This window comes from Mycoplasma sp. 2261 (assembly GCF_053851575.1).
Genome location: NZ_JBSQAX010000006.1, coordinates 1 through 57,671, shown reverse-complemented (window position 1 = coordinate 57,671; position 57,671 = coordinate 1). Strand labels below are relative to the sequence as shown.

At 27.6% G+C, this 57,671-nt stretch carries 35 protein-coding genes and 1 pseudogene (1 of these 36 running past the window's edge); 26 read left to right on the top strand and 10 right to left on the bottom strand.

Features of this window, described 5'->3' with window-relative positions; genetic code table 4:
- Positions 1–185: the 5' end (the start) of a signal recognition particle-docking protein FtsY gene (gene ftsY / locus ACWXVM_RS01915; RefSeq protein WP_444704905.1), read on the bottom strand. 871 nt of this gene lie to the left of the window's left edge; only the first 185 of its 1,056 coding nucleotides appear in the window; it begins with the start codon at positions 183–185; its stop codon lies off the left edge, out of view.
- 90 nt (positions 186–275) lie between these two features.
- Between ftsY and ACWXVM_RS01910 the strand changes: the two genes are divergently transcribed.
- Positions 276–1,865 carry an MATE family efflux transporter gene (locus ACWXVM_RS01910; protein ID WP_455994056.1) on the top strand — a complete coding sequence of 530 codons (1,590 nt, stop codon included), beginning with the start codon at positions 276–278 and terminating at the stop codon, positions 1,863–1,865.
- Between the two features lie 486 nt (positions 1,866–2,351).
- Here the strand turns inward: ACWXVM_RS01910 and ACWXVM_RS01905 are convergent, their stop codons facing one another.
- Positions 2,352–3,197 (bottom strand): leucine-rich repeat protein, encoded by an 846-nt coding sequence (locus ACWXVM_RS01905; RefSeq protein ID WP_455994054.1) that lies wholly within the window; start codon positions 3,195–3,197, stop codon positions 2,352–2,354.
- A gap of 78 nt (positions 3,198–3,275) precedes the next feature.
- On the opposite strand from ACWXVM_RS01905, the gene uvrB reads away from it, so the two are divergent.
- The 13 genes from uvrB to ACWXVM_RS01840 all read left to right on the top strand — a co-directional run bounded on the left by uvrB (position 3,276) and on the right by ACWXVM_RS01840 (position 31,488).
- Positions 3,276–5,252 carry an excinuclease ABC subunit UvrB gene (uvrB, locus tag ACWXVM_RS01900; protein WP_455994052.1) on the top strand — a complete coding sequence of 659 codons (1,977 nt, stop codon included), beginning with the start codon at positions 3,276–3,278 and terminating at the stop codon, positions 5,250–5,252.
- A 134-nt stretch (positions 5,253–5,386) separates the two neighbouring features.
- Positions 5,387–6,712, top strand: a complete 1,326-nt coding sequence (locus tag ACWXVM_RS01895; RefSeq protein ID WP_455994050.1) for an MnuA family membrane nuclease — start codon at positions 5,387–5,389, stop codon at positions 6,710–6,712.
- Positions 6,713–6,824: 112 nt separating this feature from the next.
- Positions 6,825–8,480 (top strand): ribonuclease J, encoded by a 1,656-nt coding sequence (locus ACWXVM_RS01890; RefSeq protein WP_438340519.1) that lies wholly within the window; start codon positions 6,825–6,827, stop codon positions 8,478–8,480.
- 278 nt (positions 8,481–8,758) lie between these two features.
- Positions 8,759–9,703: a hypothetical protein gene (locus ACWXVM_RS01885; RefSeq protein WP_455994048.1), complete on the top strand. Its 945-nt coding sequence runs from the start codon at positions 8,759–8,761 to the stop codon at positions 9,701–9,703.
- Positions 9,704–9,717: 14 nt separating this feature from the next.
- Positions 9,718–11,598 (top strand): hypothetical protein, encoded by a 1,881-nt coding sequence (locus ACWXVM_RS01880; RefSeq protein WP_455994046.1) that lies wholly within the window; start codon positions 9,718–9,720, stop codon positions 11,596–11,598.
- A 29-nt stretch (positions 11,599–11,627) separates the two neighbouring features.
- Positions 11,628–12,293: a LemA family protein gene (locus ACWXVM_RS01875; protein ID WP_444704914.1), complete on the top strand. Its 666-nt coding sequence runs from the start codon at positions 11,628–11,630 to the stop codon at positions 12,291–12,293.
- A gap of 626 nt (positions 12,294–12,919) precedes the next feature.
- On the top strand, positions 12,920–14,887 hold the full coding sequence (gene gyrB, locus ACWXVM_RS01870) for a DNA topoisomerase (ATP-hydrolyzing) subunit B (protein ID WP_438340523.1): 1,968 nt from the start codon (positions 12,920–12,922) through the stop codon (positions 14,885–14,887).
- Positions 14,888–14,896: 9 nt separating this feature from the next.
- A complete protein-coding gene (locus ACWXVM_RS01865) occupies positions 14,897–15,652 on the top strand; it encodes a phosphotransferase family protein (RefSeq protein ID WP_455994044.1) in 756 nt (251 codons plus the stop codon).
- Positions 15,653–15,661: 9 nt separating this feature from the next.
- A complete protein-coding gene (locus tag ACWXVM_RS01860) occupies positions 15,662–17,134 on the top strand; it encodes a hypothetical protein (protein WP_455994042.1) in 1,473 nt (490 codons plus the stop codon).
- Between the two features lie 20 nt (positions 17,135–17,154).
- Positions 17,155–17,985, top strand: a complete 831-nt coding sequence (locus ACWXVM_RS01855) for a hypothetical protein (RefSeq protein ID WP_455994040.1) — start codon at positions 17,155–17,157, stop codon at positions 17,983–17,985.
- Between the two features lie 288 nt (positions 17,986–18,273).
- Positions 18,274–22,956, top strand: coding sequence for a hypothetical protein (locus ACWXVM_RS01850; RefSeq protein ID WP_455994038.1), 4,683 nt, complete (start codon positions 18,274–18,276; stop codon positions 22,954–22,956).
- A gap of 123 nt (positions 22,957–23,079) precedes the next feature.
- Entirely contained in the window at positions 23,080–28,830 is a 5,751-nt protein-coding gene (locus ACWXVM_RS01845; RefSeq protein ID WP_455994036.1) for a hypothetical protein, read from the top strand.
- Between the two features lie 963 nt (positions 28,831–29,793).
- Positions 29,794–31,488 carry a hypothetical protein gene (locus ACWXVM_RS01840; RefSeq protein WP_455994034.1) on the top strand — a complete coding sequence of 565 codons (1,695 nt, stop codon included), beginning with the start codon at positions 29,794–29,796 and terminating at the stop codon, positions 31,486–31,488.
- A 116-nt stretch (positions 31,489–31,604) separates the two neighbouring features.
- Here the strand turns inward: ACWXVM_RS01840 and ACWXVM_RS01835 are convergent, their stop codons facing one another.
- The 5 genes from ACWXVM_RS01835 to ACWXVM_RS01815 form a co-directional block, all read right to left on the bottom strand.
- The gene (locus tag ACWXVM_RS01835) at positions 31,605–32,417 is read right to left on the bottom strand and encodes an HAD family hydrolase (protein WP_444704933.1); all 813 of its coding nucleotides are present in this window, start codon (positions 32,415–32,417) and stop codon (positions 31,605–31,607) included.
- Positions 32,418–32,424: 7 nt separating this feature from the next.
- The gene (locus ACWXVM_RS01830) at positions 32,425–32,727 is read right to left on the bottom strand and encodes a thioredoxin domain-containing protein (protein WP_438340530.1); all 303 of its coding nucleotides are present in this window, start codon (positions 32,725–32,727) and stop codon (positions 32,425–32,427) included.
- 17 nt (positions 32,728–32,744) lie between these two features.
- Positions 32,745–34,178 carry a proline--tRNA ligase gene (proS, locus tag ACWXVM_RS01825; protein WP_455994032.1) on the bottom strand — a complete coding sequence of 478 codons (1,434 nt, stop codon included), beginning with the start codon at positions 34,176–34,178 and terminating at the stop codon, positions 32,745–32,747.
- Between the two features lie 69 nt (positions 34,179–34,247).
- On the bottom strand, positions 34,248–35,432 hold the full coding sequence (locus ACWXVM_RS01820) for a phosphopentomutase (RefSeq protein WP_444704936.1): 1,185 nt from the start codon (positions 35,430–35,432) through the stop codon (positions 34,248–34,250).
- Positions 35,433–35,441: 9 nt separating this feature from the next.
- On the bottom strand, positions 35,442–36,905 hold the full coding sequence (locus ACWXVM_RS01815; RefSeq protein ID WP_455994030.1) for a DUF1846 domain-containing protein: 1,464 nt from the start codon (positions 36,903–36,905) through the stop codon (positions 35,442–35,444).
- 951 nt (positions 36,906–37,856) lie between these two features.
- Between ACWXVM_RS01815 and pyk the strand changes: the two genes are divergently transcribed.
- A complete protein-coding gene (pyk, locus tag ACWXVM_RS01810) occupies positions 37,857–39,278 on the top strand; it encodes a pyruvate kinase (RefSeq protein WP_438340534.1) in 1,422 nt (473 codons plus the stop codon).
- A gap of 72 nt (positions 39,279–39,350) precedes the next feature.
- Here pyk and ACWXVM_RS01805 read toward each other — a convergent pair whose 3' ends face one another.
- Together ACWXVM_RS01805 and serS are read right to left on the bottom strand one after the other, a co-directional pair.
- Positions 39,351–39,941, bottom strand: a complete 591-nt coding sequence (locus tag ACWXVM_RS01805; protein WP_438340535.1) for a hypothetical protein — start codon at positions 39,939–39,941, stop codon at positions 39,351–39,353.
- 87 nt (positions 39,942–40,028) lie between these two features.
- Positions 40,029–41,294 carry a serine--tRNA ligase gene (serS, locus tag ACWXVM_RS01800; protein ID WP_438340536.1) on the bottom strand — a complete coding sequence of 422 codons (1,266 nt, stop codon included), beginning with the start codon at positions 41,292–41,294 and terminating at the stop codon, positions 40,029–40,031.
- A 131-nt stretch (positions 41,295–41,425) separates the two neighbouring features.
- Here serS and ACWXVM_RS01795 point away from each other — a divergent pair, with 131 nt between their 5' ends.
- The 5 genes from ACWXVM_RS01795 to ACWXVM_RS01775 all read left to right on the top strand — a co-directional run bounded on the left by ACWXVM_RS01795 (position 41,426) and on the right by ACWXVM_RS01775 (position 48,965).
- On the top strand, positions 41,426–43,702 hold the full coding sequence (locus ACWXVM_RS01795) for an ATP-dependent DNA helicase (protein ID WP_455994028.1): 2,277 nt from the start codon (positions 41,426–41,428) through the stop codon (positions 43,700–43,702).
- 40 nt (positions 43,703–43,742) lie between these two features.
- Positions 43,743–44,297 (top strand): aminoacyl-tRNA hydrolase, encoded by a 555-nt coding sequence (pth, locus tag ACWXVM_RS01790; protein WP_444704941.1) that lies wholly within the window; start codon positions 43,743–43,745, stop codon positions 44,295–44,297.
- Positions 44,287–45,228, top strand: coding sequence for a tRNA lysidine(34) synthetase TilS (tilS, locus tag ACWXVM_RS01785; RefSeq protein ID WP_455994026.1), 942 nt, complete (start codon positions 44,287–44,289; stop codon positions 45,226–45,228). The genes pth and tilS overlap by 11 nt, the downstream gene beginning before the upstream one ends.
- Before the next feature lie 59 nt (positions 45,229–45,287).
- Entirely contained in the window at positions 45,288–47,483 is a 2,196-nt protein-coding gene (gene ftsH / locus ACWXVM_RS01780) for an ATP-dependent zinc metalloprotease FtsH (RefSeq protein ID WP_455965999.1), read from the top strand.
- A gap of 204 nt (positions 47,484–47,687) precedes the next feature.
- Positions 47,688–48,965, top strand: coding sequence for a hypothetical protein (locus ACWXVM_RS01775; RefSeq protein WP_455994024.1), 1,278 nt, complete (start codon positions 47,688–47,690; stop codon positions 48,963–48,965).
- A 52-nt stretch (positions 48,966–49,017) separates the two neighbouring features.
- On the opposite strand, the gene ACWXVM_RS01770 is transcribed toward ACWXVM_RS01775, so the two are convergent.
- Positions 49,018–49,632 carry a DUF402 domain-containing protein gene (locus tag ACWXVM_RS01770; protein ID WP_438340542.1) on the bottom strand — a complete coding sequence of 205 codons (615 nt, stop codon included), beginning with the start codon at positions 49,630–49,632 and terminating at the stop codon, positions 49,018–49,020.
- A gap of 139 nt (positions 49,633–49,771) precedes the next feature.
- Between ACWXVM_RS01770 and trmB the strand changes: the two genes are divergently transcribed.
- The 6 genes and pseudogenes from trmB to ACWXVM_RS01740 all read left to right on the top strand — a co-directional run.
- Positions 49,772–50,377, top strand: a complete 606-nt coding sequence (gene trmB, locus ACWXVM_RS01765; protein ID WP_455994022.1) for a tRNA (guanosine(46)-N7)-methyltransferase TrmB — start codon at positions 49,772–49,774, stop codon at positions 50,375–50,377.
- A gap of 95 nt (positions 50,378–50,472) precedes the next feature.
- The gene (gene gyrA, locus ACWXVM_RS01760) at positions 50,473–53,214 is read left to right on the top strand and encodes a DNA gyrase subunit A (protein ID WP_455994020.1); all 2,742 of its coding nucleotides are present in this window, start codon (positions 50,473–50,475) and stop codon (positions 53,212–53,214) included.
- A gap of 311 nt (positions 53,215–53,525) precedes the next feature.
- Positions 53,526–55,523, top strand: coding sequence for a variable surface lipoprotein (locus tag ACWXVM_RS01755; protein WP_455994018.1), 1,998 nt, complete (start codon positions 53,526–53,528; stop codon positions 55,521–55,523).
- A gap of 361 nt (positions 55,524–55,884) precedes the next feature.
- On the top strand, positions 55,885–56,511 hold the full coding sequence (locus ACWXVM_RS01750) for a hypothetical protein (RefSeq protein ID WP_455994016.1): 627 nt from the start codon (positions 55,885–55,887) through the stop codon (positions 56,509–56,511).
- A 269-nt stretch (positions 56,512–56,780) separates the two neighbouring features.
- The gene (locus ACWXVM_RS01745) at positions 56,781–56,963 is read left to right on the top strand and encodes a hypothetical protein (RefSeq protein ID WP_455994014.1); all 183 of its coding nucleotides are present in this window, start codon (positions 56,781–56,783) and stop codon (positions 56,961–56,963) included.
- 514 nt (positions 56,964–57,477) lie between these two features.
- Positions 57,478–57,671, top strand: a pseudogene (locus ACWXVM_RS01740) (lipoprotein); the annotation flags it as partial.

The window sequence follows — 57,671 nt, the reverse complement described above, 5'->3', positions numbered from 1 at the left end:
ATGCTTTCAATGAATGAGGAATTTGATTTAGATAAACCTGCTATGTAATTTTCTAATTTATTTTTTTTGTTTAATTCTTTTGCAAGATTTTTCTTTTCCTTACTTTCTATTTTAGCTTGTTTTTTTGCAATTCTTTCCTCTTTTGTTCCAAAAAGTTTATCTTTTAGTTTTGACCAGAAACCCATAATTTCTCCTATATGTTTTGATATGATTTTATCTATATATTTTATTACAAAAATTATAATTATGTTTTTAGTAAAATTAATAGATAAACTATGAATATTAAAGCAATTGAAAACGACAAGTATTTTAAACAAAAATATAACTTCAAATATCTTTTAAGGTTATCTTTTCCCATTTTTATTCAGACATTATTTTTCGCCACAGTTACCATTGCGGGATCATTAGCTGTCAGTTTTTATAATCGTGTTTATCATGCTGATGGGTCTTACAATGGCTATTATTTTTATACTTTTGCAAAGATATTTGTTGTATATAAAATAATAACTTTCTTACCATTATTATTCCAACTTGGTGTTTTAGTTGTAGCATCCAATCTTTATGGTCAAGGAAAGCAAAAAGAAATTGCAAAACTTCTTTGATCAGCTTTTTATTTATCACTAATTTTGAATGGCGCAATATATTTAATTGTATTTTTTAGTGCTCCTAAACTTTTATCACTTTCAGGCGCTAAAAATACTTTTATTATTGGTTGAAAAAAGGAAGTTGACTATAACAATTTTATAAGTAATTTAAAGAAATCTAACTTAAAATTAGAGCAGGTTTATCAACTTGATTTAAATCATAAAATATTTGTTGGTGGATTTGCTGATGGGATCAATTATATTCCAACTAATGTTGAAGTAGAAGTTAAAAATGAACATAGTTTTGCTATAAAATTTTTAAGAATTGGTACTATTGATATTTTTATAACTTCCATTGCCTTTATAATGAATTCTTCATTGCAAGCAATAAAGAAAAATAAACTTGCTATAATTGGCGTAATTGTTGGAACAATTGTTAGAACAATTTGAATTTTTATGATTCTATTTGTAATAAAAAATGCATTCCTAGCCTCACTTGAAATTATCATAGGTTCATTAATTAATATTGTGATATCTAGTATCTTAGTGAAAAAATATGTTGTCAAGAATCATAAAATTAAGTTTAAAGAAACATGGAATAATAAATATATTAAGGAAATTCTTAAAATCGGTTTCCCGATCTCACTAGAAACAGGGATTTGATTTGTTTCGCAATATTTATTATCCAAGGCTATTCCGGACGCTAAATTAAATGATAGGTTTATTGGTCTTTGAAGGGCTCTGAATAATATCTATGATTTATTCGCTGCTTATTTGCTAGCATTAAGTTATGTTACCTCATCTGTTGTGGCAACACAAATCGGAAAAAATAAACTTGAAAAGGCTAAAAAAATTGGTAATTTGGCTTATAAAACGGGTTTTATAGTTCAGCTATTATTCGGTATTTTGGGAATTATTTTAACTTACCCTTTGTTTAAAATATATTCAATAGAGACAAAATTAATAAACCAATATTGTTACATTTTAATGAGCATTTTTGCAATTAAATCATTGATGGATGTAGGGCCATTAACAACATTAAGATCTTTGTGGGGAGCCAATGATGTTTGAATGCCTAATTTAATTTCTATATTCACAATGATTGGATTACAAACCAGTTTTGTATATATTCTAATTCTTTTTGGAAGCAATAATATAAGTCAAGAAATATTTTTAATAAGTTTAAGTTCTATTGCAATAATTGATCCACTATTTAGGACTTTATTATATTTGTTACGCTGAAATACAGAAGCTTGGAAGAAATTTGCAAAAAAACTTTAAAGCAGCAAATATCTAAAATTAAATTATTTATTTTTTAAAAAAAGAATTATTATGTTATTTCATAGTATAAAATAGGCGTTAATATAATGGCGATGCACTATTTTTTTAAAAATATATAATGTGCAAATGTTATTTTTCGTGGATATTTCCTAACCTTTTTGGGGTGCAGCATAATATAAGCACCTTCTTTGTTATGCAATAGATAATAAAGATTAATGAATAATTTTTAAGAATTAATAGGCAAATAAAGCAAGGATATTTTTATATTGTTTCTTAATATTTAATTACGAAATCATATCGTTTAATAAAACAATCTTTAAGATTAAAATTTTAATGTTTATTATCAAATAAATCAAATATTTAATAAAGTTATCCCTAATTAATTTTGGATAGTTAGGTTTTAGCTTAAAGTCAGAATAATTAAATAGTTTTTAATCCAAAAAAACAAAAAATAAATAAAAAAATCAGCCATTAGCTGATCAAAAATTATTTGATTGAATAGTGAAGATCATTATTTTCTTTAAGCGCGTTAGTTAGTTGTTTTTTAACAGTACCATTTTCAATGGTTAATTCTACGCTATGAGCATCACTATTTTTTCCAAAGAAGAAAAACATTTTTTCTGAAACACGAGTAACATTTTTTGGTAAGTTAAGCATTGTAAATTCATTTAGCGCCAACGCCGAGTCTTCAATAGTGTTAATGTTCTTTAAATTTATTTGAGTTAATTTATTTTTAGCGAGAACACCAAAACTTAGTTTTTTTAGTCTTGCCGCGGCTTCGATATTGATTGAAGTTATTTGATTGTTATAGAATGCTTTTTCATTTATTTCCGCAATTGATGATGGTAGTTCTACTTTAGTTAATCTGTTGTTTGCAAAAGCTTCCTCTTCAATTTTTGTTAGGTTATTTGAAGAAATATCAAATTGAATTTCTTTTAATCCTAAATTGGCAAAAGCACCTTTTTCAATAATTTCTAAACTGCTAGGAAGAATAATTTTTTCTATATTAATCTCATTTTTTTTAATATCAAAGATTCCTGGTGCAGCAAGAAATTCAGGAGCTGCATGCGATTGTTCATTAGTGTTTAAAAACAAACCATGTAATGAATTTCCTGAGAAGGCTCCAGCTGGAATAACCTTTAGATTAGTTTTGCTTAAATCTAGTGTTTTAGTATCTTTTTTATAGTTTTCTCTACCAGCCGTTCCTAAAACGAATGCTTTCGCAAAATCATTCAATGATTCGCCTCTCGAACACGAAACAACAAGAGCAGTAGAGATGCAAGGAACAGAAAAACTTGTTAATGTTAATAATATTTTTTTTGCTATCTTCATAATTAACTAATTGTATCATAATTTTATATAGAAGGGATGTTTCTGATAGATAAATATGCTTAGTATATAATTTAAATTATGAAGAATTTTAAACTTGTTTCTGACTATAAGCCATCTGGCGACCAACCCCAAGCAATTGATAAATTAATTCAGGGGTTAAAAGAGGGCAAAAAACATCAAGTTTTATTAGGCGTTACAGGGTCTGGTAAAACATTCACCTTGGCCAATGTTATTCAAAATAGCAATAGACCCGCTTTAGTGATTAGTCATAATAAAACTTTAGCTAGCCAATTATATAACGAACTTAAAGAACTATTTCCCGAAAATAAAGTTGAGTACTTTGTTTCATATTTTGATTATTATCGTCCTGAATCTTATTTGCCTAAAGATAATTTGTTTATTGAAAAGTCGTCTACAATTAATAAAGAAATTGAATCAATGAGAATTTCAGCTTTTAATTCATTACTCAATAGAAGGGACACTATTGTTGTCGCATCTGTTGCAGCAATTTATGGCGCTTTTAATCCACATGAGTACAAGAAATATTTATTAAATATTTATGTCGGAATGGGCATAAGCATCAAGGAAATAAAATATTCATTAGTACAAATGGGTTATCAAAATAAAAAGATCTATCCTGATATTGATTTTGGTGAATTTTTTGCATATGGTTCTGTCTTAACAATATGCCCTGGTTATAAGCATAATGGCCAAATAAGAATAGAAGTTAATGAAAATAATATAATTGAGAGTATTAAAATAATTAATTCTATAACTAAGGATGTTATTGAAATTATTAGCAGTACTACCATTTTTCCATGTACCACTTATATCATGAATAAAGATTGAATTCAAATGATATCTGCGGAGATTAAAGATGAATTATCTAGCCAGCTAGATTTTTTCAAATCGAATAACAAACTCCTTGAGTATGAAAGGCTAAATGAGCGTATTAATGCTGACATTGCTTCTATTGAGGATTTTGGTTATACAAAAGGCATGGAAAATTATTCAAGATATCTTGATCGTAGACTGCCGGGTCAAAAACCTTATACAATGTTTGATTATTTACCAAAGGATGCTGTGATTTACATCGATGAAAGTCACTTATTATTACCGCAATTGGAAGGAATGTATCTCGGTGATAAATCGAGAAAAGATACTCTTGTTGAATATGGTTACCGTTTACCATCTGCTCTTGATAATAGGCCATTAAAATATGAAGAATTTTTTGAGTATGATTTTCCTCGCATTTATATGTCTGCAACACCAAGCAAAAAAAGAGAAATTGAATATGCTAATGGTGAGGTTATTACACAGATTATTAGGCCAACTGGGCTGTTGGATCCAGAAATCGAGATTATGCTTAAAGAGAATCAACAAGCCAAAATATATGATTTACTAAAATCGCAGATTCAAAGAAACGAAAGAACATTAATATTAACCTTGACAAAAGAAAGCGCAGAAGAATTTTCGGATTTTTTAAAAGAAAAAAAATTTAAATCAGCTTACATTCATCATGAATTAGAAATTTTTGAAAGAAATGCTATTCTAGCGGGTCTTCGCATGGGAAAGTTCGACGTTGTAATAGGAATTAATTTATTGAAAGAGGGCATTGATTTACCTGAAGTTAGTTTAATTATTGTTTTGGATGCTGATTTAAATGGATTTTCAAGAGATACATCTTCGCTTATTCAAATTGTTGGTCGAGCCGCAAGAAATGACCATGGAAAAGTAGTTTTCTTTGCTGATAAAGTTTCTGAAGCAATGAAAGAAACTATAGATGATAATTTAAAAAAGAGAGAAATTCAAATAAAGTTTAACAAAGAACACAATATTATTCCAAAAACGGTTATTAAACCGATTCCCAAAATTAATGTTGATCTTATTTTGAATTCTAAATTTGGTAATGATTATAAATTAAAGGCTAAAAAGTCATACATTAATGAATTAATTAGAGAGATGCAGCTAGCTTCAAAGAAATGAGATTTTGCAAAAGCTCAGGAAATAAAGGATTTGTTATTTGAATTAGGTTATGATTTTGATAAAAAATAGCTTAAATTAAAAACAAAAATTTATAATTTTATTTTTTTAAAATTTTATAGTAAATATTGCAAATTTAAAAGAGGGCAAACCTAAACTATATATCTCCTAGATGATATTTTTTATAAAGTAGTAAAATTTATATTATGAAAAATAAAAGCAAAAAGATGAAAATATTATTATCACTATGTGCATCACCACTTGTGTTGTTGCCATTGATTGCTGCAAGTTGCGGTAATAAAAATAATAATGATGTTGATCATAGCAAAAAGCCAGAAGAAAAGGAAAGCCAAGAAAAAGATAATGGAAATAATGACCAGGGTTTAAAACAAAATCCTGAAAAAGAAAAAAAAGAAGAAGGAAATAAGGATACAAAGGATCCTGGCCAAGATAAGGGCGACGATAATAAAGAACAAAATAATGGATCAAGTGATTCTTCATCTACTCCACTACCAAAGAATCCTGGTGAAACTGAGCATAATAAAGATGATGAAAAGAAAGACAAAGAACCTTTGCAACCTGATCCAAGTGGCGACAATAAGGTTAAATATGGACATTGAAATATTTTAAATTTCACAGGTGATTTAACAAAACAAGAAAAGAAAACCAAAAGAATTGCTTATCTAGCAAAACAAGAAAATTTTGATGTTTTGGGCCTAACTGAGGTTGATAATGCCGATGGTGTCAAAAATATTGTTGATGAAATGAATAAATTATCAAGTTCAAATATGTATGCATACATAGCTTCAAAAAAATTGAAAGGCGATAAATTTGGACCTAATGTTGCAGAGCATGTAGCAGTTATATATAACACAAAGGAAATGGAACCAGAAGCATTCTCAAATGGCGAAATTGGTTATAGTTATACACAAGAATTCACTATTAATTCTAATAGTGAAAAGGCCCAATATGCAAGACCTCCCTATGGTATAAAATTTAAATATAAATTAAAACCAGATGTTAAACTAACTTTTGTATTCGATCATTTTGACGCTCCAGGGGTTTCTAAATCAAATAGGGCAATCGGTGAAAAAACAAAAAAAGGGGTTGGAACATTCGAATATAGAGAGGGCCAACAACTAGTTAATGTATTAGATTATTTTGATTCAATAGACGGACCTCAAAGCAATATTTTTTTTGGCGGAGACACTAATATAAAACACGGAAAACAATCATTTGTTTTTAGCACACTCAAAGAAAAATATAAGTCTGTGTTTGGTGACACTGAAAAATTCAGCACATCACTTGGTACAACCAAAAGATTCTCAGAACCATATGATAAACTTTTTTATAAAACCGATTATAAACTTGAAGAATCTGGCATCTTTGATATTTATAAAACAAAAGAGGATAGCAAACTTGTTGAAGAATTAACAAAATTGGGAATTGAAATTGGTCAAGATGAAAAAATTCGAAACGGTTCTGTGCTTTCGGATCATACTTATGTGTGGGCTGAGTTCCTAATTAAATAAAGCGTAGACCGCTTTATTTTTTTTAATTTCTTATAGAAATAAAAAAAGTTGCTAAAATTATTTTAATTAAATTCTTATAAGATTTCAATGAATAATTTTGATATGGGGGAATATGAACAAAATAAATTTTTTTGCACTAGGTGGATTGGATGAAAATGGTAAAAACTCTTATGTTTTGGAGATTAATGAAAAACTTTTTATTATTAATTCAGGAACTAAGGTGCCAATAAATTCGCATAATGGGATTGATACTTTAATTTGTAATTATGATTACCTTGTAAAGAGAGAGAAAGATATTGTTGGAGTGTTTATAACCGACGTTAAAAATGAATCATTTTCTGCTATTCCTTGATTATTAATGAGAATTCCCAACCTAAAAATTTATACAAGTCCATTTAATCGTATTGTTATTATGGATAGAATTTCAAAATACAATATCAATAATCATAGTTATGATGTAAAAACAATTAGCATGCCTATTGAATTTAATGATGTAGTTGTTACTCCTTTTGATCTAGCCGGTGGATTGATTGGACAAATAGGTTTTAACTTTGAATATAAGGATGGAAATATTCTCTTTATGGCAAATTTTGTTGATGGAGACTTGGGTCCTTATGGAAAAACTGATGTTCCTAAAATTAGACAAATTATCAATAATGGAAAGAAATTGCAGTTATTAATCTTAGATTCCGGGCATTCGAATTACCCTGGAAGAAGTATAGATAAACTTTGAATTTCAAAAAAAATTGAATATAAATTCAAGGAAACCCCTAATAACAAGAGAATAATAGTTGGTTTGTATGATGAAGATATGATAACAGCACACGAAGTTTTAGTTCTAGCCAAAAGATATAATCGTCCTGTTGTTACATATGGAAGAAATTATTCACAATTTATTAATTTAGTATCAAAAATTAATCCAGATCTTCAATTACCAGAATTCATTGATTATCGTGTTGCTAATGAAACAAAGAATGCGGTAATTCTTGTTACTGGCGCTATTGAAAGGCTATATTTAAGATTCATTAGAATCGCATCAAATAATGACGTTTATTTAAAACTTAGATCTGATGATGCAGTAATAATAATTGCGCCTCCTGTAAATGGCCTTGAAGTTAATTACGCATTGACATTAGATGAAATAGCCAGAAACACACCAAATTTAATTGAATTAAGCTCAGATCAGTATTATTCATGTAATCCTGCTAAAGAAGATATATACAATATAATCAAAACATTAAAACCAAAATATTTTATTCCTATACAAGGACTTTATCGTTATTTAGTGGTTGCATCTCATGTAGCGCGTGATGCAGGGATGAATTTTGGCAATTGTATAATTTTGCAAAATGGTAAAGTGGCAGAATTTTTAAACAATGAGCTTATATCCCAAAAACATTCTATTAAATCTGTTGGGGATACAATTATCGACGGTTTTGGCGTTGGCGATATTTCTCAGGAAGTAATTAATGAACGCGAAAATCTTTCGAGAGACGGAGTTATTGCAATAAGCACTTTAGTTGATTATAAAACCAAACAACCAATTGGTCAACTTCATATTTCTTCTTATGGGATAATCACTAAAGACAATAAAGAAACTATTACCTTAATTGTTAATGACATGGTTTCCAAAGAATTTAAGGATAAAAAGGCTAATGATATTGATTTAAAAGAAATACAGGAAAAATTACGGAAAAGTATAAAAAGAAAAATATTTAAGGTGCTATCAAAAGAACCAATGATTGTTATAACTTTATATGAAATTTAGAGGATAATATGGCATCAGAAGCAAATATTGAAAATGATACAAAACAAGAGCAAATTCCTAAAAAAATAAAAAGAAAAAAGACATATTTTTGATCCAAAGACAAACCTTTTATTTGGACTATGATATGTTTTATAGTTGTGTTTTTTACTGTTGTATCTTTTTTAAATGTTAAGGGCTTGACGACAATACATACATACACTTTTGGAATGTTTTTTGGTTTATTTTCTCCTATTTTTTTTCTATATTTGTTTTTTTTAGCAATTAAGAATATCTTTAAAATGAAAAACACATATTCTGTTGGTGTTTTCCATTTTAGCTTATGGCGGCTTTTGTTTATTTTTATTGCGCTAATTTTATTGGGTACATCAATTTATTATGCTAAATTGAAGCCGGCACCATATAATTCTAAAAATGCTTTTTTAGCAATATTTGATAAATGGTATTCTGATTTTAAGAATGAACAAAATTTATGATTGCCAAATAAATGAAATGCAGGTTTGATTAATTCATTTATATATGTAGCGATGGCTTTTCCTGGTAATAAGATTGGAATCGTTTTATCGTTTATCATTCCTATCATTATTTTGGTAATTAGCTTATGTTTCTTTTTTATTAGTGATTCAAAATTGAAGAAAATATCACCAAAAAATAAAAAGCTAAAAAGAGATATGGAAGTAAATAATCTTAATGTTAATTTGGATAAGAAAGATATTTTTTCTGAAGATAATGCCACCAGGGAGACAATACTGATTGATGATACATCAATAGTGCAAAGTCAAGAAGTATACATTCTTGATGATAACGCCTTAAGTGATTCGAGAGAGGTAACTGCTGATAGTATATGTATAATTCCAGATGAACCTGATTTTAGCACGCAGGAATTTGAAGCATCAATGTATGATGATCAAAATCGAGAAAATATTACTAATGGCTTAATTGATGAGCAAAACATTAGTACTCTAAATTCTGGTGATTTGGATATTAATCCGGCGAGCCTAAAAAAAATTGATGAGCAACAAAAAATATTGATTGATAAACAAGAAGAATCTGTTGTTTTAAAAAATGAGGAAGTTAATAAAAAAGAAAATATTTTTGATCAGGATGATCTAGGCATTGAAAAAAAGAAAGATTTTAAAATTAATAGTGCTATTAATAATAAGAAGCAATATGAAAAGCCAAAACAAAACTTTACTTTGATAAAAGATAAAGAAGATCTATTTTAAGGAATAATTAAGATATGAATGCAAGTACTTTGGAACAAAACAAATTCAAGAAAATAGACTGAAATAAAATTTTTTCCAACCAGATTAATACTTTATACGAACCATTAGCATTTAATATTAAGCCAGCTCTTGATAAAATTTTTGAGGAAGAAGTCTATAAGAATAATGAAAACGAAATTAAAATTGTTGATGAAAATATTAATAAAATAAAAGAACTAGAGCAAGAAATTATCAAGAACAAGAAGGAAAACAAAATTAATTCTAGGAAATTTGTTAATGGTTTGATAATTTTTCTTTTCTTTTTAATAATAGGTTTATTTTTTATCCGTATCTTTAATAATAATAAAAAAACTATTAAAGATTTCAAAGAATTTAAAAGTAAAAAGCTATCTATTATTCAAACAAAAATAAATGAAAATAATAGTATACTAGCAACAATTTTTAATAAGTATTCAATGTTGGAATGAAAAAATAAAGTTTTAGCACTAATGGATATTAAAAAAATATATGGAATTTGTGAAAAGGAATTTAGTCCTATTTTTAATAGAGATGACTTTTACGGTTTTAGTGCGATTGAAAAATATAAAGTTAGAAATTCTTATTTTTATGATGTTTTATATAACATTGAAGAATGACGAGATGTTGTAACGCGAGGCGTTGGATATATTACTGTTAGGACTAAGGACTCGTGAGTAGAAGAAGCTGTTTATGCCTATCATACAGAGCCTACACCATTTATAGTACCCATGCATGCCTTAAATATTCCAACAAATTATCGTCCTGATCTAAGCTTTATTGAAACTCGAGAATATTTAAACGAGAAAGAATATAATAAGCTTTTTAGAAAAGGAGAATTTTTACTCGAAAGACCGGATTTTTATCAAAATTACAATTTTAATTATGATAATCAAATTGGTTTTATAGACTATTTTAAGGTTAAAACGCAAGAAAATTTTATTAACTATGCGCAATATTTTGGTTATCCAGGACCACTATTTAGTAAGTATAAAAATAATATATTGCTTTCAAGAGTTTATAATGAGGAAAAAATCGGTTATTCCTCATTGCATAATTGGATGGGATTTTTATTTGATTTAAATAATCTGATTACTATTGGCGACATATATTCAAGAATGCTTTTAATCATTGCAAATAATTTAATACCTGTATTTAAGGCAATAACTAAGGCATACTTAAATCCAAATATTGCATCAGAAAAATATGAAAAACGGGGCGAGAGATATTTATCCGATTATGTTTATGAAGATGCTAGTGTTAGTGAGGATAAAACAGACTTTTTTAATTATTTTGATGTAATTAATAAAGCAATTACTGGAAATAAGTTTTCAATGAAAACAAAAGATAATGCTCGTGAATTATATGTTAAATATGTAGAACAAATTATTGATAGAGAATATAAGAAAGATGCTGGAATAAAGCACTCAAATGCCCTTATTTTAAAGATTAGTATTGATTCATATTGAAAAGAGCAACTTATTGATGAAGTATATAAAAGCGGGATTATTATTAAGGTGCCATTTGAAAGGTTTCATTTATTTACAGAAGAAAAATTCATTATTTGAATTCCTTCTGTTTCCTTAAATGAAGATAATGATTTTGTATCATATGGTGATCTGTTTCGAGAAAATTCAATTTCAAATTCATTTATGGAAGCAGCGAAATATACAGATAAATATTTAGCCTTTAATAAGAGCTTGCATAATAATAGAAGTGATGAACTAGATGATTGCCTTTTGTTTGTTAACAGAATAAAAAAATCGCTTATTGCTAATAAAGATTATAAAATATCAATTGATAGTAACGGTACATATATTTATATAAACGAAAAAATTAGTGAAGATGAGATAAATAAAATTTTTGCTATGTTTAGATAGTATAATTATTTAATCATAAAGGAGGCCATATGCTATTTGATTCAAGAACACCTCAATCAAATGAAGGGTTTAAGCCTAATGTTGATAATTCAATCAAAATTCCACAACCAACTAAAGGCGAAAGAACGTTATTTATAATTTTATGTATTATAACAATCGGAATAATACTATTAGTTGCCATTCGCAAAAGAAATGAACTACTTGAAAGAATGAATAGAATTCAAGAGGCATCTTCTCTTATTCAAGCAGCTGAAAAGAAAAGAAGAGCAACATTGATTAAACAACTTGATGTTGTTAAAGGATATGCCGAATATGAACAATCAACTCAGAAAGAAATAATTAAACTACGTTCACAACTAGTTGACATAGAGGGAGAAAAAGACGTTGCAAAAGTATCAGATACGTTAAATTCAGTTCAAAGAGCAATTAATATTCAAATTGAACAATATCCAAATCTAAAAGCTGATAGATCATATCTTCAATTTCAAACCGAAATTGCTATTCAAGAAGATGAAATTTATGCAACTATTAGAAACTATAATGCTCAAGCAAGAAGTTTTAATGCTGAGATTTATAAATTTTGAACAAACATTGTTGCTAATAAGAACAATATTTATAACCAACCACTATTTCAAGCCAGTGAAGTAGAAAGACAAGATGTTGATACTAGCAGTTTAACAGGCGCATTTAAATAATAAAAATATCAAAACAAATCAAACACGGTCAAAAAATCCAGACACACTTGTGCCTGGATTTTTTTAAATTAAATTTAATCATGTGCGATAGCCAAATATAAAAGAACAAATTAGATCTTTTTAAACAAATAAGGGATTGCGCCCATGGCATTTAAAAGCAGTATTTAAAAGAAGCTAGCAGCTTTAAAATATAAAAAAATATGTAAAAAATATATATTTTAGCAAAAGGTAATTTAATATAAAAAGTGGCAAAGTCCTAAAAAAGGAACTGGTTTCGATAAGGTCAAGAACTAAAAAATAATAACAATTTACGAAAAGTAGGAGAATAAAAGGATTTAAATTTTTCACTTGTTGATTATGTAAAGATAGAGATATGTTAAATATTGTAGTTATTGATGTTTTTGTATATTAGAATACTAAAAAATATATTAATAAAGTTGTGTTTATTTGCATTTTATTCCTTAAAATGAAAAGAAAAATATCATTTGTTAGGCAGAACAACATATTAATTAGAAAATTTTACATTTATTAATATTAACCATGCTTACATAAAACCATTTTTTCATGACTTTTTGATATAATTTATTTATTATAATTGCAAAGCAATTATATTGTAAGGAGAAAAAATGCCTGAGGAAAAAAAATATGTTGCTAGTGATATTCAAGTTCTTGAAGGGTTAGATCCTGTACGTGTTAGACCAGGAATGTATATTGGCTCAACCGGCTATCGAGGAATTCATCATCTTATTTGAGAAATTTTAGATAACTCGGTTGATGAGGCGATGGCTGGTTATGCTACTGAGATAAGCGTTACCTTGCATAAGGATAATTTTATTGAGATTGAGGATAATGGACGTGGCATGCCTGTCGACATCCATCCTTCAACACAAAAATCTGCTGTTGAAACAATCTTAACAGTTTTGCATGCTGGCGGAAAGTTTGACTCAAGCAACTATAAAGTTAGTGGTGGGTTACACGGTGTTGGAGCCTCTGTGGTTAATGCCTTAAGTGATTCTTTTGAAGTTTGAGTAAAAAGAGCAGGTAAATTACATTATCAAAAATATGAAAATGGTGGAAAACCCATTGATGATTTAAGAGTTATTGGTGAAGTTCCTATCGGTGAAACTGGCACAAGAATTAAATTCCATCCTGATTATACAGTTATGGATAAAATAGATTTTGATTTTAGTACTATTAGCGATCATATTAAGCAGGTGGCTTATTTGAATAAGAGCCTTATGTTTAACCTAATTGATTTAACAAAAGATACTAAAAAAACTTTTTGTTTTGATGGGGGTATTGTTGACTACGTCAAAGAACTTAATAAAGGTAAAAAGACTATAAACCCAGAAGTTATTTATGCCTTAGGCACATTTAGTGATGTTGACAAACCAACTGAGGAGCAGATTGCTAATAACAAACCGCCTAAGCAAGTTGAAATTTTAGTAGAGGTTGCTTTTCAATATAATGAAGCCTATCAATCAACAGTTATTTCATATGCTAATAATATTCAAACTACTGAGGGTGGGACACATGAAAATGGGTTCTATGATTCTATAGTAAGAATCTTTAATAAATATGCTGAGGAAAATAGATTGTTTAAGGGAAATGAAAAAATAAGCAAAGAGGATTCTAAAGAAGGACTTATTGCAGTTATTTCTATTAAGCATAGTGATCCTGTTTTTGATGGTCAAACAAAATCAAAATTCGGCTCAGCAAATGCACGTTATGCAACGAATAAAGTCGTTTCAGAGTCTTTAGAAAGATATTTAGCTGAAAATCCTAATATTGCTAAAAATATTATTAACAAATGTTTGCAATCACAACGTGCTAGATTAGCTGCTAATGCTGCCAAGGAAGCTTCAAGAAAAAAAGATGGGTTGGAATTTAGCGGTCTTCCTGGGAAACTTGCCGACTGTTCATCTAAGAATGCGGAAATAAGAGAATTATTTATTGTCGAAGGGAATTCTGCTGGTGGCTCAGCGAAAGGCGGAAGGGATAGATCTATTCAAGCTATACTGCCTTTAAGAGGGAAGGTAATTAATGCTGAAAAAAATGATAAGGTTAAATTTTTATCAAATCAAGAAATTCAGACCATTATTCATGCTTTAGGTACTGGTATTGGACATGATTTTAATATTAATAAACTAAAATATCACAAAATTATTATTATGACTGACGCTGACGTTGATGGTGCTCATATTTCAACATTGCTTTTAACCTTCTTTTATCGTTATTTAAAACCGCTGATTGAATATGGTTTTGTATATATAGCCTTACCTCCACTATATAAAATAGTTGCAGGAAAGAGAGTTGAATACGCCTACAACGATGCTCAAAAAGAAGAAATATTAAGCAAATTTGATGATAGAAAAGCTATCTCTATACAACGTTATAAAGGGCTTGGAGAAATGGATGCTGAACAATTGTGAGAAACCACTATGAATCCTGATGCTAGAAAAATGCTTCAGGTACAAATTAATGATGTAGCTGTTTGCGACCGCGTATTTACAACACTAATGGGTGAAGAAGTTGAACCAAGACATGACTTTATTGAAGAAAATGCTAAATATGTATCTAATATTGATTTTTAAGGAATAAGAATGAAGTTAGTTAAAAATCAAGGATATACCAACACCACATATTTTGATGAAGAAAATAAACAATTCATTAAAATAAAAAAGTTTGATTCTTTCAACCATAAGACACCTAATAGTATTTTAAATTGTTTTAGTTTTGTTCCTAAAACAATATCCGAAGATGAAACCATGGTTATTAATGAATGAATTCCAGGAGATATTCTAAATCCAAATACATTAACAAATGAACAATTAAAAGAGATAGGTAATAAATTGATTACTCTTCATAATTCGAAATTAAAGTTTTATAAGGAAAATCAAATAGCTAGAAGGTTTAAGGTTTATCGCGAAACAATATCTAAGTTAGGTCGTAAAATTCCAATTTTAGACAAACATTACAAAAAAATTAACTTATTTTTAAAAAATATTGATAATTCAGCTCCTGTTCATAATGATTTATGATTATTTAACTTTATCGACAATGAAAAAGGGATATTTATAACAGATTGAGAGTATGCAACAATGGGCGATGTACATTTTGATTTAGCATATTTTATTGAATCATCAAATCTTAGCAAGGAACAGGAAAAAATATTTTTGGATGCTTATGGAGATGATTTTGAACATAAATATTTACTTGCTCATAAAATTATAGTTAATGCATTAATTGTTTTATGAATAAATAAACATGAAATAAAACCATTTGATGACAAACTTTATCTAGATAGGGTTGATAAGTTAATAGTTGAATATGATAAAGAATATAAGGCAAATTTATAAAGAAGATCTATGTATTTAGAAGAAAAAAACAATCATATTATTGATAATTCACATTTGTTTGAAATTGAAAGAATGTTTGAAATGATTAGAACTACTTTTGATGAAGAAGTTGCAAAGAGAATTTCTCATGTCCGTTTTTATCGTCATGAATTAAATAAGACATACTTTATTGCTAAGTATAATAATCTTTGAGTACAAATAAGAATACCTAAACATAAATTTGATGCTGAATGTGAGAATGAATTTATTGTTATTAAACATTTTAAGGATTATATTTTTGCTAAAGACGGAATATATATAAAAAAATGATTTTCGGGCGAAGATTTATTTCATATAAAATTTAAAAAGGTCACTATTTATTCAATATTTAATTGTGTAAAGAGTTTTCATGAGTGTAATATTGAGGTGCAAAAATTTAATTGAAATAAGTTTATTATTCAAGACAAAAAATATCATGAATTGCTTCATAAGTACAAAAATGAAGAACAGGTTTTGAGCCATAACAATATCCAAAAACATAATATTATAGTTAACAAGTATAACTTTGTTAAGTTGGTGGATATGGATAGTGTATCTCTTAACTCCCCATATTTTGATTTTGTACTACTGCACATTAACATTGGAATTGATAAAAAAATGATTATTGACTATTTTAATTTAGACAAGGATGTTTTTGATGATTACATATATTTGGTTAATACATACCGCGAGGCAGAATATAAGAGTGATTATCGTTATTTAACAATTAATAAGGATATAATTCCTGAGTCCCTAAATGTATATAAAACTAGAACCTCAATAATTAACAACAAATTTATTGTGCATAAGCACCACAATCAATTTGATAACCGTCTTAAAATTAAGACAATTGAAGATTTTTATTTTGTTCCAACTTTTATTTATGAAGATGAGAATAAAATTATTTGAAGATGGCTAACTAGAAAGGATAAATTTCAATTAACTCATAGAACTATTAAGATATTGGCTAAAATTATGAGAACCTATCACGATTCAAATGTTCAATTCCCTAACTACATATTGTATGAAAAAATAAAGTGATATTTGGATAATGTAAATAAAAAAGATTTAGTTATTGAAATTGGTAGTAATGATCTCATCTCTCAAATTGTAAATTGAATAAAAGAAATTGAGATTGATGCAAATTGTCATAATAATCTTAATTTTGAAAATATTTTATGAGATGATAATCAAGGTATTTATGTGATTGACTGATCAATTGCTTATCGCAGTTCTAGATATTTAGATATTGCATTTATGTTTGAAAATTTAAAAGTTAATAAAAATATCGAGGAACAATTTTGGCGATCATATAATAAACATAAACCACTAGATTTTTATAGATATCGTATTATGGCATTATTTGTTCATTATTTGCAAAATAAGGTTTTAAATAATGATGATAAATTAGTTAGAAATATAGCTAATAGAATTAAAGAAATTTTAATTGAAGATAAGAGCTAAAACATATATAGGAGTAGTTAATGAGAAAGAATAACAAAAAAATCGAGTCTAAAGGTGATATGAATAATTCTTTATCGGCAAAACCTAAAAAGAATATTAAAAAACTATTGACAACTATTTTTATGTATTCTGGAATAATTGCATCAATTGGTGTAATTTCTGGTGTTTCGATATTTTATTCAACAAATCAGTCGAGAAGTGTAAATTACTTATATGATAGCGAACGTGATGTTAAATTCGAAAAGAGCAAAAAATCTGAAAACAACACAATTTCAACATTTGTGCTTGAAAAGGAAATACCAGCAAGCGAATTGTTTGATTTGGACAAGAAGGTTGAAATATCGAATCAAAATGGAGAATATGGAGTTCATCTTTTGACAAACTACTCGTTTTATAAGACTGGCTATAATTTAGATAGTTATTTTGATAATAAGAAATTTGTGTTTGCTTTAGATAAAAATTCCGATAAGGAAATTTCAGTGGTAAAGCTGCAAGACGAGTTTAAAAAATTTAAAGATAAAAATAAATATGACATTGATTTTAAATATTTTATTCAACAATTAACTAGTTTAAAGCTAGCTGTTTCATATTATTTTACTATGAACAATAAAACATTTTTTATTGAAAATAAGAAGAATGTTACTGGTTTTGAAATAAAGACATTATTTTCTAAAATACACGAATACTTTAGAAATGTTGTGGCAAAAAAAGAAATTAAGAATGAAGACTTTATTTTCAAAATAAAGGTTATCAATAAAAACGGAATAATAGATAAGGTGAAATTTTTAGTGAAATTTTCATTTGAAACAATAGAATCTAAAAACGATTCGAAGCAAGAAAAAAAGAATTAAAAAGCAAGGCAAATATACCAAAACAATCTTAGCATGTAAACAAAAAACCTCTTAATTAAGATGGTTTTTTGTTTATCATTTCTAAAATTTTATTTTTTTATAAATGAAAATATAGTGCTTATTTTTTGATGTCTATGCTATATAAATAATAAAATGTTCATAAAAAGAATAAAAACCAAAAAATATGTTTTTTGTTGTTTTTGCTGATTTTTATCATAAAAAAGTTTTTATCTAAGCAATATACATATATATATATATATAATACTTAGTATATTATAGAGGTGATATATGGCTAAAAATTTGAATAAAAAGAGACGTAATGTATTATATACAATGGCTGGATCGGCAACATTAATGACTGCCGGGACGTGAACATATATTCTTTTGGATTCACATTTAAAAAATCAATTGGATTTAAAACAAAACTATTTTTACTTAAAGGATATATTAAAAAAACAATCCGATTCTTTATATAATGATAGCTCTCTTAAAATTGAAGTGCAAGCATTTCTAAAAAATGCTTATTTCAATAAGTATACAAAACAAAATCAAGAAAAGATTGCTTTACTGATTAATAAGGTAATAGCAGAAAACAAAAAGGATATAGAAGAAATAAAAAATCTTGCTGATAACATAGTTTCAAAATCTCTTAAAAATATTGAAAAAAATAAAGCAGATGAAATTAATTCATTAGAACAAAAAATCTACACAAAGAAAGAAGTTGTGGACTTTATAAAATATGAAAATGAAATTATTTTGTTAATTAAGAAGGTTGTTCTAATCGATAAAAATAAAGCTAAAGAATTTTATATAGAACTAGATAAAGTAGCAAATAATGAAGATTTAGCTAGACTAAAATCTAATATTTTGTTATATCTTGCTAAACGCGGTGAGCGGGGAACGTTTGAAAAAATTAAGGAAGATTTAATTAAAGAAATAACGAAAAATTCTAATTTTAGTAGCGAAGAAAAGGCAGACTTAATTAATAAAATCAAGGATACAAAATCATTAAATTACATCGAACTTATTAAACAAAAAATAGCCACACTGGATACTCTTTCAGCCTTGTCTTACGGATTGGAAAGAAATAATTTGGTTAAAAAAGCAAAGGATTCAACGACAATTGAACAGCTTAACGATATCAATAACAAGATTGAAAAAATATTGAATTATAAAAAGAAAAAACTTTTGGACCTTGTATCAAAATTGATTGTCACAAGAACGAAAAACTATTTTTATAACAAGCAAAATAAGGCAATAAATCAAAATGAAATTGAAGCCTTAATTAAGACCGTAGAAAATGAAATATTTTTTGAAAAAGTGTTTAATACATTTGATAGAGCAAAGAAAATTAATAAAAATGAAGCTCAATTTTTGTTATCAAGAGTATCCGATCAATATATAAAAAAAATGTATGGAGCCTTGTTAAAAAGTGATAATTTTGATCTTAAACAAATAACGGATATTAAAGATAAATTCTTTCAGACTTTAGAGTTTGAAAATAAAGCTAATTTTATCAAAATAATTAATAGTTCCTTGATACAGAAAATTAATGATAGTTCAATTTTATCTCCTATGATCGAAGAATTAGTTAATAAGGTAAACAATTTAGATAATAAAAATTTAGATGAAGTTATGGTTGAAGTAAACGATACAATAGCTCTTTTTATTTTGCAAGCAGAAGCTAAGGATTTGATTAAAAGACTAAATATTTCAAATTTCAAGACTGCTATAGAAGAAAAATTAAATACCGAAATTCATAATCCTTCACAAATTTTTGATGTTATTAATCAAATAAATACTTATATTAAGGATTTTAAGGATCATGTTCAACATAAGGCCGATAAAATAGAAAATTCAACAACAAGGGATAAATTTAATAGTGAATTAATTAAAGCAGAAACAGAGAATGAAATCAAAAAGATAGAAAAAGATATTGATGCATTATTAGCAAACACAGAAGATTTGAGAAAAGTTGCTTCAGAAATAGTTATGCGTCTTGCACAAAGTGACAAAAAGTCTAATTTCGAATCTATAATTGCTAATAAATCAAGCACTGAAAATGACCTGCGTAACATTATAACCGAGGCCCAATCTATATTAGAAAAGGCAAAGAATGAAGCATTAATGAATGTTTCAAAATCATATAATTCTTCACAATATCATGTTTTTAAAGAGAAAATTAATGCTGAAAATACTACGCAGGATGAGTATAAAAATATTGAAATTGAAGCATTGAAATTATTTAATGATATGAAAAAGCATCTAATAAATGAACTTGGCTCATTAAGTTTTAGTATGCAATTAGGCGATTCGATAAATGATGAAATAAATGAAGCCACGAATATTTATCAGCTAAATGTTATACTAGAAAAAATCAAAGCATATTTGATTAACAATAAAATTAAAGATGTTGGCCAACGCGAAAAACAAAATGATTTAGTCAAGAAAATTAATAAAGCCTTAGATATCGCATTGGATGAAATAAAGAAAATTATTGTTGACTCAGAGCTTATTATTGCTTTGGAAGCAGGGGACGAGATTGAAATTATTAAATCTGAGATTAATAGGCTTCCTTATCCTTCTGGTAAAGATGCTCCTGCAATAAAAGAAATGATTAATGAGATAAATAATATTGAAAATGATTCTACATTAGGTCAAAATCAAAAATTAGAAAAAATTAAAAATATAGCTTCAATAATTAATAGTTTAGCTAATAAAATAAATCGCTATAAGGATGATATTAAAAAAGTAAATCCGCAAAAACAGACACGTTTAAACAATAAACTTGATAACTCTAATTTTTTACCTCCAAATAATAATGAATTTGATGAACTTAAAAGAATAATTCAAGATGCTAAAAATGAGGATAAAAATGAGGCAATTGCCGAAATAGAAAAACTTAATTTATTGACATCTGATCAATCCAAAGAGTTTAAAGAAAAAATAAATGATAGTACTTTTAAAACATATGATGAAATTCAAAAAGTAGTAATAAACGCTAAGTTGCAAAATCAAAAAAATAAATTAATTAACGAGGTCAAGAAATTTGAATATCCGCATAAGGATAAAGCCCCAGCAGTTCTTGAAATAATTTCTCAAATTGAAGCCTTACAAGATTCGCAACAAGTAACCAATTACCAATCCATAATCAAAAAAATAAAAAGAAATATTGCTATTGTTAATACAAAACTATCTAATTTGCTAGTAATTTCTAATGAAATAAAAGAAAAATTTGATGAAGCAAATACAGATGAAGAATTTGATAATTTAAATACTTTGGTTCAAAATGTACTTGATAACCAATCAAATAAATTAGCGCTTGATAATAAGGTAGAATCTCTCCCATATCCAAAAAGCGATGGCGTTTTTAACATTTGAAGCAATGATGCCCCAGCTATTTCCAAGATTAAAAGTTATTATACTGATTCGAATGGTGTTGGAATTTCTGAAAAAATTACTGAAATAGATAACAAAATCATTAATATAACAATTAACATTGAATCAAGTAAACAAGCTATTAATAAAATATCAAAAAAGAATCAATTAGAACTTTGGAGCAAATTAAGAGATTCTTACACCGATCAAGAATTTAATGAATTAATTAAAAAGATTGCTAATGCACATGCTAGCGATGTGGTCGAGGCGAGGGCAGAAATAACTAAGTTAACCAATTTAAGCCAAGAATTAGTTAGTGCATTTAATGCTAGAATAGAGGCTAATGATGACTATGAAAATATAAAAAAGATAGTCAATGAGGCAAGGTTAAAAGATAAAAAAGAAGAAATTAAGAAACTAATTTCAATGAGCGACTATGTTAATGATAGTAATTTAGATGTATCGATTAAAAATAATTTTAATACAACAAAAGCTCAATTCGATAATGTTATTGATCAAATAGTTATTGATGATAATTCTTATAATCAAATTAAGGAGCAAACTAAAGATTTTGTTGCCGAACTTCATAAGGCTAGAGACTTAATTGATTCTTTAAGTTTGCAAGATGTTATTGATGTAAATAATGTTAAATTTGAACTTAAAAAGTTAATTACCACAATAATTAATAAAAGTGATCTTAAAAAAGTTGAGGTCGAGATTGCTAAATATAAATTAAAAAAACAAATTTTAGAACTTGATTATTATAAGGATACTCCTCAGCCAGCCCCTGCAACTATCATATTGAATTCGAAGATTGATTTAGCTAAAAATAGTAATGAAATTGAAGTACTAGAAAACCTGATTAAATCAATTCCAGAAAAAATTAAAAGAGCAAAGGAAGCAATTGATAGTTTAGATAAAAGCCCATTAAAAAATAATATAGCACAAAGAAAACAAGCTTTAAAGGAGGAATTAAATAGATCTGTTGATAAAAATAACTTTGATAATTTGTTGAAAAACATTAATGCAGCAAAAAATGAAAATGAGTCTCAATATCGTCAATCTCGGAAACAAAATTTAATTGAAAAAGCTAAAGGATTAGAATACCCATCAGTTAAATCAGAACAATCTGAAGCAATTACTTCAATTATTAAAAAGATTGAAGTTGATTTTAGTACTATGTCTAATGATACAAATTTATTAAATAATAAATGAGCACGAGAACTGGAAGAAATTGAGAAAAATATTTTTAATTCTAAAGGAATTTTGGGAAAAATAAATCCTAAGCATTTAGATAATTTAAATATAGAATTCAATAAGGCTGATGAATCAAATAAATTTGAAATATTTAACAAAAAAATTAATCAAGCATTACAAGAAGATAAACAAGAAATAATACAAAAAATCAAAGCTTTATCTAATCTCGATATGACAACAAAATCTTCTGAATTAATCAAAAAATTAGATAACAAATCATACAATGAAATGGTTGCGGTTTTGAATGAAGCCTACAAAATTGATCTTATTGCTAAGATTGACAAATTACCTTATCCTTTAAGTAACGCCAAAGCTAAAATTATTTTAAAATCATAACTAAACAATATAATAAATGAAAATAGTTATTACTTAAAATTAAAGGAACTTAGCGAACTAGAAGTAGCCATTAATAACGCTAAAAATAGAATAAATTCTCTTTCTTACCCAATGGAACCTAGTTTGGCTAAGAAGAAATTAAATGATAAATTAGATGAGTCAATTAATAAAGACCAAATAAATAAATTAGCTAATAATGATTTAAAAATCAAGATAGAAAAATATAAGGAATTAATTGAAGGCATTAAGTATCCTATTTCAGTTGAAAATCAGGCAAAATTACTTGATGAATTGAGTTCTCTAACCAATGAGCAAGAAGAAGAAGTTTTAAAACTAAATATATATAATGCAAAACGTGAAACCGCCTATAAATTAATTGATGGATTAACCGATTTGGATAATCTAGTTAAAGAAACTAAAAAACAAGAAATAACCCAAAAAATATCTGGAAATAGTTTGGATTTACAACAAGAGTTAACTGATATTAATGCAAAAATATTTGAAGCTCAAAAACAAAATTCCAAGCAAAAGATTCAAAAAATACCTTATCCTATTAATGATGTGACTTCACAGAATTCAAGAAATTTATTTAATGCAAAAATTGAATCTGTTCAGAGCGAAGAGGGCTTGTATCCTATTAACGATATTTTAGATTTATTAAAAAATGAAATAACCACAATAAATAATGAGGTTTCACTGATTGTAGATGCCTTTCGGAAAGATAAAATAAATAAGTTAATTAATGGTGTTACTGACATAAAAAATCTTGAGAAGATTAGATTAGAATTACTTAGAGCCAAAGCAGCTGATGTAATTGATAATTTAGTTGATTTATCTGCCAAACAAAAAGAAGACTATAAAAGTGAAATTGATAAAAAAACTAATGATATTGGCATTAATTTAGTAGTTGAATCTGCAAAGTTACAAAATAAAAAAGAAGAAACATTTAAGTTAATTGATCGGGTTTCTTATCCTAAGAAAAATAATGATTTTGTTGCTAAGTCAATTAAAAAAATTAAGGATGAAGTTCAAGCTTTAAATAACAATAGTGAAGTTACAATAAAGAAGCAAGAGATACAAACATTTGATACTAAGCTCAAAGAATTGATAGAATTAGCAAAAACCATTGAATATAGCGAAAGCAATTCGCATGCACTAGTTAAAATTTTGGAAGGTTTTGATTCTGCAACCTCAGTTGCCGAATTAGAGCAAATTCTTCCTAAAAGTTGACCTCAGCATATTAAAACACTCAAGAAATTGGCTGAGAAGTACTTTGGTATTAATTCTTATTTTGTAACCAATAAATTAAGTCATACATATCCTCAAAAGAACGCAAGTGATAGCGAAGGTTTGAGTTTGCAAGAATTTTGTCAACTATTAATAACCGAATTTAAAAAACAAGCAAAGATTAAAATTGATAGTTTATTAGTAGCTGATGAAGGTAAAAAACAACAATTGCATAAGCAAATTAATGATATCTTAGTTGATGGTATAATTTTTACTATAGATCAAGATATTTTTGAAAAACCGCATCAAATTATTAATAAAGCTATTGCTGATGATGCGATTGAATTTATTCAAAATCTTGCTTATCCACAAGATAGTAATTCCGCCCAATCAAAAGCAACAATTAAAACTCAATTAATTGATTCGTTTAAGATAAATCAAGCTATTTTGGTCAATGAAGAAGTCACAATTTTGCATGATAAATTAAGGAAATATAAAGAGCAGGTTGATGACTTAAATAGCCTGATAAATTTGATAACAGATATTACTAAAAAAATGTTCTACAATGATTTGTTTTCAAGAGCAGATAACTTAGAAAAACTAAAGGAACTTAAAAATAAGATCAAGCGGTATGTTGAGTTACAAAGAGATATTTTATCCATTATTGATCTCGAAAAAAATGAATTTGACATTAGTTACGGTAGCAAGGCGGAAGATGTTTTAGATGTAAATCAAAATATAGTAAGTTTAAGAGAGAAATTATTAAACTATATCTTTAGCGCTAATAATCAATCTGAAATAATGCAGTTAAAATCTATTGTTAGTGAAGTAAAGGCCGCATATGATAAGCTAAAAATGTTATTTGTAAAAAGAGATACATTAATGATGTCAGTGTTTTTAAAGCAAATCAAAGAGGCTATTGGCGTAGGTTCAATTGAGACCATAATGAATAATGCATCTGAAGTTAAAAATAAAATGGATGTATTTTGAAAAAAGACATCCCCTTATATCGGTTTTTATATTTTTGATCATAGAGACAAACTTTTAGAAAACGCCGCCAAGCCCGATAATGAAAGAATAATTGACGGCACAAAATTCAAAACATTTGATGAATTCATTAAACATATAAGAACTCAAGCTAATCCAAATGAATTGCAGAGCATAATTGAACAGGAGGTTACTTTATATCATGGTGTTATTGATTATTTATTGATTGCCAAAGATAATCTAACTCAGGCTGCCCATAAATATTATAGGGATGAAATTCTTAAAGCAACTACGAAGCAACAAATTGAGCTCCAAGTTAATGATGCTAAAATATTTAATGAAAAAGTACTTGAATCAAGAAATAAACTAGCCCAAATTGGAAAGGTTGGGAATAGAGCTAAATTAATGATGGAAATTGAAAATGCAAACAATGCAAGCAACATTCAAAATGTGTTGAATAAGATAGAACAATTTAGAAATCAATTTAGCAATGCTACTTTAAAACTTAACGAATATAAGTCACTAAATGAGAAAGAAGAAATTAAGCTTAGAGATTTTGAAACAAGATTAGATAAATTGCAAGAAGCAGATACTTCGTCGCAACTGGCAAATGAAATTGAAGTTGAAATTGCAAGAGCAAAAGCAATTGCACAAGTAAAGCAATTGATTTTTCTGAATACCAATCAACAAAATAAATATATAATCTTACTTAGACAAGCAGGAATAAATTATTTAAATTATCATGCTGAAATAACTAGGTTAACAAATGAAGCTAAGCAATTTAATGAAAAAGTGAAAACTGCCAAAGACATTCTTTCTTTATTTGCTAAGGATAGTAACAAAACGACATTTAATAAAACAATTTCAAATGCTTTAGATATCCAAACAATGCAAAACATAATAGTTCGAATTAATGATTTTAAAATTAAGTATGACGAATCTAAGGAGTTAGTTGAAGCCTATAAAAATCTTAATAACAAAGATGCTACAAGGTTTGATCAATATAATAAAAAACTTGACGCTATCCAAGATGGTGATGAAGCTAACTCTTTGATAAATGAAATTAAATCTGAATTTAAGAGTAAATTAAAATTAATTATTAATAATATTCCTTATCCAAATAAGAATAGTAGTGAGGCGCAACATTCAATTAATGTATTAAGTGTAGGTGTTGATAATTTAAATACAATTGATCAATTTATAAATAAAGCAATTGAATTAAGCGAACTTAATGATGAGATTAACAAAAAGGCTCTGCAAGTTGATTTACTGCAATATAGTGAAAATAATGCATTTGCAAAACAAGCAATCAAAACTGAATTAAATAAAGCAACAACTATACTCCAAGTAAAGACTGCTTTTCCAGATGATTGAAGTCAAAAAGTTGCTTATTATAAGCAAGTGTTAGAAAAATATTTTGAAGCACAAAATAAAACGAATCTTGCAGCAAGATTTAATAGAACTCACCCTAAATCTTCTGACCATACGGTTATTGAATTGGAAAAACAATTATTGCTAACAATGAAAGTATTAGCTAAAAATCATATTAACACTTTCAAACATTTAGGTGATTCCAAAAAAGTGTTTATAGCAAGAATCGATGCTATAAATGGCTTTCCAGACGAAAATAGGATGCAACAAGTTGCTTTAATTTATATTGAAGCAGTTAAGGCGAATTACAATAATTTCATTGATAAATTAGCTTTACCTAATGATAACCATAATCAAGCAAACTCCTTGAATTCAAAGAATAACTTAAAGAATATTTTGGTTAATAGTTTTACAAAAATAAGTACTAAAATTAATAATCATCAAGAAGTGCAAGCATTGGAAAGCAAACTAAATAATCTCAATGAATTGGTTAATAATATTAAGACTAAAATTCAAAATATTGATGTAGCAACCAAAACATCCGTTTGAAATGAAGAATTTTCAAAAGCTGATACATCAGAAAAATTAAGATTATTACTTGCTAAAATAAACAAATTTGACCAGGTTTTAGAAAAGATTAATAGAATTGAGGATTTACAATCATCTGATGTTGGAAGCGGTAATGAATTAGTTCATAGTCAACAAGTTAATGAAGAATTGTCTAAGCTTCGTGAATCTTATAAGGATAAGTTGGGTATAACAAAAGAAAATGATATTGATAAATTAAATCAATTTGTAGAAAAGGCAAATGAAGTGGTTAGATTGCTAAAAGATTCATTTAAAACCGATTTATTAGTAGAAAAAGCTTATATTAAAAAGATTGCATCTGCAGGCGATGCAGCACAGCTAGAAGAAATTAGAAATGATCTTCGAGAGTATAAAAGAGAGTTGACGAGATTTTGAAGTAGTTCTGAGAATCTTGAAAAATATATAAGAGACAACAAGGGCTTACTAAGCAAAAATGTTCTTAATGGAATTAAACGATATGAAGAGTTAGTTAATGATGCAAGAACATTTAATAGTGCAGCGGAGTTAAAGAAATTTAATGATTATACAATTCCTTTATATCATGGATATATTGATTATTTAATAATTGATAAAAGCGGAATACCTAAATCAGTATTAAATATTTTTAACCAAAGAGTTCAATTAGCTCCTGATAAAAATACAATTGAAAATGTTATTATTCCTGAGCTAAGATCATATCAAAGAAAACTAAGTGATTTAAAAACAATGATTAGTAAACTAAAAAGTAATGATTCAAAATCAAAATATAACGGTATGTTAGATGATGCTGATTCCTTAACTAAATTAGAAAATATTATATCAAATGCTAGAAAAGAATTAATTGTACAAAGGGTTGAAACTAGATTAAAACAGTTAAAAACAAGCAATTCTGATCCAGAAAAAAATAAGAAGCAAATTCTTAATGCTCCTGAAGAACAATATATAAAGGAATTTAAACAAAAGATTGAAAGAGCTTCTAATGTACAACAAGAAGAACAAATTGAACGTGAATTTATTTTTAGCAGATACTATGAATCAAAGCGTCTTTACAGTGTGCTCAATTCACTTGAGTTCATAGGCGAAATTCTTATTAGTAAAGCAAAAAAATCTTTAAATCCTAAATATATTAATTTAATTAATAAATTTAAAGAAAAGGATTTTATTAAAGGATTTAAAAATAACGGCGAAACAAGGTATCAAAATAATTATACATATACAGAATCAAATAGTTCGGATAGAACACTAGCGCAATTTGCACATATGTGAGTGCAAATTAGCAACGATCAAACTGGATATTTTAATCAGCAGGACACTAAAGATATATTCAGCGCCGCTACGCAATGAAAACCAAATTTATATAATGACAGTTATGTTCAAAATCATAAATGAAATCAATTTCCGCTAGACAATTACTATAATTTAATTGATCAGGCAATTAGTTTAGCTAAAAAAGATAAAAAACTTACGAGCATAGAGGATTTATATGCAACTGTAGATACCATTGCAGGATTTGGCTTTGCAAAATTTAAGGAAAATCCAAGTAAAGATGGAATTTTTTCCGTTGCTGCTTTATTAGATAATGCAAGAACTCATCAAGAAGTTAAAGGAAATGAATACCTTGTAGCCGCTTTTGTAGGTGGAGCAACAACATACGATTATTTCCGTAGGCAAAATAAAAATAGTAATTTATTGACGCATTACGATTTAGGTTGGAAAATATAAAAAAATTGATTTATGTTTTTTAAAAAAGAATAAGAATAATTCAAAATATTAATAAGTTTGTAAGTTATTTTAGTAGTGCAAGCAAATTCAAAAACTAAAAAATCAAGAAGTTTTTAGCCTTATCATTGATTTATTTTTATAGATAATCAATATATTAGTGGGTGGTTAATGATAAATATTGAGCAGAATAAAGAATTTGTTATTGGTCAAAATAATTTTAAAAAATGGCATAAACAATTGTTTTAATGAAAAAAATATTATATTTGGGTTGTGACCAGCTAATGAGACGCTTTTATGCTACCTTTATTTATATTACCACTTTTTGCAATTGCCAGGATTCTTATATTTGTGATAGAACATTACTATTGGTATAAAAAGAAATATTGATATAAAAAAATGCTAGTGCAAAAAATGTAGAAGAAAATAATGATGTGTAGTATGAATGTGGATTTTTAAAATAAGACATTATAATTTTTGCTGCTTTAAATAGTTTTTTAGCAAAAATGTTTTTTGCAATAACTTTGATATTAATTTTTTTATAAAAAATAAACCTATATTGATGTATACAGTTTAAAAATCTAGACAAATTAATGTCTAGATTTTTGTTATTAAAAGGAATTAATTATGGAAAAAATCGAATTTTTTAAAAATTTAAAAGAATTTTACACAAGAGAAAAATTATAAAAATGCAAAAAACAAGAATTAAATTTTAAAAAAAGTTTAAAAGCATAGTTTTAAGGTTTAAAAATTTTATTTTTTATATTTTCGCTATTTTTTTTTTTTTTCAAAAAGCATAAAAAATAATTTAAAATTTTCGCATATCTATCGGTAAAAACTAGATAGAAAAATCCATTAGTAAATAAAAGAATAAGTTTGCAGATTCGTTTAAAAAATAAGCGTTATTTTATTTTCGAATATCAAATATTAATATAAATTGCTAATAAAATGAAAAGGAGAATATATATGCAAGATGGAAATGTTTCGCAAGAAGAAAGAAAAAATAGAAAAAGGAAAGCATTAGCTATTGCACTTCCGCTTATTTTTGGAACGGGCGTTGTTGTTGGCGCTTTGCTAGGCGGAATTAGGATAGGTCAATCCTATCAAATGAAGAAAGAAACTGTGCTACCAGCGAAAGAAACTAAACCTTCAATGGATAGACAAAATAGTGTGGTTTTAAAAGAAGAAGTTCCATTTCAACCAGAATTATTTAAAGATTTAAAAGATAATACTAAGGTTTTAAAAATAACAAATAAGGATGAGTTAGAATATAACGAGATCAAGGTTGTTGATAAAAATTTCATTAAACAATTAAAAGACGAAAAATATATTATTAACGATCCTAGTGCTGAATTATACATTCTACTAAAATATAAGTACAAAGGCGAGGATAAACCAACCTTAAAATTTTTTGCTCTTAATTACGATGTTAAGGAACTTAATGAACAATATAATTACTTTAAAGAAAAATATAAAGATTACTACCAAAGTGACTATAGATTTAGCAAGTTTCTTAATGATAATTCAGAATTTAATGATGAAAAATTCAAAATCTCAGACGGCTATTATAAGGCAGAATACTTAAATAATATTTTTAAGAATCAAATATTGCCAATTTATCTAAAAGATGTTGAAGAAGTTAAAAAAGCGGGATTGAGACATTATTATAATACCGAAGCATTTATAGAAAGATATGAGCAAAGTGTCAGACAACAAATCAGCCAGCACTTTTATAATCCATATGACCCATCCCCACTTTATCCTAACGAACTTAAAAATGTTTTTGTTTTTAATGATAAATTAAAAAAAGTTCTAGAAAAGGATTATAACGACAAAGGACTTTATTGAAATTATGAAAAATTTATTATTAACAGACAATTAGTTAAAAATCTTGATACACCTTTATTAAAAAGATTTTTAACACTTTTATATACCCATTTTAATAGAAGCAATTACATTTATGACTTTAATGATCCTTTAACTTCCCAAAAAAATATCGAAGAAAAATATCAAAAACCATATGCACCTCAAACAATGTTTTTTGATGAACTAGGAAAAGCGTTTTCAGATTTACAACTAGAGTTAAGAATACAAAGATATGGTTTATATGATGACAATTTAAATATTGATATGACTAAATTGCAAAAATTTTATGATTTACATGATTTGTGATGGGGAAAAAAGGAAACATTTAATAAACAATTGATTGACTTTTTATTATCTGCCAATAAATTAATAGACGTTTATAAGGACAAGGTTAAAAACGGTAGCCTTGGTAAAGAATATTATGAAAAGTTTTTATTATATCCAATCGAAATAAATTCATATCATGATGTTGTTAATATTTTATTAGATAAATTCCTTTCGACTGATGCTAATTATCAAACCGTAAAAACTAGAATTGATTTGCTTGGAAAAATTGATGAATTAGTGAATAATTTTAAAAATGATTTGTCTAATGCATTTAAGGATTTAAATATTGAAACTAAAACAAAAGAAATAACAAATTATTATCTTCAAACATTTATAAAAGATATCGATACAGATAAAACTCTTCTTGAATCACAAAACAGTCTTGAAATTTATTTTGAAGATAAAATTTTAGATTTAACAAATCATTACAATTTAGATTTTGAGGATTTTATTAAAAGTATTGCTTAAAATTATAGGATTTAATATCACCATTGTATTAGTTTGCTAGAAACAATCAAAAAAATAAGGTACAACCCATTAAAAAAGGTTGTACCTTATTTTTGTTTTTATTAATAAATATAAAATTAGTTATTATTACCTTCGATCTTTTTTACAGCCTTAGCAACCCCAGATTTTTTATAAGAGCCAGCTACTCATTTGGCTTGAATTTTAATGTTTTTTAACGCATTATTCATAGCGATAAATGCCCCTACATAAGGGATTGTTGAAGTGTCATTACCTGAGTCTCCAAAATGTACAGTTTCAATTGGATTAATATCAAGAAGTCTGCAGACATAATCTATTGCTTTTCCTTTTCCTGCGTTTATGTCATTAATTTCAATCGCATAACCCTTTGAAACAATATGAAGTGAAAGGTTTCTGAATTTCTTGGCTAATTCTTCCGCTAACATTCTTATATATTTTCTGCTTCCGCCAAAGGTAATGATTTTTGTGGCATTAGTAATATGAGGAATATCATCATAAGTTTTTTGAATTAAATTTTTAATTCAAGGTCTGAATAACTTTAGTTTAGAGGATGTACCGTAGATTGTGTTACCACTATTGAAAATGAAAAATAATTTTTTTTCTTTTAGAATTTCAACAATAGACATTACAGTGTCTTTTTGAATTTCGTTTTTTAATATGGTTTCACCATTTGAATCAACAATCAAACCACCATTTTGACATATTACATATGGCGAATTTGTTTGTTTAGCTAAATTAAGAACAAAATCTGATGCGTAACGTCCAGTGGCAATGATGAAAGGTATTCCCGAGTCGTTTTTGCTTTTAACTATTTCAAAATTTTCTTTACTTAGTCCTTCTTTTGTTTTAGGTAAATCTAATAATGTACCATCTAAGTCTGTAAAATAGGCTTTTGGTTTAAAATTAATCATATTTTATTTAGTTGTTAAATTTTTTAATTAATTCTTCAGCAGGCATATATCCTTGTGAAGTATTAATTAATTTTCCATCAACATAGAAGAACAATGAAGGTATGCTTGATACGTTCATTTCACGTGCAAAATCACGATTTTGATCAATATCAAAGTCAAAAACATTAATTCCTTCATTTTCTGTGCCTAAACGTTGGATTTCTGGGCCTATCATTTGGCATGGTGGACATCAAACCGCTCTAAAAGCCAAAATCGCTTTGCCTGTCAAGTGATCGTCGTTTAATTCGTTTTGTAGTAATTTCTTGTACATATTTAATCTCCGTTCATTTAGTATGCTCTAGCAAAAATAACAACTTTATCAGTTTTTTTGTTTGTATAGAAACAATTTTCATACTCTGGCAATATATTGACATTAAAAGGTATGCAACGTGTTGAAGCTCCGGTTTCTTCCTTGATTTTATCTTCATCATCGCCGTTGCCATTAAATTTAGTTATAACTCAGTACCCATCTTCAATCAGTTTCTTGAATTCTGTATAGTTAGAAGCTATTCTTATATTGTTAGTTAATCTCTTTTTTGCTTCACTTAATAGGTTATTTTGTATATCTACCAATAACATTTGAGTTTTATTTATTGCCTCATCAATAAAGACACTAATCTTTTCGAGTGTATCTCTTCTGACAAGTGTAACCTTATTTTCGTTTAGATCTCGAGGACCTATTTCAATTCTTAAAGGTGTACCATGAATTTCGGAATTGGCAGCCTTATACCCTGCACTTTTATTAGTTTTATCTATTTTTGATTCTATATTTAATTCATTTAGTTTTTCATGAATTTGTTCAGCAACACGTGCTACTCTTGGATCTTTCGAGGCAAATAATTCAAGAATGTCGACTTTTATTTGAGCAATTTTAGGTGGAATAATAATCCCTCTATCATCGCCATGAGTCATTATTAACGCGCCTAGCAATCTTGTCGAAACACCTCATGATGTTCCATAAGCATTTTCGAGTTTGTTTTCCTTATTTTTGAATGTGATATCAAATGCTTTTGTGAAATTTTGGCCCAAATAATGACTTGTTCCAGCTTGTAATGCTTTGCCATCCTTCATCATTGCTTCAACAGTAAAAGTATAATTGGCGCCGGCAAATTTTTCATGCTCGGTTTTTTGTCCCTTAACAACAGGTATTGCTAGATATTCTTCAATAAAGTTGGTGTATACATCTAACATTTTCTTAGTTAGTTCCTGTGCTTCTTGTGAATTAGAGTGTAGTGTATGACCTTCCTGTCATAAAAATTCTCTTGTTCTCAAAAAAGGATTTGTTGTTTTTTCCCATCTAAGGACATTGACTCATTGATTGTAAATTAAAGGTAAATCATTGTATGATTCAACCTCGTTTTTAAAAAAATCGCCGAATAAAACTTCACTTGTTGGTCTTATATAGAATTTTTCATTAAGTTTCTTTCCGCCAACTTCAGTGATTGTTGCTAATTCTGGATTGAAACCTGCAATATGATTTTTTTCCTTTGCTAATAAACTTTCTGGAATCAAAAGAGGTAGATTGACATTTTGAACACCCAAGGTCTTAAATTTTTTGTCAAGGATAAGGCGAATATTATCTCAAATTCCAAATGATAATGGTTTGAATATAATCGAACCTTTCGAAGAGCCATAAGCCATTAAGTCACCATTTTGTATGACATCGGTATACCACTTTGCAAAATTCTCTTTTTGAGTTGTAATTTTTTCTAGTTTTTTCACAATTTATAATTTTATAGTTTTTTTTATTTTTGTATTTTTATTTATAAATAAAAACAGCCAGATAGGCTGTTATATTAAATCATCAAAAATATCATCGCCGGTTGCTACAGTAGGAATATCAAAGTTTCTAGCAACAATATTACCAGCTGTTCCTAATCCTCTTAGTGACCCTAAAACTTTCGGATGCATGAATGATTTTGAATAAACTGTTAAAGGTAGAGCTTCTCTAGTATGGTCTGGTCCAAAGGTTGGGTCATTGCCATGATCAGAAGTCATAATTAATAAGTCATCTTTTTTCATAGCATTAATTAGTTTTGCTAGTTTAATATCTAATCTTGAAACATTTTGACTATATCCAATTGGATCTTCTCGGTGCCCATAGTGGCTATCAAATTGGACTAAGTTCACAAATATAAATTGATTCTTTGATGAAGATGCAGCGATATTGATAGCAATGTCCATATTTTCATCATCAGAAGCAGGGCCGTACACTTTATCAATACCAACACCACTAAAAATGTCGTTAATTTTTCCGATTGCAATAACCTCAATACCCTTTTTTTGTAAGTCCTCAAGAATAATGTGCCCTGTTGGTTTGTTTGCAAAGTCGTGTCTGTTGAATGTTCTTGTAAATTTTCCGTTTTCATAAACGAAGGGTCTCGATATAACTCTTGCTACATTCCATTCTGGTTTTGAGGAACAAATTTTTCTTGCTCTTTTTGCATATTCGGTAAGTTTTTCAACACCTAATGTTTTTTCATCGCCAATGATTTGCAAAGTCGAGTCAGGAGAAGTATAAATAATCATATCTCCTTTTTCCATATGTTGATGACCAAGTTCAGCTAAAATAACTGTACCAGAAGCGTTTCTATTACCAATAATTTTTCTTCCATCAAATGCTTTTGATAGTTCAGCTACCAAATCATCAGGGAAGCCTTTTTGAGTAAATTGAGGGTTTGGAACTTCTGTATAAATTCCCATCATTTCTCAGTGCCCGGTTAGAGTATCTTTTCCATTTGATATTTCATGTATTTTTGCAACATATGCAAGCGGTTTTTTTACTTTTTGATTATGTCCTGCAATTTTGGCTACTTCGGTAACACCTAATGATTTTCATGTTGGAATTTCTAGCGGTAAGGCTTCAGAGGCATGCAATAAGCTATTTGCACCTTTGTCACCAAATTCTTCTTGACGAGGCTCAGGTCCAATTCCTAAACCATCTGTTACAATAAAAAATATACGATTAAATTTCATAATTTCTCCTTAATGTTTTATTACTTCAACTTGTTCGGTTAAATATATATCCATACTTTTTAAAATTTCTTTATCAGATTCGCTTGATATTGTGGTCCTATGTAAATATAAACCAGCAAGTTTATTAATTTGATCATATGCTTTTTTAGCTATTTTAGATGTTAGCGCACTAATTGAAAGGGCCATAAGCGTTTCTTTAACATCAAGTGATAGATGATTGTAATGTAAGTTTTGTTTTAAATCCTTAACTAATTCTATGACATCAGGATTTAGAACGTCAATTGTTGAATCAATTTTTGCAAAGTACTTTAAGGCATTTAGAACTACAGCACTATTAGAATTTAATAATTTAGATTCCTTCCCTAACAAAACATGACCAGAATTTATTTCAATAGCTGAGCAAACTACATTATTTTTATTGGTGTATTCATTTGCAAATTTTATTGATCCTATAATATTAGGGTCAATATTGTTATTTTTAATTATTTTATTTAATCTATTTAGATAGACTTTTGGACATTTATCTTGTTGGTAATTTACTTTGGTTTGATAATACCTACATACTATTTCTTTTTGAGAGGCTATGGTAACTGCTTGATCGTTGGTAATACAAAATCCTGCCATATTAACACCCATATCTGTTGGCGATTTGTACAGTGATGTATTGTATATTTTTGTTAGTAAATTATTTAATATTGGAAATGCTTCAAGATCTCGATTGTAATTTGTCGCCCTGATTTTATATGCGTTCCAATGAAATGAGTCGACCATATTTATATCATTTAAATCAACTGTAGCCGCTTCATATGCTAGGTTGGTAGGATGATTTACTTGTAGATTTCAAATGGGAAAAGTTTCAAACTTAGCATAGCCAGATTTTATATTATTCTTATTGTCGTGATATAGTTGTGAAAGTATTGCACTTAATTTTCCAGATCCCGGTCCTGGCGCCGTTACGACAATGATTCTTTTTTTAGTAATAGCGTAATCATTTTTGCCAAAACCGCTTTCAGATACAATATGTTCAATGTCGTGGGGATAGTTTTTTATATGATATTGCTTAACAACATTAATCCTTCGTTTAGTTAGCCTATGAATAAAGGACTTGATTTGAATAGAATCTTCATATTGTGTTATTACAACATTTTTAACCTCAAGGTCATATTTTTTAAATTTATTAATAATTCTAAAAATATCCTCTTCATATGTAATATTAATGTCAGACCTTATTTTTCTGTTTTTTATATCCTGGGCAGAAATCACTAACATTATTTCAACTTCGTCTTTAAGTTTTAACAGCATTTGTAATTTTGCATCATGTTTAAATCCTGGCAAAACTCTTGTGGCATGAAAGTCATTGAATAGTTTTCCACCAAATTCAACATATAATTTATTGCCAAACTTATCAATTCTCTTCCTAATTTCATCAGATTGAAGATTAATATATTTGTTATTATCAAAACCAATTTCCATAAATTTTTCCTAAAATATAAATTTATTTTAATTCTTAAATAATTTTATAACAATTTAATATTATGATATTAAGAAATTACAAATAGTCATCTTTTAAAAGGAAAACAACGCAACGCTTCATAAACTATATAATGATAATTAGTTTTTAAAGTTTAGATGAGTTTTTAAAAATTATGATTACAAAAAATTAATAAAGGGGAATTTTGACAATTAAATTGCTTCTTTACATTGAACTATGTCATATAAAAATGATTTATATTTTGCAATTAACCGTGTTGAATGCTTATTTTTAATTGCATTATCAAAGGCGCCAAGACTATAAATCCTCATACATTTTTGATTTTTAGGTAGTAAATAAACTTTTAAAGAATGCTACATCATCAGTAAAACTACTAAGATCAAATGATAGACGTTACTATATATAGTGCAAAAAATTTTTGATGCTTCTTAAAGATAGATTTATTTATTTTAATTTTTAAATAATATAAAGTAAAAAAGAACCTAATATGTTATTACTAATTTTTTAAATTTCGTTTTTTAAATATTTTTTTAAACTATAGTTGTATTTATAAAATTAAAATATATTGTTTTTTTAGTGCAATTTTTATTGTAAAAATATGTTTTTAGCAAAGAAAGATTCTTTAGATATAGAAACAAAATTGATTTTAGCATATAAGTTTTTTGTTGTTTCAAAAAGTTAATAATTGAATCTTATTTGTTTGTTCCCATCTTTGTGTAGATTTTTATCTACCTTATATATTTTGCCCCTTAAAATTAGTAGAAAAATAATTTTTTATCTTGCTAATTTATTATTGCAGTCAAATCTTAACTAATGTAAAATTAAAAAATCTTTAAAGGAAAGTAATTTTGGTATTTTTATCATTATTTAAAAAAACAAGTTTTAAATAAAGAGTAAAATTTTATTATATAAAAAATTTCGAAAGGCATAACATGAAATTTAATGAACTAAGAACTAAGATAGTCGCTACAGTCGGACCTTCAAGTGAAAGTTATGAAACAATGAAAGCTTTAATTGAAGCTGGTGTTACAACCATTAGAGCAAATTTTTCACATGGTACAATTGACGATCATAAAAGAAAGTTTGACATTGCTAGACAAATATCAAAAGAAATAGATAGACCAATTTCATTGATGTTGGATACAAAAGGGCCAGAAATCAGAATTGGTAAGATGCAAGATGGCGTTTGCTTAATTCCTGCTAAACATAAATTAACTATTAGAACAGATAAAAAATCATATGAAAATTTAATTGGAGATGAGAATACTATTACCGTTTCATATCGTATGGACCTAGATGTTAATGAAGGTAATAAGGTATTGATTGATGATGGTAAATTGGTAACTATTGTTAAAGAAGTAAAACCTAATGAAGTTATTGTTGAAACTATAAATTCTCATAAATTAAAAACAAATAAAAGAGTTAATATTCCGGGCGTTAATTTCTCTCTACCATTTTTATCAGAAAAAGATATTAATGATATTATTTGAGGAACTCAATATAAAGTTGACTATATAGCAGCATCATTTGTTAATAATGCAGCACAGGTTAATCAAATAAGAAAAATTCTTGATGAGCATAACGGACAACATATTCAAATAATTTCAAAGATTGAATCTCAAATGGCAATTAACAATATTGACGAAATAATTAGAGCATCTGATGGAATTATGATTGCTAGAGGTGATTTAGGTTTAGAAATACCTTATTATGACGTTCCATATTGAGAAAAGAAAATTATTCGTGCAGCAAGAATTCAAGGAAAGAATGTTATCGTTGCAACACAAATGCTTGACTCAATGGAAAATAATCCTTTACCAACAAGAGCAGAAGTTACTGATGTTTATTACGCTGTTGAATTAGGTGCTGATGCAACTATGCTTTCTGGTGAATCCGCATCTGGAAAATATCCAGTTGAAGCTGTTAAAACAATGGCCAAAATAGCGAAGAGAGCTGAAAAAGAATATTTTACTGAATTATTCTATGAGAAACAAATTCAAAAGGTTGCTAATGATCAAAATTCAAGAATGCTAATTGCTTATGAAGTAGCATCAATATTGCAACCTGGCGATTATAAGTTTGCTATTGTTTTATCACATAGTGGTAAATTATTAAAAGAGGTAGCTAAGTATCGTCCTAATGCTCATATTATTGGTGTTGTAAGTGACGACAAACTTGTATGGAGTTATGGAGTAACTGCGGGCGTATTTTGTGAAAAGCATTCAGAAGCTGTAAGATCTTTAATAAAATATAATCACGATGCTGGACGTCAAGTTTTAGAGGAATATGGCGCTAAAAAAGGTGATAAATTTATTGTTGTGGATAGTTTAAATATTACTTCACATGAGTTCTAAAAGTTATTTTTATTAATAAAAAACCGCAGCGTTAGGCATGCGGTTTTAATTTAAACAATTTTTTTAATCTATCTATTTAGATCATATTTTTTTGTCGAGTTTATATGTATTTCTCAACTTTTTTAGTTGCTTAGAAATTTCTTGATTTATGATGTATGAAAAAGGGTTAAATGTAATTCTTTCATTTGTTTCAAAATATTTATCTAAAAAACCAAATGTTGTTTCACCATACATTGAGTATAGAATTTCGCCTATTTTAGTGTCTAGTCAAATATATTTATTAGCAAGAATTTTTCTATCCAAAAAAAGAATCATATTTGGCAATTTGTCAAGAATTTCTAAGGTAGTTAAACTATATAATTTTTCTTCTGATTCTGACTTTGTTAGGAAGAAATCTCTTTTTATTGAGTCAATAATTTTATGTTTACTAAGATAGTAGTAATAGCAGAAAAATGTGTGGCCTCATTCTTGGTTATATTCTTCTTCCCCGTCATATAGTTTGCAAAAATCGTCATGTTGTTTCTTACTTATTTCCTCAATCGAGAAAATTTTAGTGAAATCTTCATAGGAATTTAACGGCTCATTAAGTTTTTTTAACAAATTTTTTGATTCCTCATATAACACATTTTCATTTTGAATATTTTCGTTTTTCTCTGGTTGCATATTTATTCTTCCCCGTTTTTAGGATAATAAAGAATTTATAATTTGATTTCTTAATAACATTTATTTGTTCAAAATATTAAACGTTATTTATCTTATTATTTCTTTATTCATATATGGAACTAAAACTTTTGGAACAGTTATCGAACCGTCTTCATTTTGATAATTTTCTAAGATAGCAGCAACAACTCTATCAATGGCCAAACCAGAACCGTTTATTGTGTATGCATATTTAGTTTTTCCCTCTTTAGTTCTATATCTAATTTTTGCTCTAATTGCTTGAAAATCCTTATAAATTGAAATTGAACTAGTTTCGCGATATCTTTGCTCAGAAGGAATTCACAACTCAAGGTCAATTGTTTTAGCTGACCCAAATCCCGTATCACCTGTTGATAATATAAGCTCTCTAAAAGGTATTTCTAGTAATTCTAAAATGCTTTTTGCATCATTGACCGTTTTTTGTCATTCCAATAAGCCATCTTCTTGTTTAACAAATTTAACTAGTTCAACTTTGTGAAATTCGTGTTGTCTAATTAAGCCTTTTGTATCTTTTCCACCACTCCCAGCTTCAGATCTAAAGCATTTAGTATACGCGACATATTTGATAGGATTTTCAAGATTTAATATTTCATCGTAATGCAAATTGGTGACTGGAACCTCGGCAGTTGGTATCAGTCATAAGTCACTATTTTCGACCTTAAAAAGATCTTCGCCAAATTTTGGGAGTTGTCCTGTGCCATAAAGCATATTTGAATTAACTAGGTGCATTGGCATAATTTCTTTATATCCATTTTTTATATGTGTATCTAACATGAAATTTTCAAGCGCCCTAATTAATCTAGCCCCATCGTTTTTATAAAGTGCAAAGCGTGATTTTGAAAGTTTAACGGCTCTTTGGAAATCCACAATATCAAGTTTAGTTGCGATTTCATAATGCGGCAAGACATTTTTAACTAATCCACGTCCAAGGTTAGCATATTCGCCAATGCAAACATTATCCTCATCGCTTAAACCTATTGGCACGTCATCATACGGGATATTAGGTATTTGTAATAATAACTTATTTACTTCTTTGACAATTTGATTTGTTTCAGATTCGATTGATTCAATTTGTTTTTTGGCTTCATTTACTTCTAGCATTAGCAAGTTATAATCTTGGTTATTTCTTTTTTTGATTCCTATTTCTTCGCTTAGTTTATTTCTTTTGGCCTGAAGACCTTCTAAATTATGAATCAATGAATTTCTTTTGTCACCAAGTTCATAAATTTTATCAAGTGCTAAATGGTCAAAATTTCTGTTAGCAAGTTTTTTAATTACTTCTTCCTTATTTTTTAAAAGATATTTTAGATCAATCATATTTTAAACTCCCTGAATTAAACTATCAATAATTTTATACTTTTTTAATAAAGTATGGTTGTTATTAACTTTAATTTGCATATCCTTAAATAGGTCATAAAAAAGTATGATTGTGCTACAATTAAAAAGATATGCTTAAACAGAATTTTATAGTAACTGGAACATTTGAAAAAGTGTTATGGAGATCAAGAGATCAGCGTACAGCAATTGTGGCTTTTAAAGTTTTAGAAAATGATAAAAAAAATCCCATAATCTTAAATTCCTATAATTCAATAACCATAACTTTTTATGATCATTTATTTGACGAATTAAAAATTGAAATTCACGAAAAAAAATATGAAATAAGCGTAATTAAAAATAACCTTTCAAAATATAATGATAGTTATTTGATCGATTCCCAAATCCCTTTTAAAAAAGTTACATCTGAGCTTCTAATTGAGGAAAAAAATGAATATTTAAGTCAAGTTTTTAAATTAGAGCTATTTAATGAATTAAAAAATGTTAAGTTTAATACATTGATAAGAGATTTAGGAGAAGATGTTTTTCAAAAAATTTATGACGATAAAAAGCTTTATGGCCAAACATTTGGTATTACTGCGGAAGATTGAAAAAGACTTGTGGAAATAATAAAAAATAACTTTCAATATTTAATTGATATATCACACCTTTTTAAGATTAATGTTTCAAAGGCAACAAGCAGGTTAATTTTAAAGAAATTTAGTAGCCTTAAAAGTTTTTTAGATGAGTATTTTGATAATTTATACGATTTTTATTTTGACCTTGAAGAATATGAAAATATTAAGATATCTGATATTGATAAGATTGCAATTGAATTTAATCCTACATCGCTAGTTCAAAAAAACGCAACTTATTTATATGCATTTGTAGAAGAATATTTTTTTAATTCTGGTAATACGTTAATTAAAGTAGATAAATTTTATAAAACCCTATGTATTATTTTTAATAATGAAATTTTTAATAGTATTAAGAAACATTTTGATGAGACAGTTGCCCAATTATTAGAAAAAAGATTGCTTATTTCTTTAAAATACATTGATGGTGAGTACTATACTACTCGCGATACAATTTATAAAGAAGAATATGTTGTAAAGCGTCTTTCATATATATTAAAGAAATCAAATTACGAAGAGCCTAACATTTTAAATATTCCATCGATTTTTGATGCACAACAAGTCACAGCTATTAGATCGGCTTTAACTGAGAATTTAGTATTAATTACTGGCAATCCTGGGACTGGTAAAACATTAATAACTAATGAAATTATTGACCAATTAGCTAGAAAATATGATCATAACGATATAGCAATTTTAACTCCGACTGGTCGAGCAACAATTAATATTAATATAAAGCAAGAAAATATGAAGGCCCAAACAATTCATAGTTTTTTGCGTTGAGATCAAGAAAGTAACAGATTTTTTACTAATGAAGATTCAACCTCTGATATTAGTATTTTAATTATTGATGAGTTTTCAATGGTGTCATTGGATTTATTTTATAATCTTTTAAAAGGTATATCAAAATATACATTAACTAAAATTATCTTAGTTGGTGACAAGGATCAATTGCCGGCCATTGGCAGTGGCTACTTAATTAAAGATTTTATTGAGAATAATATTTTTAAAACTATTATTTTAACTAATATATATCGTCAATCTGGAAACTTTGATATTGTTAAAGATGCTTTAAAAATAAATGAAGGGGTATTTCCGGATTTTGAATCAAAAAATTCTGAATTTTATCCAACAAATCGCCTTGAACTTAAAAATAAATTAATTAAGAAGATTGAAGAATTATTAGCTCAAGGCTATACAAAAAAAGACATAGCTATTCTTAGCCCAATATATCGTTATGAAACTGGTATTGATGAAGTTAATGAGGCTCTTATTAGTTATTTTAGAAATAAAGAAAAACCTGAAGTCGCTAAATATCGTGAAAGAACATTAGCAATTAATGATAAAATTATCAACCTAGTTAATGATTCTAAATTGAAGGTTTTTAATGGTGAAATAGGTTATATTTCGAAATTTATATATGCTAAATCAACAACAAAAAAGGAACCTATTTTATCACACATTTCCATTGAATTTGATAGTGATGATAAAGTTGTTACCTTGCCAAGAGCCTATTTCTTTGAAAATACCTATTCAGCCTATTGTACAAGTGTTCACAAATATCAAGGTAGTGAGTGCAAGGCCGTAATTGTAATTTTATTCTCAGAAGCCAAAAAATTATTAAGTAAAAAATTAATATATACAGCAATAACAAGAGCAAAGCAATATAGTGTTATTATAGGTGAAAAAAGTGCGCTAGAATTTGGTATTGCAAATGATGATGATTCTAAAAGAATTACTAATATTCAATATCTATGAATGAAAAATCATAAATAACAAATATTTTGTTTTAATTTTTAATTATTAAGGAGAAATTATGAAATTAATTGTTGGATTGGGAAACCCAGGTGTTGAGTACGAAAGAACAAGACATAATGTAGGTTTCATGGTTATTGACAAACTTGCTGAGAAATTAGAATGTCCCCTAAAGGAAAAAAAGTTTAATGGAATTTTTTATAAGGATAGTGAAATAATTTTAGCTAAACCCTTGACATATATGAATAATAGTGGCGAATTTATTAAAGCAATTTGCGATTATTTTGAAATAATGATCGACGATATCATTGTCGTTTATGATGATATGGATACCGAACTTGGCAAAGTTACTATTAGACAATCAGGCTCTTCAGGAGGCCATAATGGCATTAAGAGCATTATAAACCATCTAGGCACCCAAGATTTTAAACGTTTAAAAGTGGGGATTGGTAGAAAGGAAAACGCTATTAACTTTGTTTTAGGAAAATTTAGTTATAGTGATTCATTGGTAATTGAAAAAGTTATTGATGCAGCATCTGATGCCTTAATTCAATTTATTAGTAATGATATTCGTTATGTTATGAATAACTATTCAGGTAAAATTTATGGAAAATAAGTTAATTGAATTAAGACAAAAATTTTTTAATGAATTTATTAATAACCTTGTTTCATTGGATGAAACCTTTATCCTTGGCATTAGTGGTGGACCCGATTCAATGTGGCTGCTCAATCTTATGAAAAATCAAAAAATTATTGTTGCTTGTGTTAATTATAATAAGCGTGAGGACTCGTGAAAAGATGAAAAAATAGTTCGAGATTTTTGCTATAAAAATAACATAGTATGCGAAATTTTTTCAATAGAAAAATCAAATGATCATGTTGGTAATTTTCAAAAAATAGCACGTGATCAAAGATATACATTTTATAAAAAAATTTATGATAAATATAAGGCTAATTATTTAGTTCTTGCGCATCACAAGGATGATTGTCTTGAAACATTCTTATTTCAGAAGCAAACTTTTAGACACCCAAAACAATATGGAATAATGCCATTAAATAAAATTAATAACATGAATATTTTTAGACCGATGATTAATTTGTGATATAAAGATGAAATTTTAGCATTCTGTAATCAATTTGCGATACCATATGCTATTGATTATACAAATAATTTGCCTATATATACTAGAAATAAAATTAGAATTGGACTAAAAAAATGTTCTTCCTTACAAAAAGATGAATTATTTCTAAAATTAAAATTCTTGAATAAAGAATTAGAGAAAAAACAAAATCTTGTAAATAATGAATTTAAAAAGTTTAGGGAATCTAATTACAATTATAAAATTCTAAACTTTGATCATTGTTATATTAATGAAATTTTATTTGAATATTTGCACGCTAATGTTAAAGATATTAAAATATCATTAAATAAATTAAATTCATTTAAAAAGTTTATTATGTCTCAAAAAAATTTTAAAGGTTTTAAAATTAATGATGAAGTAATTATCTATAAGAAGCAAGCGTCTCTAAAAATTTGTAAAAATTAATTTTTATTTTATAATTTTGCTAATAAATTATATTAAATTACTATAGAAAGGAGTTTTATATGGGAAATAAAAATAACTCTCCACAACCGAAAGAAAAGAAAAAAATTGGATTATTTGGAATAGTTGGGATTTTTATTGCTATTGTTGCCTTTATAGTTCTTGTTTTAATTGCAGTTGATCAAATTCGTGCTGCTTCAATCAAATACGAGAATCTAGGTTTTTTAGAAAAAGTCGTAAGAGAAACAGCAAAAAGTCAAACTGATGGTCTTTATGTTTCGCAATGATTAGAAAATACTTATTCTGATACTTTAAATATTACAGTTAATGGAACCCAGAATGAATTGCAATTTTTGCTTGGTCGAAAATTTTATCCCTTTTCATCTTATTCATTTACGATTAACTTAAGTGGATTATTAGAAAGGGAATTACCATCTTCATTAATTTCATGAACAAATACTAAAACATATTATGAAGCTCTTAGTGCCATAACTTCAACAAGTGGTGGTATTTCTGGCTCATTTAGTTCAGCACCAATTCCACAGGCTGGCATCTTCGAAAAATACATAAGTCCAGCAATTAATGTAATCTTCTTTGGAATTATTATTATTGCTATTGTATTTAGCTTAAAATCAATGTCAAGAAGAGGATTGGGCGGTGATTTTGGTATAGGTAATAAATCATTAGCACAAAGAGTATATTCAAATAAAAAATTCTCAGATATAGCAGGAAATGAGGAAGTTAAGGAAGAAGTTAAAGAATTAGTTGATTATTTAAAAAATCCTAATAAATATGATGCTGCGGGTGCCAGAATCCCTAAAGGTATTTTACTTGGAGGCCCTCCAGGAACTGGTAAAACCTTAATTGCAAAAGCTACAGCAGGGGAAGCTAATGTGCCTTTCTTCTTTATTTCTGCTTCGAATTTTGTGGAAATGTTCGTTGGTCTTGGGGCCAAACGTGTTAGAGATATGTTTGAAGAAGCAAGAAAACATGCACCTGCAATTATATTTATCGATGAATTGGATGCTGTAGGTAGATCGCGGGGCGCTGGAATTGGTGGCGGAAATGATGAAAGAGAACAAACTCTTAACCAATTGCTAGTAGAAATGGACGGCATTAAGGAAAATAGTGGAATTTTAATTATGGCAGCAACTAATAGAACTGATGTTCTTGATCCTGCCTTATTAAGACCTGGTCGTTTTGATAGAACTATTACTGTCGGACTTCCTGATATTAAAGAAAGAGAACAAATCCTAATATTACATGCGAGAGGAAAAAGAGTTGATCCTAAAATTAGTTTCTCACAATTGGCTAGAAGAACTCCTGGATTTTCGGGTGCCCAACTCGAAAATGTAATTAATGAGGCTTCATTATTGAGTGTTAGAGAAAGAACTCTATTTATTACTTTAGAACAAATTGATGAAGCTATTGATAGAGTTATGTCGGGTCCTGCTAAGAAATCAAGAACAATTTCTGAAAAAGAAAATATAGCAGTTGCGTATCATGAAGCGGGACATGCCGTTGTTGGAATTAAAATGAAAGGCGGCAATAAGGTACAAAAGATTACCATTATCCCTCGTGGTCAGGCAGGTGGATATAATTTAATGATGCCTGAGGAAGAAAAATACAATCGTTCAAAATCAGAATTAATTGCTATTATTACTTCATTTATGGGTGGCCGTGTCGCCGAGGCAATTATTTATGGAAAGGAAAATGTGTCAACTGGTGCTAGTGATGATATTGCTAAGGCAACATCTATTGCACGTAGAATGGTTACTGAATGAGGTTTATCTGATTTAGGACCTATTAAGTATGAGGAAGATACATCAAATCCATTTTTAGGGCGTGATTATATGAAAAACGCTTCCTTTTCAAACAAGGTCGGCCAAGAAATTGATGAACAAATTCGCAAAATTATTCTTACAGCAGAACGCGAAGCACATAAAATTATTTCAGAGAATCGCGATTTATTAGAGTTAATTAAAGATGCTCTTATTATTAAAGAAACAATCGTTGCTGAGGAAATTGAATATATTGCTGAAAATATGAAATTACCAGAAGGGCTAAGCAAAACAAAAGAACAATTAAAAGTAGATTATTCAGAAGTTGATTTTAATAATTTATTTAATGAAGTTTCAGGAGCTAAAAAAATAACTGAGGATAAATATAAAAACGACTTAGCAGAGGAACTTGCAAAACATGATGTTCCATTGGATGATAATTTGTCTGGTAATGATGAAAATGATGATAATAATTAAAATTGAATAACTTTTTATTTAAAATCCCAATAGACAATAACATGGTGTCTTTTGGGATTTTAATTTAATAATTTGTCATATGTGTTATATTAAGTGTCTTTTTTAGCTTTAATTTGTTTATGTAATTGTTATATATTATAATTTAGTTAATTATAAATTACTGTATAGATAATGTAAATTAAACACGCAAAGGAAGAAAAGATTATGAAGAAGAGTTTATTAAAAATATTATTGCCCTTAACAAGTATCGGAATTGTTCCTGTTTTAGCAGTTTCATGCTCTAATTCTGAAAAACAATTATTAGAAAAAGAAATTGAAAATGTTAATAAAACTATCAAAGAGGATAAAAGTTTAACTGCTGAAACAAAAGTTTTATTAGCGCAAAGTGTTACAAAGACAAGAAATTTATTAGCTCAAGCGAAGTCAGATGCAGAAATTAAACAAATAAAGGATGCATTTATTAATGAAATTAATGAGATTAAATTAAAAAACAAACAACAACCAACACCTAAACCAGATGACAAATCAGGCGATAATCCAAGTGCTCCTATTGATGAAACAAAAAAAGAAAATCAAGTAATTAAGAAATTAAAAGATATCTTTGAGGTTAGTGAAGAAAATAAAACTAAATATGGTGCTAAATTATTAAATAAAGAAGTTTGATTATGATATGGCAGAAAAGATAAAAACATAGTTGTAACACAACAAGGTAAGAATCCTAATTGAAAAAAAAGGGTTGATGTAATATTTACAATAAAAAATACTAGTTTATTAGAGGATACACAACTTGTTAATTCTGAAAAATCAACCTATGAAAATAAGAAAAGAAATTCAATAGAATTGCAATCGCAGCTTAACTATAAAATAGTCAAAAAGAGTGAGAAAGATGATTCTGATGGAAAAAATAAGACTGTTGATTTTGAAGTAATTGTTGAATATAAAAGTGCATCATACAGTAAAGATGGAAATCACATAATTTCCGATACTTCTAATACTTCTAAATTAGAATTTTCAATTAAGGTACCAAAAACTAATGAAAAAATTAGCGATGTTGATGCCTTTATTAAAACTACACAAGGTAAGTTTAAACTAAATGATAAATATTCTAAAAAAGATTCTTTAAAAGAAGATTTAAAACAAAAGAAGATTGATCTATGATATTCATACACCTCGCATGCCATTGTTTGGACCCCAAAAAATCAAAACCCTAATTGAAAAGATTTGACTGAATCAGACCAGGTTTTATTATCAAGCGGTATTGAGTGAAATAAAGACGGAAAAAACTATCAACTTGCAAACCCTTCTAATCCAACATACATGAAAAATAATCAAACAAAAATCAGCAGCAAGCTTGATTACGAAGTTAATGAAAAAGACGGTAAATTTATTTTAATAATTAAATATAAAGGTGCTGAATTTGTTAAAAAAGGTGCTCCTATTATTGGTAATGAAGTTGTTTCTTCCGAAATAGAAATTGCTTAAAATAAAAAGAAAATAGAGGGAAACACCTCTATTTTTATTAGTCTTAAATATTCTAAATATCCCCGGAATTTATTAATTGTTTTTTAATATCATTAATAAGTTTTTTAGAAAAAATACCCCTTTTTAATCTGCTTTGTTCTTCTAAAAAATCAAGTTCATTATAGATGCGATAAATCAATTTTAAAGGATAATTTAACTTAGTTATCGATTCTTTAAAGTCAATTCAGTCAATAACGTTAAACTCATCATCGTTGTAACATTTAATATCAAGGTCAAAGTCAATGTATTTAATGATATTATCCTCAATAAAAAAAGGGCTAGCTAAATTAACATAAATATTGTTTGGTCTATCATCATTAAGAGTTATCGAAGCATTATAAAATTTATTTTTGGCAAAGAAAAACAAAATAGGTTTTGAAACTAGCCAGTTGATATTTGATTCTTGCACTTTTGTTTTCATTAATAAAACAACAACAAAATCATCAAGATTAGCTATGATTTTACACCCTTCATATTGTCGATATAATGTGCCATCATACTTAAAAGCTTGAACAGAAACTAGTTGGCCCATTTGATATAGTTTCTTAGGTTTTCTTGATTCTAATTTTGATATATTTTCTTGTTTTGCTAAATCATGAAAACTCTTAATCTCATTATTAGAGCTCATGTATCCTCATTTTTAAATAATTAATATATGTATAAGAAACTAATTTTACTTAGTTAGTTATCATAAAAATTATAAACAAAAGTTACTAAAAACCATCTTTTTTAAAAAATATGCAAGAAGGTTTTATACAATTTTATCTATGAGATTAAGACATAATAAAAACGCATTAAGCACTCTCGAAAATAGCGAATTTTATATTAACCAATTCCCTTATACACCTAAAAAGGATGCCGTTGTTGAGATTGGTATGGGAAAGGGTAAGATGCTTTCAGAATTAGCACTATGTCATCCGGAAAATGAATATATAGGTATAGAGAAATACTCGACCCCAGCATTATCGGCGCTCAAGAAGATTGAACAAAAGTCTTTAAAAAATATGAAGATAATGGTGGGCGATGCTGCTAAACTTAATGAAATTATTGCCGATAAGGTAAAAACAATTTGGCTAACTTTTTCTGATCCATGGCCTAAAAAAAGGCATTTTAAGAGGAGACTAGTTTATAAAACTTTTTTAGAACAATATAAATCTGTTCTTGATAAGGAAGGCAAAGTTTATTTTAAGACTGATAATAATGGGTTATATGAATTTGCATTGGAACAATTAAAGGAATTTAACGCTGATATAATTTATCATACGTCGGATTTACATAATTGTAATTATCAAATTGAAAATAAATTAACTGATTATGAAGAAAAATTCAGAAATGAAGGCAAAAAAATTTATTTTATTGCTTTTAAATTTTAAACCATAAAAAGTTTATGGTTTTTTTATGCCTTTAATTTTTATGTCTTTTTTGATATAATTAATATATTACTTTGTAATATATTATAGGAGTAAATATGCTTAATGATGAAGAAAAAAAACTAGATGAATTAAAAATGAGCCAGGAAAAAAGCAAAGAGGAAACAATAGATGATTTTTATGCGGTTAGCGATGAAATTAAAAGAGTTTTTGATGACGAGCCAAAAGAAACAATAGATGATGAAGAGGAATATATTCCCCAAAATAATGAAAGCTATGTTGTCCAAAGTCAAATTCTAGATAGTGAAGTAAACGGGCTAAGACCAGCTGATCTTGCAACGGTAATGAAGAGTTCGTTTCTTGAATATGCAATGAGTGTTATTGTTGCAAGGGCTTTACCTGATGCAAGGGATGGACTAAAGCCAGTTCATCGTAGAATATTATATGGTATGAGCGAATTAGGGATGTTTCATAATGTGCAACATAAAAAATCTGCTCGTATTGTTGGGGATGTGTTGGGTAAATATCACCCTCATGGTGATAGTTCAGTTTATGAAGCAATGGTTAGAATGGCTCAAGATTTTTCTTTGAGATATCCTTTAATTGATGGCCATGGTAATTTTGGTTCTATTGATGGCGATTCTGCTGCGGCTATGCGTTATACAGAAGCAAGGATGTCAAGGATTGCAGGCGCTATGGTTGATGGTATTAAGAAGAATACTGTTGATTTTATTGATAACTATGATGGAACAGAAAAAGAACCAGTAGTATTGCCTTCTAGATTTCCTAATTTATTAGTTTCCGGTTCATATGGTATTGCTGTTGGTATGGCAACAAGTATCCCACCTCATAATTTAAATGAGGTTATCGATGGTGTTTGCGCATTGGCAAAAAACCCTGATATTACAATAAGTGAATTAATGGAATATATTCAAGGGCCAGATTTTCCAACTGGGGGGATAATTTTTGACAAAGAAGGTTTAATACGCGCCTATGAAACAGGAGTTGGCCGTGTTACTATACGTTCAAAGGCAACTATTCAGGAATTGAGTAACGGCAAATCTAAAATTATTATTACAGAAATTCCATACGGTAAAAATAAAGCAAGCTTAATTGAAAGTATAAATCATTTAATTAAGGATAAAAAAATTGAAGGAATTTCCGATTTTCGTGATGAATCAAACCGTGATGGTATAAGAATTGTAATCGAAATTAGGAAGGCATATGTCCCAGAAGTTATTTTGAATAAATTATTTAAATTAACAGAATTTCAAACTAGATTTTCATTTAATATGGTAGCTCTAGTTAATAATGAACCGCAAAAACTTAATTTAAAAACTGCTTTAGAAGTATATTTAAAACACCAAATTAATGTTCTTACAAGAAGATTGCAGTTTGATTTAGAAAAAGATTTAGCAAGAGCTCATATTTTGGAAGGCCTTAAAATTTGCGTTGAAAATATCGACCGTGTAATTGAAATTATAAAGAAATCAAAAACTGATGTAGAAGCACAAACAGAATTAAGTAATAAGTTTAATTTAAGTGAAATTCAAACCAAGGCCATTGTTGATATGAGACTCGGCAGACTAACTGGATTAGCTATTACTAAGATGAATGAAGAGTTGGCATTAGTTCACGAAAGAATTGGCGAATATCAAAGAATATTGGGCGATAAAAATGCTTTAATTGATCTAATAATAAAAGAGTTAAACGAAATCAAAGAAGCATATGGAGATAATCGTAAAACACAAATTAATTGAGATGAAGCCTCTGATATTAATAATGAGGATTTGATTCCTAGAAAGGACGTTGTCATTACTGTTACTACAAATGGCTATTTAAAACGTTTAGATTTAGATGAGTACAAAGAACAAAACCGCGGTGGCGTTGGTGTTTCAACTGCTAAAACCTATCAAGACGATGATATTCAAGATATTCTGGTAGCTAATACACATACTGATTTATTGATATTTACTACTGGAGCTAAGGTTTATCGTGTAAGAGGATATGAAATCCCAGTGGGGACTAAGCAATCAAAAGGTACACCAATTATTAATATCATTGGTGCTTTAAGTAGTGATGAACGTGTTATAAAAATATTAAGTGTTGATGATAGCGACTATGATAAAAATAAATTCTTAGTAACTGTAACTAAGAAGGGAATTATTAAAAAATCACATTTATCATTATATAAATTAATTAATCGAAACGGAAAGCTAGCATTTGGATTGCGGGATGGAGATAGTCTTGTCGAGGCACTAGTTGCGACTGATAATGAGGATATCTTTATAGCGGCCAATAATTCAAAATTATCACGTTTTGAGGTGGCTGATATTAATTCAAAAGGTAGATTAGCAGCTGGTGTTGTGGGAATAAAATTAGGAGAAAATGAAAAGGTAGTTTCTGCTTCGACCTCGAGCGAGGGAAATTATATTTTTAGTCTTGGTGCAAGTGGATATGGAAAATTAAGCCTTGTTGATTCATTTAGAAAAACAAAAAGAAATTCAAAGGGTGTTTTAGCTTTAAATGAAGGAAAGGCTGGCGAACTTGCTTACTCAGCAACTGTAAAAGGAACTGAGGATATAATCGTTATAACCGACGAGGGTGTTACAATTAGATTTTCACTAAAAGCCGTAAGTATTACTGGAAGAAATGCAAAAGGAGTTAAATTAATCGATCTAAAGAAGAGAAATTCTTCTATTGTTGCAGTGGCAAAAGTAATTAACGAAACAGGCGAGGAAAATGAAACACGTCAATTGACTGATACTGAATTAAAAGATATTACCAGTGATGTTGATCTTGATATTCAAAATGAAGAAAAGACCAATAATAATGAATAAAAATTGTTTAAATAAAAAATATAATATTAAATTAGTTAGTCAAAATATTATAAAATATTAGATGTATTTAAACCAAGCACAAAATAAATCTTTTGTTGTTATATATTAAATACGCATAGTTGCAAGTAAAAGTCCATTTTAGGACTTTTTTATTACTTTTTTAGTGCTTTTATAATGCCTATGTTAATTATGCTATAATTTCACTATAAAATGAATAAATCAATCAGATTAAGAATTAAAATCAATAAAATCTAAGGGATAAAAAGGCCACTTTTTTGTGGCCTTTTCTTTTAAATTTACGGAGGAACTTTATGTCTAAAAATAGGAGAATTTTATTATCAATAGGGTTAATTTCACCATTAATTACCATTCCTGTGATATCAATTTCATGCAGTCAGGATGCAAAAAAAGATTTAAAAAAAATTAAGAATTTATTAAAAACTTCTGTTGAGGAAACAAACAGAATCTTTAGTTCAAATAAGGCATCGCTAGCTTTTAGCTTCGAAGAAGAGGAAGTTTATCAAAAGGCTATAGATAAAGCTATGGACATCCTAAAAAATAGTAGTGATTTAATTATGATAGAATCTACTACTAACCATATGGAAATAGCAAAAAATGAAATGGAATCTAAAATTGCTAATTTGTCAAAAAAATCTGATCAAGAGTTGCTTAAATTAGCGGAATCGTATACAAGATTTAGTTATCCAAGTATAGAAAATACTACATTAGCACAAGCTGATTTGAGCAAAATTATTAAGATTTTGCCTAAGACTTTTGAATTTAGTCAATACAAGGCTGTTAAAAACGAAGAAACTAATGACATTACCTTTATATATCGACTACAAAAGAAAAATACCAATATAAGACATGAAAAAAATAAATTTTTCATTCTAACTGGATGAAAAAAAGGTATGAATCAAATAAACAAAGAATTAGAAGAAAAAGCAAAATTAGATGAGAACCTTACAAAGTTAAAGATAAGATTTAATAATGAAAAGGCTTATCAAAATGTACTTACGAATGTATCAATTAATAATTTTGAAAATAAGCCTAACTTTGTTGTTTCGGAATATGATAAAAATTTGTATAATTTTGAACTTTCTAATCTAGTTAAGGTGTCTGATAATGAATATAAAATTGATATTCTATTATATTCAAATACAGACAAAAAAATAAGTAAAAAAATAACCAAAACAATTGATAAAGAAAGATATGCGCATCCTTCTTCTATTAATCCTCATAATTTAACACAAGAAAAGCAAAAAGAATTTTTAGTTGCACAACTTAAGGATGTTCTTGTTTATCCTTATTATTCAAAAGATAAAACATTTATCGAAAAAGGTGATTATGCAAAATTAACTAATAAATCTTATTGATTAACAACAAAGAATCATCAATTACAATATCTTTTTAAAGATATAAAAGAAGAAAAAGGCATTAAAAAAATAACTATCGAAGTTTCCTTTGCCGATTGAAGCAAAAGCCCTATGATTTCATATGACGTGCAATTTGATTTGAATAAATTAGGCATTGAAGAATTAAATAATATAAGAAAGCAAAAAGGCCAAGAACCCCTTGAAGATATTCAAGCTCCAACTAATACCATTGAAAATAAACAATATAAACAAATAAAATTAGTCGATTTTAAGGAAACACCTTCTGATGAATATCTAACTAGTGATAATGGTTTTAAAAGAATTCATGATAAGGCTTTGAAGAATCTTAAATCAAAAGAATTAGTTTTAATAAATAATGAAATTAAAGAAAAAATTTTAAAAGATGGTGAAAAATTTATAGCAGCCCAACATTTTGAATTTAACAAAAATACTTATCAAATTGATTCGGAATTATTCTTTTACAATTACACCCAAACCTTTATTAATACACAAAATGTTCTAATATTTTCAAAACCAATTATTGAAAACAAAAAAATTAAATCAATAAAAGTAAGTTTGGGCAGCTTAACTGATGTTTTGAATAAAGATTATGCAAGAATAAGCTCAACAAGAGTTAAAATTAACGATGAAAAAACAGCAAAAGAGGATATAAAAAGACTTCAATTAACCGAAGAAATAAAAGCAAGAGGTTTTGATAAAAAACTTAAATATAATGGTAGTTTTACCAAGGAAAATTTTAACCTTGACAATTTAGTTTACGAAATAAATGTACCTGAAGGATTTGAAATAATTAAACCTACAAAATTCGAGGTTAAGACCAAAAAGTCTAAGACAAAAATTTCTGTAATTGTTCGATACAAAAAAAATAATATTGAATCCTTTGCTTTTGTTACTGTATTTGAAATTAATTAACATAAAATTTTATTGGAAATAAGTAATTTAAAAATTTATATAAATAAAATTCTAGGTTTTTACTACCTAGATTTTTATTTATAGTTAATAAACACGAAAGTAAAAAAAGTCTTAATTTTGAGCCGTGTTGATTTTTATTAGAGACTAGAAATTATTTTTTGCAATATGTTAAAAAACACTTATTTTTTTAGATACATAATTAATTTTGTTTCTAATTATTCTAATAATTGGATAAACTGCAAATATAGCAAATGTATAAATTGGTATTTCAACTAAACTCTTAAATATGATAGGTACCATAAAGAAGAAGTAATATTCACTATGTTTTCATGTCCCGCTTCGGAAACGGTTATGATAGTTAATGTATGCATACGGACCTCATAATCATCTAGTTATGATTAGTATTCCAAATACAGTTAATAAAATATTGAATAATAGAAACATTGCATATTTAACGTGGACATTTCTTGTTACTAAATATGTTATTAAGAATGCTTCCGATATTATTCATATAGATGCTATTCCAAATGTAGATATGCCTATAACAGCGTTGATTGATAGTTTTCTTTTTCTTTTTAGAGACCCCTCACTAATTGGTAGGGAATTATATTCTTTTAGTAGGATTAAAATAAAAATTGTTGTAATAATGGTTAGAAAAATAAAACCAATTGCTCATGTTGCAGTTTCGTTTTTTTTATTTAATCCCCTCATAAAATATCCAGCAAGAAAAGCTATTAAAATAGGGACAATCGCATACTCGGGCATCCATGTTGATATCCCAAATATTAGTTGATTAATCGTATCACATAATAAACCAATAATTGCCCCTTTTCAAGGCCCAAGCGCAAGACCAAAAATAATAAAAACTGCATATGTTATTGAAATGTTAAAAGCACCAATAAATACAAATTTTTCTATGGCTGCGGACACCATATATAATGATAATAATAGACCAAAAAGTGCTATTTCAAAAATTGAAAACCGATAGGTTTTAGTTTTGATATTTCTATGTATATCTTGAACTCAATTTATAAAGAAAGCACATACCCCCTTAATCATGATTTTTAAGATTAATTAATTATAGCAAATATAGAAATTAAGCTAGTAAATTATTAAAATCCTTAAATAGTTTCGCTCATTAAAAATAGAACTATAAAAAAGTTAATAAAACTGTTTTAATTTGTTTAAAATGCTAAATTTGCTCATAATTCTAAAACCAGGAAAAAAGCAAATAATAAATTCCAAGAAGGCAAAATAATGCAGGAAGATGATTTAATTAAAAAAGAAAGAGAAATTAATAATACGCAAAATTTCACAGAATCTCACGGCAAAGAATCTTCAAAACTTGAAAATAAAGGCAATGATTTAGATAACTTAATTATTGGTGATAGCAATGAAAAAAGCGATTTTAAGGATATTCAATCTAGTATTATTGGTTAAAAAATAAAAATGTTGGTGATGATAAAACACAAAAAAAGTAATGGTAGACAGGACTTATAACAAAGTTAAGCGGAATTAAAAAGCGTATCACAAAAGCAAGATCTCCCAACATCGAGTATTGACTTATGTGCTGCGAAAATAAAAAAAATCAAAGAAAATGAAAAATGATTATGCAAAAAAGCAATTAGCTTCAAACCTTTTCTAAACCTGAATCGAATACTTTAAATTAAAATTATTGAAGATTTGTAAGATAAAATTGCAATTTAACTAAAAAAGAGTGCCACAAAAAGGTAATAGCAAATGTGGAGTATTAATAAAGGAATTAGGATGATTTTGGAGTTATCCCATTTTTTTATATTGATGGCTTAAACCAGTAGACTTAATTGATAAAACTAAGAATAACTTTTATTTATAAAAACAGAATTTTTTGATATTTTGTTGATAAATTTCACAAAAAAAAAAAAAAAACTATGGTGTAATTTAGTAAATTGATAAACATTTTAAGGGGAAATTTATGAAAAAATCTAACAAAATTTTATTAACATTAGCAAGCATTTCAATACCTTTTATAACAGCTGCAACTGTTATTTCTTGCAGTTCAAATAATGATAATAAACCTAGTAATCCTAAAATAGATGATCAAAAGAAACCACAAGATCCTAAAAAGAAAGAAGAACAAGAAAAGAAACCAGAAGATCCTAAAAAGAA